Origin of the sequence: Bacillus sp. AFS073361 (assembly GCF_002567005.1) — a bacterium.
Lineage (GTDB): Bacteria > Bacillota > Bacilli > Bacillales > Cytobacillaceae > Neobacillus.
This window is the reverse complement of record NZ_NUZU01000019.1, coordinates 57,672-115,342: the sequence shown is the minus strand read 5'-3', so window position 1 is coordinate 115,342 and position 57,671 is coordinate 57,672. Positions and strand designations below refer to the sequence as shown.

General features: G+C 38.2%; 49 protein-coding genes and 1 pseudogene (2 of these 50 cut by a window edge). 16 read left to right on the top strand and 34 right to left on the bottom strand.

Annotated features, from left to right (window positions below):
- Together COJ96_RS11670 and COJ96_RS11665 are read right to left on the bottom strand one after the other, a co-directional pair.
- Positions 1–157: the beginning of a MurR/RpiR family transcriptional regulator gene (locus COJ96_RS11670; protein ID WP_098573279.1), read on the bottom strand. Its footprint begins 695 nt before the window's first position; the window shows 157 of its 852 coding nt (coding positions 1–157); its start codon is at positions 155–157; its stop codon lies off the left edge, out of view.
- A gap of 237 nt (positions 158–394) precedes the next feature.
- Positions 395–901 carry a hemerythrin domain-containing protein gene (locus COJ96_RS11665; RefSeq protein WP_180230083.1) on the bottom strand — a complete coding sequence of 169 codons (507 nt, stop codon included), beginning with the start codon at positions 899–901 and terminating at the stop codon, positions 395–397.
- 452 nt (positions 902–1,353) lie between these two features.
- Here COJ96_RS11665 and COJ96_RS11660 point away from each other — a divergent pair, with 452 nt between their 5' ends.
- Positions 1,354–6,174, top strand: a complete 4,821-nt coding sequence (locus tag COJ96_RS11660; RefSeq protein WP_098573273.1) for an AAA domain-containing protein — start codon at positions 1,354–1,356, stop codon at positions 6,172–6,174.
- A gap of 65 nt (positions 6,175–6,239) precedes the next feature.
- Here the strand turns inward: COJ96_RS11660 and COJ96_RS11655 are convergent, their stop codons facing one another.
- The 6 genes from COJ96_RS11655 to COJ96_RS11630 form a co-directional block, all read right to left on the bottom strand.
- Positions 6,240–8,093: a PDDEXK-like family protein gene (locus COJ96_RS11655; RefSeq protein WP_180230082.1), complete on the bottom strand. Its 1,854-nt coding sequence runs from the start codon at positions 8,091–8,093 to the stop codon at positions 6,240–6,242.
- Between the two features lie 43 nt (positions 8,094–8,136).
- On the bottom strand, positions 8,137–8,748 hold the full coding sequence (locus tag COJ96_RS11650) for a DUF5105 domain-containing protein (RefSeq protein WP_098573266.1): 612 nt from the start codon (positions 8,746–8,748) through the stop codon (positions 8,137–8,139).
- A gap of 1 nt (position 8,749) precedes the next feature.
- Positions 8,750–9,385 carry a hypothetical protein gene (locus COJ96_RS11645; protein ID WP_098573263.1) on the bottom strand — a complete coding sequence of 212 codons (636 nt, stop codon included), beginning with the start codon at positions 9,383–9,385 and terminating at the stop codon, positions 8,750–8,752.
- Positions 9,386–9,719: 334 nt separating this feature from the next.
- Positions 9,720–10,082, bottom strand: a complete 363-nt coding sequence (locus COJ96_RS11640; protein WP_180230081.1) for a hypothetical protein — start codon at positions 10,080–10,082, stop codon at positions 9,720–9,722.
- A 167-nt stretch (positions 10,083–10,249) separates the two neighbouring features.
- The gene (locus COJ96_RS11635; RefSeq protein WP_257148490.1) at positions 10,250–11,239 is read right to left on the bottom strand and encodes an ABC transporter substrate-binding protein; all 990 of its coding nucleotides are present in this window, start codon (positions 11,237–11,239) and stop codon (positions 10,250–10,252) included.
- Between the two features lie 193 nt (positions 11,240–11,432).
- Positions 11,433–12,326 carry a TauD/TfdA dioxygenase family protein gene (locus tag COJ96_RS11630; RefSeq protein WP_098573254.1) on the bottom strand — a complete coding sequence of 298 codons (894 nt, stop codon included), beginning with the start codon at positions 12,324–12,326 and terminating at the stop codon, positions 11,433–11,435.
- Between the two features lie 466 nt (positions 12,327–12,792).
- Here COJ96_RS11630 and COJ96_RS11625 point away from each other — a divergent pair, with 466 nt between their 5' ends.
- The gene (locus tag COJ96_RS11625) at positions 12,793–13,560 is read left to right on the top strand and encodes an ABC transporter ATP-binding protein (protein ID WP_098573251.1); all 768 of its coding nucleotides are present in this window, start codon (positions 12,793–12,795) and stop codon (positions 13,558–13,560) included.
- A 23-nt stretch (positions 13,561–13,583) separates the two neighbouring features.
- Entirely contained in the window at positions 13,584–14,408 is an 825-nt protein-coding gene (locus tag COJ96_RS11620) for an ABC transporter permease (RefSeq protein ID WP_251462408.1), read from the top strand.
- A 142-nt stretch (positions 14,409–14,550) separates the two neighbouring features.
- Here COJ96_RS11620 and COJ96_RS11615 read toward each other — a convergent pair whose 3' ends face one another.
- Entirely contained in the window at positions 14,551–15,063 is a 513-nt protein-coding gene (locus COJ96_RS11615; protein ID WP_098573245.1) for a hypothetical protein, read from the bottom strand.
- Between the two features lie 202 nt (positions 15,064–15,265).
- Here COJ96_RS11615 and COJ96_RS11610 point away from each other — a divergent pair, with 202 nt between their 5' ends.
- On the top strand, positions 15,266–16,234 hold the full coding sequence (locus COJ96_RS11610) for a cupin domain-containing protein (RefSeq protein ID WP_098573242.1): 969 nt from the start codon (positions 15,266–15,268) through the stop codon (positions 16,232–16,234).
- Positions 16,235–16,264: 30 nt separating this feature from the next.
- Positions 16,265–16,501, top strand: a complete 237-nt coding sequence (locus tag COJ96_RS11605) for a DUF1450 domain-containing protein (protein WP_098573239.1) — start codon at positions 16,265–16,267, stop codon at positions 16,499–16,501.
- A 150-nt stretch (positions 16,502–16,651) separates the two neighbouring features.
- On the opposite strand, the gene fdhD is transcribed toward COJ96_RS11605, so the two are convergent.
- From fdhD to COJ96_RS28630, 4 genes are all read right to left on the bottom strand, one after another.
- A complete protein-coding gene (fdhD, locus tag COJ96_RS11600; protein WP_098573236.1) occupies positions 16,652–17,473 on the bottom strand; it encodes a formate dehydrogenase accessory sulfurtransferase FdhD in 822 nt (273 codons plus the stop codon).
- Positions 17,474–17,506: 33 nt separating this feature from the next.
- The gene (locus COJ96_RS11595; RefSeq protein ID WP_098573233.1) at positions 17,507–19,864 is read right to left on the bottom strand and encodes an FdhF/YdeP family oxidoreductase; all 2,358 of its coding nucleotides are present in this window, start codon (positions 19,862–19,864) and stop codon (positions 17,507–17,509) included.
- A gap of 165 nt (positions 19,865–20,029) precedes the next feature.
- On the bottom strand, positions 20,030–20,395 hold the full coding sequence (locus tag COJ96_RS11590; RefSeq protein WP_098573230.1) for a Na-translocating system protein MpsC family protein: 366 nt from the start codon (positions 20,393–20,395) through the stop codon (positions 20,030–20,032).
- A 580-nt stretch (positions 20,396–20,975) separates the two neighbouring features.
- Complete coding sequence (locus COJ96_RS28630; protein ID WP_180230080.1) at positions 20,976–21,149, bottom strand: hypothetical protein; 174 nt, start codon at positions 21,147–21,149, stop codon at positions 20,976–20,978.
- A gap of 327 nt (positions 21,150–21,476) precedes the next feature.
- Between COJ96_RS28630 and COJ96_RS11580 the strand changes: the two genes are divergently transcribed.
- Complete coding sequence (locus COJ96_RS11580; RefSeq protein ID WP_098573224.1) at positions 21,477–22,709, top strand: benzoate/H(+) symporter BenE family transporter; 1,233 nt, start codon at positions 21,477–21,479, stop codon at positions 22,707–22,709.
- 163 nt (positions 22,710–22,872) lie between these two features.
- Positions 22,873–23,115, top strand: a complete 243-nt coding sequence (locus COJ96_RS11575) for a glutaredoxin family protein (RefSeq protein WP_098573221.1) — start codon at positions 22,873–22,875, stop codon at positions 23,113–23,115.
- Positions 23,116–23,190: 75 nt separating this feature from the next.
- On the opposite strand, the gene COJ96_RS11570 is transcribed toward COJ96_RS11575, so the two are convergent.
- The 3 genes from COJ96_RS11570 to COJ96_RS11560 form a co-directional block, all read right to left on the bottom strand.
- Entirely contained in the window at positions 23,191–23,964 is a 774-nt protein-coding gene (locus COJ96_RS11570) for an arylamine N-acetyltransferase family protein (protein ID WP_098573218.1), read from the bottom strand.
- A gap of 52 nt (positions 23,965–24,016) precedes the next feature.
- Complete coding sequence (helD, locus tag COJ96_RS11565) at positions 24,017–26,317, bottom strand: RNA polymerase recycling motor HelD (RefSeq protein ID WP_098573215.1); 2,301 nt, start codon at positions 26,315–26,317, stop codon at positions 24,017–24,019.
- 143 nt (positions 26,318–26,460) lie between these two features.
- Complete coding sequence (locus COJ96_RS11560) at positions 26,461–26,646, bottom strand: hypothetical protein (protein WP_098573213.1); 186 nt, start codon at positions 26,644–26,646, stop codon at positions 26,461–26,463.
- Between the two features lie 196 nt (positions 26,647–26,842).
- Between COJ96_RS11560 and COJ96_RS11555 the strand changes: the two genes are divergently transcribed.
- Positions 26,843–27,700 (top strand): SPFH domain-containing protein, encoded by an 858-nt coding sequence (locus tag COJ96_RS11555; RefSeq protein ID WP_098573210.1) that lies wholly within the window; start codon positions 26,843–26,845, stop codon positions 27,698–27,700.
- A 13-nt stretch (positions 27,701–27,713) separates the two neighbouring features.
- A complete protein-coding gene (locus COJ96_RS11550; RefSeq protein WP_098573206.1) occupies positions 27,714–27,869 on the top strand; it encodes a type II toxin-antitoxin system antitoxin in 156 nt (51 codons plus the stop codon).
- Positions 27,870–28,139: 270 nt separating this feature from the next.
- Here the strand turns inward: COJ96_RS11550 and COJ96_RS29210 are convergent, their stop codons facing one another.
- The 6 genes from COJ96_RS29210 to COJ96_RS11530 all read right to left on the bottom strand — a co-directional run bounded on the left by COJ96_RS29210 (position 28,140) and on the right by COJ96_RS11530 (position 35,706).
- Positions 28,140–28,271 (bottom strand): hypothetical protein, encoded by a 132-nt coding sequence (locus COJ96_RS29210; RefSeq protein WP_257148489.1) that lies wholly within the window; start codon positions 28,269–28,271, stop codon positions 28,140–28,142.
- A gap of 499 nt (positions 28,272–28,770) precedes the next feature.
- Positions 28,771–28,854, bottom strand: a complete 84-nt coding sequence (locus COJ96_RS29595) for a putative holin-like toxin (RefSeq protein ID WP_373561686.1) — start codon at positions 28,852–28,854, stop codon at positions 28,771–28,773.
- Between the two features lie 264 nt (positions 28,855–29,118).
- Positions 29,119–30,066 (bottom strand): sugar ABC transporter substrate-binding protein, encoded by a 948-nt coding sequence (locus tag COJ96_RS11545; protein ID WP_098573203.1) that lies wholly within the window; start codon positions 30,064–30,066, stop codon positions 29,119–29,121.
- Between the two features lie 39 nt (positions 30,067–30,105).
- A complete protein-coding gene (locus COJ96_RS11540) occupies positions 30,106–32,169 on the bottom strand; it encodes a PAS domain S-box protein (RefSeq protein ID WP_098573201.1) in 2,064 nt (687 codons plus the stop codon).
- On the bottom strand, positions 32,111–32,935 hold the full coding sequence (locus COJ96_RS11535) for a CheR family methyltransferase (protein WP_098573327.1): 825 nt from the start codon (positions 32,933–32,935) through the stop codon (positions 32,111–32,113). The genes COJ96_RS11540 and COJ96_RS11535 overlap by 59 nt, the downstream gene beginning before the upstream one ends.
- Positions 32,936–32,967: 32 nt before the next feature.
- Positions 32,968–35,706 carry a hybrid sensor histidine kinase/response regulator gene (locus COJ96_RS11530; protein WP_098573197.1) on the bottom strand — a complete coding sequence of 913 codons (2,739 nt, stop codon included), beginning with the start codon at positions 35,704–35,706 and terminating at the stop codon, positions 32,968–32,970.
- A gap of 323 nt (positions 35,707–36,029) precedes the next feature.
- On the opposite strand from COJ96_RS11530, the gene COJ96_RS11525 reads away from it, so the two are divergent.
- Positions 36,030–37,463, top strand: coding sequence for a thiamine pyrophosphate-dependent enzyme (locus tag COJ96_RS11525; RefSeq protein WP_098573194.1), 1,434 nt, complete (start codon positions 36,030–36,032; stop codon positions 37,461–37,463).
- A gap of 82 nt (positions 37,464–37,545) precedes the next feature.
- Here the strand turns inward: COJ96_RS11525 and COJ96_RS11520 are convergent, their stop codons facing one another.
- Positions 37,546–37,983, bottom strand: coding sequence for an Rrf2 family transcriptional regulator (locus COJ96_RS11520; protein WP_098573191.1), 438 nt, complete (start codon positions 37,981–37,983; stop codon positions 37,546–37,548).
- Positions 37,984–38,204: 221 nt separating this feature from the next.
- Between COJ96_RS11520 and COJ96_RS11515 the strand changes: the two genes are divergently transcribed.
- Positions 38,205–39,068 (top strand): SDR family oxidoreductase, encoded by an 864-nt coding sequence (locus tag COJ96_RS11515; protein WP_098573188.1) that lies wholly within the window; start codon positions 38,205–38,207, stop codon positions 39,066–39,068.
- A gap of 84 nt (positions 39,069–39,152) precedes the next feature.
- Here COJ96_RS11515 and COJ96_RS11510 read toward each other — a convergent pair whose 3' ends face one another.
- Entirely contained in the window at positions 39,153–39,701 is a 549-nt protein-coding gene (locus COJ96_RS11510; RefSeq protein ID WP_098573185.1) for an NADPH-dependent FMN reductase, read from the bottom strand.
- A gap of 104 nt (positions 39,702–39,805) precedes the next feature.
- Positions 39,806–39,994, bottom strand: a complete 189-nt coding sequence (locus COJ96_RS11505; RefSeq protein ID WP_098573182.1) for a Fur-regulated basic protein FbpA — start codon at positions 39,992–39,994, stop codon at positions 39,806–39,808.
- 439 nt (positions 39,995–40,433) lie between these two features.
- On the opposite strand from COJ96_RS11505, the gene COJ96_RS11500 reads away from it, so the two are divergent.
- Positions 40,434–40,619, top strand: coding sequence for a hypothetical protein (locus tag COJ96_RS11500; protein ID WP_026565153.1), 186 nt, complete (start codon positions 40,434–40,436; stop codon positions 40,617–40,619).
- 118 nt (positions 40,620–40,737) lie between these two features.
- On the opposite strand, the gene COJ96_RS11495 is transcribed toward COJ96_RS11500, so the two are convergent.
- The 6 genes from COJ96_RS11495 to COJ96_RS11470 all read right to left on the bottom strand — a co-directional run bounded on the left by COJ96_RS11495 (position 40,738) and on the right by COJ96_RS11470 (position 49,381).
- Complete coding sequence (locus tag COJ96_RS11495; protein ID WP_098573179.1) at positions 40,738–44,697, bottom strand: S8 family serine peptidase; 3,960 nt, start codon at positions 44,695–44,697, stop codon at positions 40,738–40,740.
- Positions 44,698–44,881: 184 nt separating this feature from the next.
- Positions 44,882–45,544: an amino acid ABC transporter permease gene (locus tag COJ96_RS11490; RefSeq protein ID WP_098573176.1), complete on the bottom strand. Its 663-nt coding sequence runs from the start codon at positions 45,542–45,544 to the stop codon at positions 44,882–44,884.
- Positions 45,545–45,556: 12 nt separating this feature from the next.
- A complete protein-coding gene (locus COJ96_RS11485) occupies positions 45,557–46,195 on the bottom strand; it encodes an amino acid ABC transporter permease (RefSeq protein WP_098573173.1) in 639 nt (212 codons plus the stop codon).
- 90 nt (positions 46,196–46,285) lie between these two features.
- Positions 46,286–47,092, bottom strand: coding sequence for a transporter substrate-binding domain-containing protein (locus tag COJ96_RS11480; protein WP_098573170.1), 807 nt, complete (start codon positions 47,090–47,092; stop codon positions 46,286–46,288).
- Between the two features lie 18 nt (positions 47,093–47,110).
- On the bottom strand, positions 47,111–47,839 hold the full coding sequence (locus tag COJ96_RS11475; protein ID WP_098573167.1) for an amino acid ABC transporter ATP-binding protein: 729 nt from the start codon (positions 47,837–47,839) through the stop codon (positions 47,111–47,113).
- Between the two features lie 189 nt (positions 47,840–48,028).
- Positions 48,029–49,381 (bottom strand): amino acid permease, encoded by a 1,353-nt coding sequence (locus COJ96_RS11470; RefSeq protein WP_098573164.1) that lies wholly within the window; start codon positions 49,379–49,381, stop codon positions 48,029–48,031.
- A 312-nt stretch (positions 49,382–49,693) separates the two neighbouring features.
- On the opposite strand from COJ96_RS11470, the gene COJ96_RS11465 reads away from it, so the two are divergent.
- Complete coding sequence (locus COJ96_RS11465) at positions 49,694–50,371, top strand: cell wall hydrolase (protein WP_098573161.1); 678 nt, start codon at positions 49,694–49,696, stop codon at positions 50,369–50,371.
- 66 nt (positions 50,372–50,437) lie between these two features.
- Here COJ96_RS11465 and ypfJ read toward each other — a convergent pair whose 3' ends face one another.
- Positions 50,438–51,277 (bottom strand): KPN_02809 family neutral zinc metallopeptidase, encoded by an 840-nt coding sequence (gene ypfJ, locus COJ96_RS11460; protein WP_098573158.1) that lies wholly within the window; start codon positions 51,275–51,277, stop codon positions 50,438–50,440.
- A gap of 227 nt (positions 51,278–51,504) precedes the next feature.
- Entirely contained in the window at positions 51,505–53,304 is a 1,800-nt protein-coding gene (locus COJ96_RS11455) for a S9 family peptidase (protein ID WP_098573155.1), read from the bottom strand.
- 333 nt (positions 53,305–53,637) lie between these two features.
- Between COJ96_RS11455 and COJ96_RS11450 the strand changes: the two are divergent.
- From COJ96_RS11450 to COJ96_RS11440, 3 genes and pseudogenes are all read left to right on the top strand, one after another.
- Positions 53,638–54,798, top strand: a pseudogene (locus tag COJ96_RS11450) (Gfo/Idh/MocA family protein).
- Positions 54,799–54,822: 24 nt separating this feature from the next.
- Positions 54,823–55,560 (top strand): ThuA domain-containing protein, encoded by a 738-nt coding sequence (locus COJ96_RS11445; RefSeq protein ID WP_098573152.1) that lies wholly within the window; start codon positions 54,823–54,825, stop codon positions 55,558–55,560.
- A gap of 55 nt (positions 55,561–55,615) precedes the next feature.
- Entirely contained in the window at positions 55,616–56,716 is a 1,101-nt protein-coding gene (locus COJ96_RS11440; protein WP_180230079.1) for a Gfo/Idh/MocA family protein, read from the top strand.
- Between the two features lie 127 nt (positions 56,717–56,843).
- Here COJ96_RS11440 and COJ96_RS11435 read toward each other — a convergent pair whose 3' ends face one another.
- A protein-coding gene (locus COJ96_RS11435) for a SagB family peptide dehydrogenase (RefSeq protein ID WP_098573149.1) crosses the window boundary here: on the bottom strand, positions 56,844–57,671 show its 3' portion. 744 nt of this gene lie beyond the right edge of the window; the window shows 828 of its 1,572 coding nt (coding positions 745–1,572); its start codon lies beyond the right edge, outside the window — the gene reads right to left on this strand; its stop codon occupies positions 56,844–56,846.

Genomic DNA, 57,671 nt, shown 5'->3' with positions numbered 1-57,671 from the left:
TGACGGTAGTTTCACTAACTTCTACCTTTCGTCCAATCATCATCGCTGTGCTAAAAGCAGATTCATCCAGTTTCTCTATCAGATATTTGGCAACTTTCTTTTGCCCAGGTGATAAGGTATCATACTTTTCTTTAATAATCGTTTCAAAACTTTTCATAAGCCCTCCATATTGTGCAGTTAATACTTCATTATTAATAAATGTTGCAGGAACTTCTTTATTGTTTTTTATTATACTTCATTTCTTGAATATTTAGAAAGATTTTTTTATTAAAAACTACATTTTTTGAGCATGTTCGGAAAAATGAATTTGTAATAAAAAAACACCCACAAACGTTGATTAAACGCATTTGTGAGTGTTTTATATTTTATGGAAAGTTCTTGGGCCGATATTCTTTCATACCTGAAACAGCCGTTCAAGATCCTGCTTCTCGTTAACCGACAGTATGTTTTCAGCCAACGGAAACAGCACTTTCTCTTCCTTCGCGAAGTGTTGTGTTAAGGTAGCAAGTGCTTGGACAGCGTATACGTTAATCCATTCCGCAGCGTTAACATCAATGGTCAACCCTGCCTGTTTAGTTTCAGTAAGAAAATCCTCTAAATGCTGATCTGCCTTCTCATGTTCAGATTCCATCTCTTCGATTGTTCTATCATTCTCTCCTAGATGGCGGGCAATCATTGGGAATAACCCTTCTTCCTCACGTTTGGAATGTGTCTTCAACTTAAAATTGAAAGCTGAAACACGATTGTACAATTCCTCAAACAGTTGAACCACAGCAGGTCCCGAATCATATTCTATATCTTCTGTGATCTCATAGATAAGATCCATATCTGCTCGGAGCAACATATGCTCGTCCAATAATTTTTGCAGTGGAGCACTCAATAGAATGTTTGAAGCCTCCATCGGAAAACCCCCCTCTTCTTGCCAACACCAATCAACCATGATGGCCACTCTACCTATAAAGAATACGACAAAAGTATCGATCATTGTGTGATGAGAATCATACAAATCGAGGTCTGGAAGGTGGGCAAGGTGATCAAATCAAATCAAATCAACATTCTTACCTACACGGTTTAACTCCACCATTCTTCGCATTTATTCTTTATGCAACGTACTTTCCAGTTATTCAGGTTGGATCACCACAAAGCTCAACCTCCCCTTGTTATTAGCACAGGAAATATTCATCGCTTTTAGAATCAGCTCTTTCGGTTGTCAAAGATAGAAGAATCATCTAACCATGTACAGTAGAGGTGACTTTGGCCATTTCTAAACCTAATCCTAAGTGATATAATTTAATGTCGTAACATAAAATAAATTGTAATTTTATTGATATTTTAGTGGAGGGATGAATTTCTTTGGACTCTTCTTCGTTAAATAAAGAACGGACAGTAAGGCTCTTTCATTATTTAAAAGAGCTTTCATTATTAAAGGCACCATTAATACTCGATTTACAGCAATATGAAAATACCTTGTGGATTGGGGATATTCCTGATGAACCGGAGTGTTTATCCCCCATCAATCATACTGGAGTGAAAGACAAATGGGTGGAAGTTAAAAAACCAACCACACCTATTTTTCCTTGTCCACCGGCATCAATATCAGCTTGGATTGAAACCACTATTAAAATTGACAATCCAAAAAACGAACCGAAACTAAGAGAAATGATACCAAATCCTGATTCTGAGAACGCGGAATCAGAAGAGCCACAGTATCTTCACCTTAAAGATTACCCTGAAATTACAAGTAACTTTGACCTTTACATAAAGGACAAATGGCAGCCATGGCAAAGTGAAGCAATTCGTTTTGAAAGAATCCAAGAAGTTTACGAAAAACTATTTACCATATACCAAAAGCAAAAAAAACTAGGCGAGCAATTCGAGCTAGTCATTGGGGTTGGATTGTTGAATTGGCAGACAACTAACGCTAATAAAGTTCACCGCCATCTAGTAACAGTACCTTGTACCTTCCAATTTGACTCCAATAATGGAGTGATTCGTGTTATACCTCCTGCCGAAGGAATTAAACCTGAAATCGAGCAGGATATGCTGGAACTGGAAGATAGACTAGATAATAAAGCGCTAGAACCAATAAATGAAAAAATGAATACTTTGCATGAAGATTTATGGAACAAAGAATTATTAGACACCATTTTGCGTTCTTTTGTCCAATCGGTGTCTGCAAGTGGTCATTATGATGAAGATGTTTTACATAGTGTTCGCAATGCTTCAAAAGACCCTGCTGTTTCTTTTAGTCCAGCCCTCATTTTACGAAAGAGAAATGAAAAAGGGTTCCAACAGGCTTGCAGCACGATCATAGAAAATACTAGCAACGGGACAATGGATATTCCACTTGGAATTGCGCGAATCTTCAACGAAATAGATGATTACCAGGATGGAGAATCTCGTTCTTCATCTCAAACAGCAGACTTAAGTGATTCTGAAATCTATTTTCCTTTAGAAGCAAACGATGAACAACAAAGGATCGTCACAAACTTAGAAACACGGAATGGTGTGCTTGTTCAAGGACCACCAGGAACAGGTAAGAGTCATACCATTGCCAACTTGACTTCCCATTTATTAGCTACTGGGAAGCGGGTTTTAATCACAAGTCAAACACCCCGTGCTTTAAAGGTTTTAAAGGATAAAATTCCTGTTGAATTACAAGCTTTGTGTGTCAGTTTACTTGGTGCTGATTCAAAGTCCTTTAAAGATTTAGAAAGTGTGGTCCAAGTCATTTCGAATAGAAGAGATTCCTGGAACCCTGATATCACATCAAAAAAAATCAATGATCTCTCCACTGATCTAAAAATAAGAAAAGAAAAAGATGCCCTTTACAAGCAAAAACTAAGGTCCATTCGTGAACAAGAAACCTATGAACACAATTTTCTCGATGGACGTTATAAAGGGACCGCTCAAACCATTGCAAATAAGCTAAACAGCGAAAAGTCCAAATATCATTGGTTAATGGACCGAATGGAGATGACCACTCCCCTTCCCTTAACCAATTCTGAAGCATTGGAACTCGTAGCTTTATTGAACGAGCTAGACAAGGATATCCAAGAACAAATTCAATTATCTATACCTGCTTCTGACCTATTACTTGAAGTCAGTGAATTTAAAAATCTAGTAGAAAAAGAAATGGATTTACAAAATCAAATACAGCTGTTCGACCCACCTATTCAGGAGGGTTTAGATTTGTTCTTGGATATCTCTGCGGGACAAAGGTCGAATCTAAAGAAGCTGTTACTGAATCTTCGTCAATCCTTCGTATCCATTGATGAACTTAATGAAGAATGGGTGAACATAGCAAAACTTGATCTGCTTGGTGGGAAATTTCCTCCTTGGGAAGAATTTTATAAGCAAGTCATGATGTATGTTGATTCAATCAAGGACCTTGCACAAATCCATAATCTTGTTGAAATTAGCGGGCAAGGAAATGTTCCATTAATCCAATTGAATTCGGATGTCACCTTGTTAAAACAACATTTAGTAAGTGGCAACGGGTTTGGCGTCCCATTAATGCGTCCAAAGGTGGTCAAGGATGCTTGGTATATCATCAAAGATGTGCGAATTGATGGTCGTAAATGTGATCAACTAGAATCCATCACACTTTTAGAAGAAACAGTAAAAGTGGATGTAACGATTAAAAAGGCTGAACAAATGATTGCTGAGCAGCTTCATATCCCGTCCATTGACAAGGTATCTACGTCTCGAACCATGAAAATTGCACAGTTACAAAACATTCTAGAACCATTCACTCTTCTTTTTACAATGCAGGATTTAATTGAAAAAATAACAGAGACAAATGAAAAAGGAATCGTTTCAGTACATAATTTAAGTACTGATCAAGTAACTTTACTTCTTAGCCAACTGGATTTCCTTGAAATAAAGGAAGAATTAACTGGAATAGAACATTCTTTTATGAAGTTAATCCATAATATCGAAAGTTCAATTGATTTGAATTCGCAACATCCCATTACACCAGCACTGATTCAAGCTATTAAATCCAGAGACATTGCTGGTTATGTTTCAGCTGGTGTTGTCATCTCTAATCTAGATGAATACAGTCGAAAATTGGAACGTTGTGAAATATACATGCACAAGCTAAAAAAAGTAATGCCAAAGCTATACTCTCAACTTACTCACAAATTTGATTTTCAGGAATATCTAAAAAAGTTTAAACACTTTGAGGAAGCGGTGCAGTGGGCCAAAGTAGACAAATGGTTTCACGATTTTTCACAGACGAGTGAAAGCACGCTGAAAAAGGAACTGGAAGAAAATAATCGATTCATGAAGCAAATAACGGCTGAACTTGGTGCATTTAAAGCCTGGTATTCCACTTTATCTACTTTAACAGAAGGGCAGCGGCAACATTTGCTTGCCTGGACAACTTCCATGAGAAAAGTTGGTAAAGGAACCGGGAAAAACGCCCCCATTCATTTACGTGATGCCCAGTATCATATGTCGTATTGTCGTGACGCGATTCCGGCTTGGATTATGCCATTGTATCGCATCTTTGAGACATTCGAAATCAAACCTAACCTTTTTGATGTAGTAATTATTGATGAGGCAAGCCAATCAGGACCTGAAGCTGTCATTCTTCAATATATAGCCAAAAAACTAATTGTTGTTGGGGATGATAAACAAATCAGTCCTGAATATGTCGGAATCAAGCGTGAAGAAATTCAATTTTTACGAAAACAATATTTATATGACTTTAAGCTTGCCGATTTATTAGATATTGAAAACTCATTTTTCGATTTGGCGAATGTGTTATTTGGCGGACGAATTACACTTCGTGAACATTTCCGCTGCATGCCAGAGATTATACAATTTTCTAACCGAATTAGTTATACCCATACACCATTAATTCCTTTAAGGGAATACCCGCCAAATCGATTGGAGCCAATTAAGACTAGGCACATCCCTAATGGACACCGAGAGGGCTCTGGTCAAAAGGTAGTTAACAGACCAGAAGCAGAGGCAGTCGTAGCTGAAATTAAAGATTGTATTGAGAACCCTCTTTATAAGGGAAAATCGATGGGTGTGATTAGTCTACAAAATGAAGGTCAGGCCCAGCTCATCGAAAAAAAGCTTCTACAAGAAATTGGACCTGAAGAAATGGAAAAACGAAACCTCATTTGTGGAGACGCTTATGCATTTCAAGGGGACGAAAGGGATATTATGTTTTTAAGTATGGTTGCTGCTCCTGGTGAAACAGCGATGAAAGCTCTCACTACCGAGAAAGACAAACGTCGTTTCAATGTAGCTGTTAGCCGGGCTAAAGACCAGTTATGGCTCTTCCATACCCCGACCGTTAATGACCTAAGAAATAAAGATGATATGCGCTATCAGTTAATCTCCTATTGCGAGAATCCTGAGAGAGAAATTCACACTACCAATCGAGAAAAATGTGAAAGTGACTTTGAGCGCGTTGTTTATGATCAAATTACAGCAAAGGGATATCGTGTAATCCCTCAATTTGAAGTAGCTGGTTATCGAATAGATTTAGTCGTTGAAGGAGTTAAAGGTCGAATTGCCGTGGAATGTGATGGTGATTATTGGCACGGTCCTGAACGATATGACTATGATATGAATCGCCAGAGAATATTAGAAAGATGTGGATGGAGATTTTGGAGAGTTCGGGGAAGTGAATATTATTACAATCCTGAAAAAGCACTCGATTCTCTATGGGACACTCTTAAGCAATATCAGATTGAACCGTCTGGAAAAATTGATTTAAACAGACCTCCAAAAACAATGACGATTTCGCTTACAAGAAAAAATGAGGTTCAGGATGTTCCTGGAGATAAAGCTGAGTTGGGCCAAAAATCAAAGGAAATAAACCAACCTATAACTCAAGCTACCGGAGAGGACCATTTGATTCAATCTACCGTTCATACTAAAGTAGAAACCCTAATAACTGATACAAAAGAAGTGGTTAACCAGAAACACCTAACCATCGCTGAAGCAGGTTTAAAGGCATATTTAGAGAACCTGGGATATGAAGTTATAGACCAACGAGATCATTATGGCGCCTTTTGGCTCGTAGGTGATATGGAACTAAACGAGCTTATCACAAAGCTTAAAGAACAAAATATTCACTTCTCCTATGCACCAAACGGAAGTATTTATACAAACCGCAGGCCGGGTTGGTATACAAATTACCAAGGATAATACAAAGGGCACACCTTTTTGGGTGTGCCTTCTGTATTGATTGACATTCCATTACAGAGTTCATGTCAACAATTATCTATTAGTTTATTAATCATTTCGATGATTGATTGATTTTTTTGATCTTTGAACAACTCTTCCATTTCATTAAAAATTGCTTCCTCATCATCCCAATCTTTTATGACTTTGGATTTTGAAAATATACGGGTAAATCTTGCAGTTTGCTGCTTTGATTTCGATGCAAACGGAAGTCCCATTGATTCAAGGGCAATAATGACTGCTTGCCGTTGATCGGCATATAATGGCCCCAGCTCTAATGTTAACTTTAAGCGATCATCCTTTAACCGTTCAAACCAAAAAGTGAATGTACTGTTGTGCCACCACCATTTTTCTCGTGTATTCCCATAGTTTTTTTCAAGTTCTCGAAAAGCTGGGATAAGGAATGATGCGAAACGATTTTGTATGTGGAAATTATCCTCAGGGATATCATATACTTGAGCAAATTTTATAAACGCATCTTCGGGAATTTTATCTATAACTTGATTTGCCTGATAGATAATCCTTTCCAACTGGTCTTTTTGTTCCATCTCTACATCCATGTTTTCTATGGCAAGGGCAATCCTTTTAAACAGCGATTTGATATCGGTATCATGATATAAACTTTCCATCCCCTCGACAATTTCCTGCTTATTGGCCCAATCGGAAATAACTGTTGTTTTTGTAAAGATTTTCGTGTATTTCTTCCCCTCCAGTTTTGCAGAAGGCCGTATTTGTATACCTTGATTTTCAAGTGCAGTTAAAAGCTTTATCCTTTTTTCAAAAGGGGTGGGACCTACTTCTACATTAACCTTTAACCGCTCATCCCATGTCCGTTCGAACCAAATAATTAATCCATGTCCTAACCAATACCCTTGCTCAGGTTCTCCGATTACTTCTGCAAAATCTTGCCATTCGGGTAAAATGAAATTAGGTACTTGAATATGTACCTTATATGTGCCTTCAGGAATGTCCTCTATTTTTACAAATGTTAAAAAAGCCTCGCGAAGGACATTACTACCCATTTTAAAAATAAAATCAATCGTTTGTTTCTTTTTTTCATATATTTGTTTTAATACTAGTTGCTGCTTTTCGGTGCTTGTACCGATTTGCTCAAGCACCTTTTGATAACGCGGCTGTCTGAGCAGCTCGCTGTGCTGACTAAGGAAAACGACATCAATCGCTGCCTTATTCGCTTGGTAAATATCCAGGGCTAGTTGTATTGACTCTTCATCCTGGACAAGCTGTTCCTTCAATATCGCTGTATAATAAACCAAAAATTCATAGACGCTGTCGGAAATTGCCTCTTTATGTAATTCGATATGTAGCTTAATAATTTCTAACACATCATGATAGTCCACTATCCAGTAATCTGGATAGGAAGGCGTATCACTTGTCAGTGTCAAAAAAATAGGAACAATTGAATATCCATCAGCTCCGAACCGATTACGTGTATAAGTCAAATAATCCTCTAGCTGCCCACTAGATTCATTCGAATGAAATTTGTTTTCAATCACTATCACTAGCTTAAGTGATGGCACGACTACCAATAAATCAATGAAACGATTGGTGTCTGTTTTTACCTCACGAAAGACTTCAACATCAGAAAAAGAAGCATACAGGTAAGTAAACCAATCACTTCCTTCTATCTTCTCTTCATTTTCAACCCGTGTAACTAACCGTGATAGTAGTTTTTTTATGAAAAAACTACCCAACTGATGATTTTCATTTGGATCCAATAACCAAGCAAGAACATTGGAATGCCTAATTTCAAACTGGTCTACCCTTAACACCTTGAACGGATTAAATTGATTAAACTTTTGATGCAAGCGTGCAAATTCTTTCGAGTGATCAAGTTGTGCAATTGATTCAAATGAATAAGCCATAACTGGCATTCTCCTAACTTTACTGACATTATTAACAAATTTTCTATTTACCAAATGGATTTAACTTGCCTCCTTCCATCTCATCTCCAACAGAAGTAAGCCCACCTGTTAGTGCATTCAATAATTCTTGATCGACATCGACTTTCCAATCGCCATCTACTTTTACTAAATTGATTTTAACCTTATTAGTTACTTTTTTAGCTGAAGGTTCATTCACGCCTGCTACTAATTTATTCGTCATTTCTTTTTCTATCGCTTCATCATCTGCCTCTTCACCTGAAAAAGCTTGTGCTAAAGCTTCCTGCATCACTTCTTCAATGATTGTCCCAAGGATGATTTTCATATCAACCGTTTTGATTGTGGATTCCACTGTCGCTTTCTTATCCGCCTCTTTTACTTTGCCATCCGTAAAACTCATTTTTTTGAATAAGCCCAGCATAAACTTAGCTTCTTCATCTTTTGATGAGGTTAATTCTTTTAACGTTTTCTTTGTATCTGTATTGTTAACATATTTAGATGCTTTTTCCCATTCCCCTTTTTGAACACTTGTTAGGAATTCAGTTGTCACTTCATCTGGTGATGGCCCAAACAAATTGCATGCCGATAGTGAAAATGCAACAATTATTGTGGTAATAAAAATTAAGGTTTTTTTCATGTTAATTCTCCTCAGTTTTAGATTTTAAGTTTACTTTCATGGAATAATCATGATAAATGTCTTTTTCGTAATCTCCTGATGGATCGGTATAATCACCAGAAAATGTTAACTTAATCCAATTAATTTCTTCGGCGTGTCCTCGTTCCAAATAGAAGAAGATATCTCCTTCTTTTATGACGCCTTCGTTAATTTCTCCGCCAATATCATCACTATTCCACATATCAATCTCCACTTGTTCGCCCGTGCTTGTTGTTAAAGTAGCTTGGTCTGGATAAACATTAAACACCTGACCTGCAGTGGTATTTTCGACAAGCATATGGACAGCTACAACAGATTTACTAACCTTTTTCCCCTCTTCTTCAACCTCTGCCTTATCAGTAACCGCTACATCCGCTAAGGTTATCTTAATACCTTTTAATCCCGTATCAACCGCATTTATTCCTTTGTATTTCACCCATATATCTTCAACCGCCTTTTTGGCTTCTTCCTTCATCGTTTCCTTATTTGGTGTTTGCTCCTCGCCAGTCTTTGCTTTTGTTTCGTTCTCACTTGTTTTATCAATGCTTGAACAAGCTGTAAAAAGAACAGCTGCCATAACCGTTAACAAAATGATTGTAATTCGTTTAAAATTCTTCATAACTTTCTCCCCTTTTTCTTTATCTGGTATAGTTTCTTTTCAAATTAAAGCTGAGTAAATCGTCTTTATCTTACAAATTGAATTATACTAAAAAGGGTGTACCAAAAATGGCACACCCCTACGAATATAAATCTTTCATTTTCTTCACTTCATCTTTCATCTGCTGAACAAGGGAAGGCCTCTATTCAGAAAATTCGGGTCAGTCCCCCGGCACGTTAAAGCATTAACGCACCCGAGGACTGATCCCAAAGTCACAAAGTCATTTAATATAAGAAAGATCAAGGTTTTAAATATATTGAAATAGGTTATTATGGAGGATTCTATTTGGAGAGTTTTAGCTATTTTTCAACTTGTGAATTTCCCTGGAGTGTTCGGAAATCATCCGGTCATAATATTCAAGGTCATATTTTGTGGCCATAGAATTTTTTATTTCTTTCACATCATTTATAACAATGTCTACTTTCGTTTCCATTGCATCCATTCTTTCGTTTGTTTCGGAAATCCTTATATTCGTTTCTGCTACTGTATTAATTAATTGATGTATTAAATCCCCTTGTCTTTTTAGTTCAGTAGTAAATCTTAGATCCATGTCAGTTATCTTTTGGTCCATGCCAGTGATTCTTTGGTCCATCGTGTTTACCTTTTGGTCCAAGGAATCAAGTTTGTCCAAAATCAACTGGAGTGTTTTTTCCATCATTCTCACCTCCTTATTTGATTGCTTTTATTATAGCAGGTTTATGTAGATATTTGTCGAGGGGTTTCAAAGCTGTTCAATATGGATGGGAACATATACGTCTCAATCAAAAAAGTGCCTGACACCAGCCATATTATTGGACGGTGTCAGGCACTCTTTTATTTTTATTGCTATTTTTTAAAAGCTGCATCAAGGTACTCATTATGGATTTGTTCTTTATAGTTAAATGCTTTCTTGATGTACCCTGCATCGGTTAATGTGTCAATGGAATCTTGCTGTGCATTAATAGACTCCTCTGTAAAAAGGATATTAGGTTTTTCGGCTGTGATGATTTTCTTAATTAGTTCTGCTGGAAGTTTGGTTGCACGTGAGTAGATTTCCGATGCTTCGTCTGGATTTTCAATTTGCCAATCGGCAGCTTTTTTGTACACTCTTAAATAGGCTTGAACAATCTCAGCATGTTCTTTCGCAAAGCCTTGTCTTGCTATAATAGCGCCCGGGGCAAATATTTTTTTATTAACATCTAAAGTTACTGCATTCCCTTTTTCAACATTATTTAGGTAATACGGATTCCACACGGACCATGCGTCTAATTTTTTGGATTCGAAGGCCGCTTGGGCATCATCGGGTTGAAGATTGATGAGTTTCACATCATCCGTCGTTAAACCATTCGCTTTCAATGCTTTAATTAGATATACATGAGCCGTTGTCCCAAGAGGAACACCCACGGTCTTTCCCTTTAATTCCTTAATGTTCTTAATATCTCCATTTTTTTGCACTAAAATCCGAACATTCGATTCTCCTGTACCGGTTTGGGCAATCACTTCAAATGGAAGTTTTTTATCTAAACCTGCGATTAACGCACCATCTCCTAAAAACGATAAATCAACACGATTGGAAGCAAGTGATTCTAAAAGCGGGGGGCCGCTTGTGAATTCACTCCATTTAACGTCGGCATTCAGTGCCTTAAACTCTTCTTCGAACCAGCCCTTTTCCCGAGCAATGACTAGAGGGCCCATTTTTCCATTTAATGCAATATTCACTTTAACTGGAGCATTTTTTGCAGCTGTTTTTTCTGCGGATGAACCACATCCTGCTAATAAAAAGATCATGGAAGTGACCAATAATAATCCTAATAAGTGCTTACGATATTTCTCCATCATTAAACCTCCTCATATGTATCCTTACTATGAAAAAAAGAGGTTCGTCCATGAGTGTAATCCCCGTATCGGAACCTCTATTTATCAATGGGTTAGATTTTATTTTTTGGCTGTGTTAAACTTGNNGGAGTCTTCGTGCCTTCCACTACAATCAACAGAGTGTTTTAAAATCAACATTAACCTCTAACACAGCCTATTTTTTAACTATTAATTGGCTTACCTCGTTTTCTTGATTAACAGGGACGTCTTTTCCGACTGTTACACGTCGTACCACACGATGACGATCCCCGTAGTCTGCTACTGCATAATGTTGGGTGGCCAAATTATCCCAAATGACTACATCCCCTTCCGACCATTTCCAGCGGACGGTATTTTCTAAACGAGTCACATAAGAATCAAAGATACTTAACAATCGTTCAGATTCACTGGTTGTATAGCCTTCTAATCTTCCAGCAAATCCTCCTAATAACAAATGCTTTTTGCCGGTTTCGGCGTGAACATGTACAACTGGATGTCTTGTTTTAAAAACCGTTGATTCAAAAACATCACGATATTTTTTTGTCACTTCATTAACATCAATATCACTTCGTTTATACTGTGCATAATCAAATTCATTGGAATGAATTCCCCATAACTTATCAGCTAATTTTTTCAAGCCATCCGGAAGGTCTTCATACGCTGCATTCGTATTTGCCCAAATCGTATCACCGCCAACCTCTGGAATGGTTACCCCTCTTAATATGGAGTATTTCGGAACTTCAGGAACAAAAGTAACATCCGTATGCCAATGATTCGCTTTTGCACCTACCGCAGAGTCCAACTCAAAAATATAGTTCGTATGATCTTTTACTGGTACGGTCGGATGTGCATATGGTTCACCTAATAATGTTGCAAACGCTTCTTGGGTTGCATCCGTTAAATGATTTTGTCCCTTAAAAAATACGACCTTGTACTCGTTTAGTGCTTGTTTAATTTCATTCAGGATACTTGTTTCTAAATTCCCGCTTAATTGAACACCTTGAATTTCTGCACCAATTCTTCCTGCTTGTGGTACCACTTTTAATTGTTTTGTTTGAGAAGCTGTCATTTTTAAATTCCTCCTAGTTATCATGTTTTATATTTTTTTGAAATCCATCGTAAACCTCTTTTCATTCGCCTCCTGACTCTTTATTCCCCACTTAACCTAGTGATATAGTCGGTTTAATTTCAAAAAAACAAAAAGAGATCCAACAAAGCGAGCCTTTTGCTCTCTTTGTTAAATCTCTAGTCGACTAGTGGATTCTATCACTATTTATTTAATTGGACTAAATTGGCAAGTGGTTTGTGTATGAATGCATCTTATCAGGGTTCCAAATAGTCTGTCAATTACTTTTTTGATTATTCCTATAAATTTAGTTGGTTTTAATGTCTTGATTATTACTATTAACCATGTTAAATTGTTATAAATTAATTCATTCGAATGAATCGACTAGTCTACTGGAGATTCGGCGAAAAGACACATATGTCTTCTCGCTGAATCTCTTTTTTTATTTTAAGAAAGGATGATGAACATTATGGTAGCCACAGTAACAATTAATCATGTAAGAAAAACGTTTAACAGTGACAATGAAAGTATTAGAGTTTTAGAGGATTTTAATCTTTCCGTAAAATATGGTGAGTTTCTAACGATTATTGGTCCCAGCGGGTGCGGAAAAAGTACATTATTAAAATTGATTGCTGGACTTGATTTAGATTTTGAAGGCGAGATTATGATTGCTGAAAGGTCTGTGAATGGACCTTCTAAGGATCGCGGCTTTATTTTTCAAGAGCATCGTTTATTTCCATGGTTAAACGTAGAAAAAAATATTGCAGGTAACCTGTCATTAAAAGATCCGGATATACGTTCAAAAGTGGACCAGTTAATTTCACTTGTAAAACTTAACGGATTTGAAAAAGCCTATCCGCGGCAATTATCCGGGGGAATGTCGCAACGGGTAGCCATCGCAAGGGCCTTGCTGCGGAATCCTGAAGTGTTATTGTTAGACGAACCGTTTGGTGCATTGGATGCCTTCACCCGCAACCATCTCCAAGAGGCTTTACTTGAAATATGGGAGGAAAATCAGACAACAATGATGCTTGTCACCCATGATATTGATGAGGCGATCTTTCTGTCCTCCAAAGTCGTCGTCATGGATGCAAAGCCAGGGCGAATCAAAGGGATTGTCCCTATTGATTTACCTTATCCAAGAACAAGGATTAGTAAAGCATTCCAAGAATACCGAACCGTTATCTTGAAACTACTTGATCACCAAGTTAACGAAATAGAAGATTGGAGCATTTAACTTAAAAAGGAAGGATGATATCAATGTCTACACAAACAATTGCACAGAACAAAGCCATTTCCATTAAGAAAAAGAAAGCAGCAAAAACAAAAAGTTACTCTATATGGCGAGGATTAACGCTGCCTGTTGTCGTATTGTTTTTATGGCAATTGTTAAGTTCACTCGGAATCTTGTCCGAACAATTATTTTCTTCACCACTGCTAATTGTCAACCGCTTCATAGAACTAGTCCAGTCAGGGGAGATGGCTAAACATTTGCAAATTAGCTTATTTCGAGCATTTCTCGGTTTTGCTATTGGCGGTTTTCTTGGATTATTAATAGGTGTCATTGTTGGCATGAACAAAAGGGCGGAGGAATATTTAAACCCAAGTATCCAAATGCTCCGCACTGTCCCACTGCTTGTGATTACACCACTATTTATCATGTGGTTGGGGTTTGGTGAATTATCTAAAATATTACTCATTGCTTTAGGGGCCTTTTTCCCTTTATATTTACAAACCTTTTTAGGCATTCGTAATGTAGATAAAAAACTATACGATGTTGCTCAAATCTTAGAGTACAGCCGAATAGAGCAAATCACTAAGCTCATGATTCCAGCTTCTTTACCGAATATTTTACTTGGTATACGCTTAGCTCTAAGCGCTGCCTGGATGTGCTTAGTGGTCGCCGAGTTATTGGGTGCAGATAGAGGTGTGGGCTTCATGATCCAAGATGCTCGTTCATTTATGCAGACAGACACTGTCTTTGTTGGCATTATCATCTTTGCTCTTGCGGGTAAAATATCCGACTCGATTGTCCGCTTTTTAGAACATCGGTTACTTAAATGGCAAGATAGCTTTAAAGCATAACCAAAACAATCCATTCACATCTATACCACTAACATAGAAAAGTCGGCTAAACCTACTACAACATAAAAAGACTACTTCCTATTCATATGGAAGTAGTCTTTTTTGTAGGCAATCTTTAAATTAAAAGTGGAGAAGTAATCTTCTACTTAAATAAATTAAATGCCATTTTTGTGTTGGATTCAAATAAATCCATAAAGCCTTTTTGTGCAATTTTAAATTGATTTAAAGCTTCTTCACTAGCCTTTTTTTGCAGTTCGATACTATTATTAATTGATTGTTGGAACTGCTCTTGTGCCTGATTTAATAAATTTAAACTTTCTTTATATGGAGATGAGGTCAACTGTTGAACACGGTTGTTTAATTCATCCAGTTCATCATTCCACTTTTCGAAAGTTTGGCTTGTTTCTTCACCGTAAACTGTTTCAATATTTTCCTTTATGTAATCGCGAACTTCAGCAATTAGGTTTTTCTGTTGTTCCTGGATTGAATTCATGTCACCAGTAATTTTCTCCAATGATTCTTTTTGTGTTGCGAATGCTTGAAGCAAAAGATTTTCTATTTCTTTTTGAGAATCAGTCACCTTGTCCAAGCTGTTAGTCCAAATGTTGTAAAGAGATTCACCAAAATTTGTTACGAACTCATTGTTAAATTCCATTATATAAAACCTCCAATTAATTTATAACCATATATGTAAATTACACTTATAAGAGAGATTTGTCAAATGAATATTCTTTAAATTGTTTACTTTTTTCTTCCTATATTAAATACCAAAGAAAAATTTACCATTATAGCTAAATTGGTATTATAATATAAATGATAAGAACAAAAAAACTTTTCATACCAAAGGAGGATTACATATGTCAAAAAATGTTCAACCTGGGGAATTTTATATTGGAACTGTAAGCGAAAACTGGACCGAGGATGCCCTTTTTTACGAGTATAGTACGGCTGCTGATCCAATTGGCAGTGGGATTATTAGTCCTATTCCTCCTAAAGAATTTGCACCTGAACTATATAATTCAGGAGAAACTCGTATTATATCATTGGATTTATCAAATGAGCTGAAAACCAAATATCCAGCAACGAGCCCATCCCTGCTCGCTCATTTTATCCGAATTAATGCGGGAGATTCGATTCAGACGCAACCAAACGCAACCAGTGAATTATACTATATTATTTCCGGGGCTGGTACAACCGAGGTCAATGGACAAACCATCAGTTGGAAAAAAGGTGACTTTTTAACACTTCCAGCCGGATCAAGTAGTCGTCATTTTGCGTCTGAGGATTCCACCATTTACTATATTTTGGATACTCCACTTCTTGATTACTTGGGAGCTAAAGCGACAGAAGCACGTTTTAAGCCGACACTTTATACTGCGGAACAGGCGAAGGCAAAATTAGATGAGGTAGCTAATGCACCCGATGCCCATTTAAAAAATCGTATCTCCATTCTATTAAATAATCAAAATTTCGAACAAACTTTAACCATTACACATGTTTTATGGGCTATGTTCGGTATTGTTCCTGTAGGCTCAAACCAAGCGCCTCACAGTCATAAATCAGTTGCCCTAGACTTTGTTGCTTATGCTGCACCTGGGACCTATACATTAGTCGGGGATAAGGTAGATCCTCTTACAAAACAAATTATTGATCCGATGCGGATTGACTGGGTAACAGGAAAAGCCTTCGTTACCCCGCCAGGGCTTTGGCACTCTCATCATAATGAATCAGGGGAACCAGCATTCATCATCCCAATCCAAGATGCGGGTCTACAAACCTACCTTCGTACTTTGGATATCCAATTTACTCATTATGATGAGGAATAGGAGTATTCTAAAAAAAGAAGAAAAAGTAGAATGAGAGTGGCTAAGTTTTGTGAGCGTAATATTAAGGTAACTGATGCGGACAAAGTCATTGACCTTCTTCGACTGCATTATCAAAATGATGTAGATGTTAGCATTGTAGACTGTTTTAGAAGGTGTTTAGAATGCAGGGTAAGACCATTCTGCCGTATTCAATTAACAACCATCGAGGCTGATGATGCTGAAAGCTTGGTAAATAAAATACTGCAAACGGTGAAAACAATTACGTAAGAAGACAATCGAAATCCGCGAAAAAAATCAAACCCAAGTGAGGATTAAATCACTTGGGTTTTTTCACGTTATTAAAATAGTGTCAGGCACCTTCTAAAATGGAGGTGCCTGACACTATTATCTGTCCACTAAATGAATTTTTCAAAATCCCTATAAAACAGATATTGATGAACGGTTATTTTCAATCCCTTGTATACGCTCCTGATGGGTATACACATTAAATCCGTTCGCTCGGATAAAGCCAACTGCTGTAATTCCTAGTTCTTCTGCTAAATCTAGAGCAAGATTGGTAGGTGCAGATTTTGATAGAATAATTCCCACACCAATTTTGGCTGCTTTTAGTAACACTTCGGATGAAATTCGGCCACTGAAAGCAATGATTTTATCCTTAAGTGGGATACGATTAATCAAGCAATAGCCAAAAAGTTTATCGAGTGCATTATGTCGACCGATATCCGTTCGTGCTGCCACAATTCCATCCCTCGTACATAGAGCTGCATTATGGACCCCGCCGGTCTGTTGAAAATGTGAAGAACTTTCCTGCATTTCCTTCATTAACTCACGGCATTGTTCTGGTGTAACCGTCATTTTGGTCATAACCGTTTTAGCGGTCTTTACATCGTTATGAAAGTAAAATTGTCGCCCTTTTCCACAACAAGAACCAATAAATCTCTTCGAATGGAAATCTTTTTGGATAGAATGTTTATTTACAAGATCAACATAAGCAAAACCTTTTTCTTCATCGATGTGGATCGATTGAATATCTTGGTAGACTCGTATCACACCTTCAGAGGCTAGGAACCCGACCACCAATTCTTTCAATTCTGAAGGGGTGCACACCATGGTGGCAAACTCCGTTCCATCTAATATAATCGTTAGGGCAGATTCAACGGCAATGTCATCCTCTTCCTCGATGAAGTTTTGTCCATTGTACTTGACAATATTTTGAGAAGTAGTAATTTCCTTTAACAAATGAAGTACCCCTTTCCATGGATTTTCTTACCCTTAACCAACCTCTGTTTCGAGATCAGCAATTGGCTTTTCTAAATATTGAGTATCTTTCCGTGCATGATATCGTTCTGCTTTTTCTACATTAACAGTGATGTTGTAATCCGGAATGCCGGCAAATTTCTCATAACGACCGCGCGGCAGCAAATAGTTCCCTTCTGGAAAATGAACTTCTAAATTTCCCTGTGCAATATCAACAAATTTAGCCGTACCTTGGAAGACGCCAAAGCCGTTATAAACAACAATGCCTTCACCTTCGGCAATGCTTAATTTTTGCCCATCCACAGGACTCATTAAAATATCGTAACGACCGGCACCGTTTAACGGGTCTACTTCTTTGTACACCATCGAGTTAAACTGCTTGCCACGGCGGGAGGTAATAATAAATTGTTCCGGTTTTTTATTTAAATCCGGGATATCAACCGGAATTAACATACCTCTGCTATCTGGAGTTGGACAAACTCCATCTTCACATAACCAAGCACCGCCCCACTGGAACACGTCTCCTTGCTTTTTCAAATGCTGGATTCCATCGTAATCAGGGTTTGCTTTGGCAATTTCCTCACGAATGGCCTGACCGTCTGCAAAATCAACCAATTGGGCTGTTTCTGGTTTCACACGCTTCGCAAGGTCAAGATATATCTTCCATTCTGCACGTGCCTCTTCAATCATGTTTTTGTTACCCGTAATTTCAGGAGAGAAGTACACCATCCGTTCTGTTGATGTACTCGTGCCGCCTCCTTCTTGCTCATAACGGGTTTTCGCCGGTAACACGATGACCACTTCTTTCGCATCAACTAACGTCGAAGTGTTTAAAATAATATCTTGATGAACACGAATCTCCAGTTCGGATAAGGCCTTCTCAATAAAGTCAGGGTCTGGCATCGTTTCTAAGAAATTACCACCAGAAAGGTAATATAATTTCACTTTCCGCTCATGATCTTCTGGAAGGACAATGTTTTCTAGGGTAACGCCAACGATATCCCCCTGCCAATTTGGCAGGTCAAATCCCCAAAGCTGTTCGATTCGTTCTACATTTTTTTCGTCCCAGCCTCCGCCAGGTAGAACAAATGGATCTGCCCCCATTTCTCCGCTGCCTTGCACACTGGAGTGTCCACGGAACGGCATAAGACCCGCGTGCTTTCGTCCTAAGTGGCCACGAAGGAGGGCCAGGTTTGCGACTTGAGAGATATTGTCCGTTGCAAAGGAGTGCATCGTCAGTCCAAGCGCCCACGCATATACTGCATTTTTGCTGTTTGCTAGAAGTTCAGCTAATTCTATGATTCTTTCTTTTGAAACGCCTGATGACTCGATGATATCTTCCCAAGATTGATCTTGGACCTTCTTCTTCAATTCTTCGTAACCGTTTACATGATCCTCTACGAACTCATGATTAATCGCCGAACCATATGCTTTTACTTCCATATCAAACCAATGCTTCATAATTCCATGCATAAAGGCAATATCCCCGCCGATATTGACTTGATAGAAATCATCGGCAATTTTTGTTCCGAATAAGGCGGACTCAGGGTTTGAAGGAATCCAATACTGATCCATGGCTGGTTCGCGGTATGGGTTAACCACAATGATTTTGGTCCCTTTTTTCTTTGCTTCAAGCATATATTTTGAAGATACAGGTGATGAGTTTGAAGCAACACTTCCCCAAAACAATAAGACATCAGTTCCAATCCAATCTAGATAATTGGCTGTAGATGCTCCCACACCAATCGATCGTTTTAAAGCTGTTTTACTGGGAGCGTGACAAATACGGGAAGCGTTATCAATATGATTCGTCCCAAGAAAACGCGCGACTTTCGCTGCCACATAATAGCTTTCGTTTGTAATCCCTCGAGCGGTTAAATAAAAAGCATATTGTTTTGGATCCAACTTTTTCATTTTTTCTGCAATGAGATCCATGGCGTCATCCCAAGTAATCCGTGAAAATTTACGTTCCCCTTTGCGACGAATCATCGGATAAGGAATCCGGCCCAGCTTACGAAGTTCCGTGCTATCATATTTCTTTAGTTCATCAATGTCTGCATGCAGGATTTCAGGTTGAATCGCAGGCATTGTATTTAATCGAAGCACATTCAAACGTGTGGTGCAAACGTGTGGTCCATCCAATGTTTGGTCATATAACCCAGACACACCAAGTGCACAACCGTCACAAACCCCTTTTGTAATAATCCGTGTAGCATAGCCGATATTATCTTTATTATCCCAAGCGATCTTCATCGTATCACGGATATGCTGCGGTTTAATCTTTCCTAATCCAAAAGGAATTGGGCTTACCCAGTATTTAGGAGCAGGTAACTTTGCCTTTTTTTGTGGTCCTGGATGTTGCGTTTTCCCCATTTTCATTTCCTCCTTAATTATGTCAATTGCTATTTTTCGAATAAAAAACCACCTAAGAAAATATTCATCCGTTAAAACGGACAAATAGCTCTAGGTGGTTAGTCTTTAACAGGATCGCTGTCAAGTGCCAACAATAATATAGTTGAAATGATATTTTCATTAGGTTTAACTTTTTACGTTAAACTTTTCCTCAATATCTTGATCAAACACGAAGATTGACATCCCCATGTCGTCTTCAATATCAATATCCACAAAGACACGAATGAATTTTACACCCAGTAATTCTTCCATTTCCTGGGGATAGTTTTTTTTATAAATCTCCTTGACCATTTCAGTACGAGCAGATCGTAACATTTGTTTCCCATCTTCAGCGGAAGCAATAAATTTTTCAATCGGAGATAAATTACCTTCCAATTCACAAATTGCCCAGTTTTTGCAAAACTTTGTTCGAACTTGACTAGGGCCTTTCCCCATATGACGTTTTCTGTAGGCACGAACAATATTACTGAATTCTGCTTCATATTTATTCACATGACTCAACTCACTTGTTTTTACTCAATATTATCACTATGTTAATGATGTTTATTCTATAAGTATACTATATAACGGAATAAAAATAAAAACCATTGTAATAGATTCTTTGAAGATTCCTTAAAAAAGGCGGAATCCCATTTGAATCATTACAACGGTTCGCCTCAAACAGGTTCGCTGTTACGCACCAACTGTTATAATATTTTTCCCTTGTCATATGAGTTAAACCTTTTAACCGATCAACAGGTTCGCTGTTTCGTATTAAAAGAGACTCATATTTAATACATCGTAAATTTCACAAATTGTTCACATTTATCTTTTTAATCATAGCATGGTAGTGAAATCAGGACAATAGAAAATATTTAAATTCCTGTTAAACCTGAATACAGTTTTTAATAAAACTTTTTTTGTTGAAAATATGCAATTAGCAATGCCGAAAATGAATTGAATCTCTAATTGATATTTTTGACATTCGCTTTGCCCATTCATGGGACCAAATGGAGAAATATCCGCTTTTGCATCTTTAGTAAATGCGGATGTCATCCAGTTTGATCAACAGATTTCATAAAACAGCACCTTCTTATTTTATTCGTTTCATTCTTTTTTCCTTTTTGGCTTTCATGAGTTTTTGCTTTTTGAGCATTTTCCTTCTTTCTAACTCTTTGGAACAATCTTCACTCCATGAAATTAATTCTTCATCAGACATTGTTGGTATTCTTTCAATTATTTCGTTCAATTTTTCCCATCTATTCATGTTTAAAAACCCCTTCAAAAGATTATGTTGATAGTCTTTGTTGGGTGTAACTTCTTTTATACAATTTTTCTTTATTCTTTTCTTTTTTCCCTTGACTAGTTCACTGAAAGTTATAGCGACCCTTGTTTTAGTGGATCAATGGTTTGGAAAGAATCTTTCATATTGAAAAAAGTGGATGAGAATAAAAGATTCAAATTGGACCTTTTAAAAACTTCGAAATCATCTATGATTAAAGAACAGCTTCTATTGCAACCATTATATATTAAGGAATAAATACATGCGAAAGGAACTAATAGAAGAACGATTAACTAAAAAGGGGCAAAATTTATGGATCGTACCCAAGAAAAAAGCAAATGGAGAAGGAATATTTTATTAGATCTAAATACCAAAAATATAGCTGCGGGGACAGTTGCAGGAATATTCGTGATAACAGGACCATCAGCTCTAATACTAGAAGCCTCATCAAATGGAAATTTTAGTACAGCACATACCATCCTATGGATATTTGCCGTTTATGTATTTGGAGGCTTATTAGGAATTTTCTTACCATTATACTATCGAATTCCTATTGTCGGGGGTCACTCCTTAACAGGAGTTGCATTTCTTGCCACTATGACAAACCAGTTTACTTTCAATGAATTAATAGGGGCATACATAGTTTCAGGGCTGTTGTTGTTACTCGTTGGATTACTAAGTTTTTTTTCAAGATTAGTGAATTTGGTACCTAGGGAAATTATTTCGGCAATGCTGTCAGGAATGATTATGAAATATATGGTGAATTTTATTATTTCCTCAACCCAACTTTTTCTAGTTGGGGGTATTTCTCTGATCACTTTTTTTGTTTTTAGTAGATGGAAGACAAAAATTCCTCCTGTGATTGCAGCAATTGTCATCGGGACGATTGTATTATCCCTAACCTATCCCATAAATATAGGCAATTTGGTTCCAGGAGAGTTTTTTCCACAAATTCAACTACCAAATTTTAATACAGCTAGCTTTCTTTCTGTATCAATACCACTTGCATTACTAATTTTAAGTAACGATGTGGCAGTTGGGATAGGTGCATTAGAACAAAATCATTATCATACTCCCATAAATCGAATTGTTTCCTTGAGTGGAGTATTTTCTGTGATCTCGGGCTTCTTTGGGGGGCAATCGGCAAATATCGCCGGTATGGCAACCGTCATTTGTTCGGATGAAGAGGCAGGTCCGAAGGAAAAAAGATTCATGGGAGCAGTTGTTTCAGGTGCTCTCTTATTAATCTATGGTTTATTTTCATGGAAACTCGTTCCTTTTATTCAAGCCTTACCAAAAGAATTTATCTCCATCATTGTTGGATTTTCACTTCTTGGAGTGTTCAGCAAAAATATCCATCAAAGTTTCTCTAGTCCATCAATGAAAATAAGCACAACATTCGCCTTAATTATTGCATTATCCAATATTACAATATTAAATATAAGCTCTCCTATTTGGTCCTTATTAATAGGTACTGTGATTGCTAGATATATTGAAAAGGATACAATGGGAAAAATTGAGAATGATGGAAAAAGAACTGCTTAATTCATAATTAATATTAGTAACATTTTTCGAAATGAACAAACATGAATCTAATTCTAATGCGCCCCAACTAAACCTTAATCCTTTTTACTACTTCAGTATAAAATGGTACACATAGAAACAGAATTCATTGTACAATGGCTATAATGAAATGGAGGTAATAAAAATGAAAAAAGTAATTATTTATTCACAAGAAACTTGCCCGCCTTGCCATGCGGAAAAATTATGGTTTAAAGAAAATGGGATTGAGTTTGAAGAAAGAGACATTCGGAAAAACGATCAATATTTGCATGAACTGATTGGACTTGGGGCTGTTGCTACCCCTGCAACCGTTATCAAAGATGGGGATAAAGAAGAAGTAATCCTAGGATTTGATCAAACGAAATTGGCTGAAATATTAGTAATATAAAAAGTACGAAAGAAAAAACACTGTATGAACAGCGATTGTTACTGTCATCAGTGTTTTTTGTATTCGTATTTTAATTTATAGCCCAAAATGTTGATTTGCCAGCTCTAAAAATTTCTTGTTATCAATGGTCTCTTTGGATAGAATTCCATCTTCCCATTGGGTAAAGGTAGTATCGGTTAAGGTAATATTTCCGTTTTTGGTTAGTCGGGTGATTAATGGGTGTTTGTTAAATGAGGATTTCGGGTGTTCGGCAATAATCGATTGGATTTCATTCAGATTCGCATCTTCAATAGATCTCTGCGAATCAAAAGTATAGCCTATTTTCCACTCAGTATCCTTATGCTTTAGTTTCATCTCTAAACAATAATCCCCTAGTTCATGATTTACTTTTCTAACCCTAAACTCTCCATTATCAGAAGTAACAGTCTCACCCGATAAAGGCACAGGTTTTAAAGGTAAATTCCCCCCAAAGCCTGTGTCAATTAAATACGTCTGTCCCTCGTGATTTAAAAGTACCGTTACATGCGTCCTTCCAAGTTGAATATACTCTTCAGCAGCATGATTATAAACAACACCGTCTGTTAGGACTGCGTTAAAGCCATTTTCAATGAGATAAAAATAAAAAAGCGGATTTAACTCGTAACAAAGCCCGCCTTCGTTTCTTGCCACAATTTTATTGATTACGTTTTCCTTTGTAATCTTACCTGTTTTGTTTTCAATAATTGATAAATTTTCAAATGGGATGTTACGTGCTGTTTTTTCAAGAACCTCCGGTAACTTTTCAAAGGTAATTTTTTCGATATTCGGCATACCTATTCTTTTATGAAATAAGGTTGTAAGGTTTTGCATACCCTTCTCCCCCCAGTACTTTTTTTGCACTCCACAGCTCTTTAACTGACCACTAGAAACGCCCCGGTGCTACTCGATCCAATAACAAGTCCGAAGGTGAACTTGCGTATAGATACAATCGATGCATTGGTCTCGTCATGGCTACATATAACAATTTAATATCTAACTCTTCATCACTGTACTTTTCATCTAGAGCAACAATCAGTACCGCATCAAACTCCAATCCTTTTGAAAGGTATGAAGGTAAGATGACCACGCTGCCCTTTTTCATATCTTCTTTTTCTTCTAATAGCTGTATTGGAAGATTGCTATTTTCCAGCATGTTATGTATTCGTAGGCACTCTTTGTCGGTTCTTCCAATAATCGCAATCGAGTTCAACTCTTCCTTTTTGATCAACTGAATATCATCTTCAAGGATTTGTTTTACTTGTTCTAAATTTGCAGGATCGATTTTCGTAAAGCGGGGTTTGTCCCCATGGCGGATGACTGGTTCCACTTTTGGCAAGTCTTGATTCATAATGGATAGTATGTCGTTGGCTAACTGCATGATCTCGACCGTGGTTCGATAACTCTTTTGTAATGTTTGATAATTCGCAGTTGGAAATATTTCCTTGACTAACGGTTCCCAGCTTTTTAACCCTCGATAAGAGTGAATCCCTTGCGCTAAATCTCCCACAATCGTAAATAATTCTGTTTCAAAACCCGCTCTAAGTGCTGCAAATTGAAAATAACTATAGTCTTGGGCTTCATCAATGAAAATGCTCTTCATTTTATATGGTTCTTCGATTCCTTCTAATTTTGCCTTCATATAGAATAACGGGGCATAATCCTCCAGTTCTAGTGCTTTTTTATCAAAATTTCTTTGACAATATTTACTTAACGCTCTGCATTCTTTCTCTGAAAGTGTACGTGAATACTTTTGTAAAAGTTCAGGCGAAGTCATCAGTTCCTTGTATAAAGTAAAAATATCTTTCTTAACAAAAGGAGCCATATAATTTTTTATCGCGACCTTCGACTCCTTCTCCACAGAACTGATTCTTTTTTCTTTTGAATCCATGAAACTGATTACTTTTTCCTTCCTTTTTTCTGATTCCGGCCGGCCGCTAAAAAGGAGTTTTTCTAAAGCCTCGTCATATTTGTTATTAATTTTAGAAAGAATCAGTGATTTTTTTAATCTTAGATCATTTGCTAAGATATTTTTAATTTTATCCAGTCTCTTATAGATAGGTAAGTATTGAAATTCTTGGATAAATAGTTTTTTGAGTCTCCCCCCTCTTATCAGGCGGGATTTTTCAATCATAAAATCCTCGGAAGGGGCCAAATTAAACTCAATTTCTTTTAAATAATGGTCGATTACCTCCTTAAATTCCAGAGATCCTTTATAACTGGAAACCCATTGAATCATGTTTGATTTTTCGTTTCCGTTAATGAGTGCCATTAATTTTGAATTAGGAGAGATTAATTTCATTTTCTTCCCTAAGCACTTACTCATAAATTCAATATAAGTCGTTTGTTTAATCTTGTTTACCCCGAGATCAGGAAGGACCGCGGAAATATAATCAATAAATAATTTATTAGGTGCAAGAATCATCAATTTTTCTGGAGGAAATCGATATCCAGAAGAGTATAGAAAGTAGGAAATTCGATGGAGAGCAATGGTTGTTTTTCCACTTCCAGCAGCTCCTTGAACGATAATGGGATGTTTAAGTGAGGCTCTAATGACTTCATTTTGTTCATTTTGGATGGTCGCCACAATCTCGGTTAAGCGATTATCTGCTTTTCCTGATAAGGATTTTTGTAATAATTCATCATGCGTGGTTAAATCGATATCTCTAATATCTTTTAAAAATCCATTCTCAATTTCGTACTGCCTCTTTAGCGATAAATACCCACTTTGCGTTTCTCCGTAAGCATCATATGTTACATTCCCAAGACGGCCATCATAGTAAACATTGGCAATCGGTGACCGCCAATCGACAATAATAGGGATCTGATTGACACGGTCAAACAATGAGGCTTTTCCAATATATAAAATCTCTTCGTTGGTGTCACCACTGCTCGTAAAATTGATTCGAGAGAAGTACGGTTTGCCGATGATGCTCTCTAACCTTTCCAATTCACTCTCGGCTAATTCTAAAAATTGAGCATTCGTCAGGAGGGTCATGTAGCTTAAACTACTATCTGACGTATCCAAATCCGCAAAGGCTTCTTTCAAATTCTCCACGAACTGTTCTTTATTCCCCTTTGACATTTCCAACACGCTTTTAATAAATTCCTTCGTAAACTCTAAGCGTTCCACTTCTTCTTGATAATCTTTATGTTCCCGAACTGATTTTTGTTTGTTTGAACTCATTCTCTTAATCCGTCACCTCTCAATAGAGTTTATAAGGATGGAACACGCACAAAAAGAAACATCTACAATTTTTTTTGCAGATGCTTTCTTTCACAATGGAGTTATATTTTACCATTTGGCAAGTGATAATACAATATTCTTGTTTACCCTTTGAAATAAAGTAAAGCAATGAGGAAAAGAATCAATCCTATTAAAAAAATAGGACCAAGACCGGTACTGTATACAAAGTAAATTCTAATATTCAGAAGCGCATGGACAATCAGAATGGCCAATAAGCAAACCAGTATTACAATGGTTAATTGTACATTTTTATTTCGATTTCGATTCAAGGAATTTACTCCCTTCTTAAAGCTCTACAGGGACAGTTAGTTTTTTATATAAATATTTTACAAGAGCTTGAAATATTCCTTTCGATACTCTCCGCCATATTTTCTTAAATTGAAAAGAATTTCCACTTTTCACAACCGAATATGATATAATTGTGATATCACTTTTATATCACTTATTCACGATGGAGGGAACGTAATGAAGGAAAAATCAATTTTTAAAATGAACGGGTTTGCTGCACTGGTCATTGCTCTTTTTTGTATTGGTTTTGGCATCTTTTTAATCGTAACTGGAACGATCACAGAGAAAATTACTGGCGTCATCGTCATAATTTTAGGGTTAATCCTTGCAACAAGTTTGACCATTGTTCAGCCTAACGAAGCAAAAGTATTAACTTTCTTCGGTACCTATCTGGGTGTCATCCGAGACCAAGGATTATGGGCCACCATTCCATTTACATTCAAAAGAAGTGTCTCCTTACGAGTAACAAACTTTAACAGTGAGAGATTAAAAGTAAATGATCTTGAAGGAAATCCCATTGAGATTGCTGCGGTTGTTGTATATAAAGTAAGAGATGCAGCAAAAGCATTGTATGACGTTGAAAACTATAATAAATTTATCCAAATTCAAAGTGAAACTGGTCTGCGTCATATTGCAAGCAGATATGCCTATGATTCTTTCGACCATGCTGAAAATCCATTAACCCTTCGTCAAAATAGCGATGAAGTCGCGGATGTGCTTATGTATGATTTACAAAAAAGATTGGATGTAGCTGGTGTGGATGTCATCGAAGCAAGAATCATGCATCTTGCCTATTCTTCTGAAATTGCTTCTGCCATGCTGCAAAGACAACAAGCTCAAGCTGTATTATCTGCTCGAAAAGTGATTGTCGACGGTGCCGTAGGACTGGTCAAAGCTGCGATCGACCAACTCGCAGAGCAAGAAATCGTTGAACTGGATGAAGAGAAAAAAGCGCAGATGGTCAATAACCTGATGGTCGCCATTGTCTCTGAAAAGGGAACGCAGCCCATTATTAATACAGGAAGCATCTATTAAGGTCGTGTAATAAATGAGCAAACGAAAATCATTTCCACTTCGGATTGATCCGAAGTTATATGAAGTGCTGGAAAAATGGGCCGAAGATGAAATAAGAAGTGTTAATGCCCAAATCGAAGTCATCCTAAAAGAAGCCGCTAAAAAGGCCGGAAGATTAAAAAAGGAATAGTTGGCACAGTTTTTTTAGAAAATAAACCCCTAATTTTCTTAGGCTAAGCAGAAAGAAAATTAGGGGTTTGATGTCTTTATATGGGAAATGTAAGCTAGGGAAAATACCTTCTTACATAAGCGTATGCTATACTCATCCAACCTGAGATTTTTGTACCAAACTGACCGGTTACATCATCCCCGATAACGTCTACCAAATGACTTTGGACATACAGCATCAATACGAGCCAAATCTTCAGAAGTAAGTTCGATATCTACAACCCTTACATTGTTATTGGCTGCCGGTTGGCAGTTTGTCCTTAATCGAGTAACCAGCAATAGTATAATAAACGGAGATTTTCCGGTTATATGCAGAATGGAGCTCGTTTCGGGGAAAATAAGGGAAGGTTTTCCGCTTATGCAAAGCAAAATCCCCTATTTTCGAATTTTTCGAGTTAATAGGCGGAATTTCTACGTCTATTAAAGCCTTTTTTAATAATATTTCATAATTAAGCGGAATTTTTCCGTCTATTTATCAACCCGGTCGCTTCACTTGATCCCCCAACCAATAAGTGCGAACCCTCTTGATCCTAGATGCGAGAATCAGCAGCTTTTGATCGACCAGCTTATAAAGATCAATAAAATTGCTACTTAAAACGGCACTGAATGTACCGACTAGTTGATAATTCCATGGAAAGAATAGAATTGGTTCCTCTGGTCATCAATAAATTCATTAAAAACCTAAACTCATACTCTATTTTCTTTTACTGGTATTTTAGTTATAATATATCTATATAATCGCATAAATTAAAATGACCGTGGGTGCTGGTAACACCGAACGGTCAAGCAATAGCAGGTTCCGATGCAAGGGAATCAGCATTAAGTGTAAGTAATCCACCTTGGGCAGCTAACTTTAGGGTGGATTATTTTTTTTGATTAAATGATAGAACTGCAAGGATAAGGCTACCAAATCCAAACATAATCATAAAAGTTTCAAATACTGTCAATCAGCATCACCCCCTTTCTGATGGGAATGTGCCAATCACCCTTGAGAAATCCTACTCTATTGCTCTTTTATTTTATCATGTAATCCTAAAAATAGGAACATATGTTTTGTTCCAAAGGTGAAATAGGTCCTTACGTCCGAAATCATTCTTTGTCCCAACTTTAAAATGGTAATAAATCCCTAGGTGATAATTGAAAGTTGCTTTCACTTCGTTTGAAAAAATAAGCACCATCCATAAAATGGATGGTGCCTGACACCCATTTACTTATTTTAAAAATTTATAGAAGTCTAATCTCTGTGTTGCATTCTCTTTAATGATGATATCTACACCGGTATCAACGACTTTTTTAACATTTTTACCTTTTGTTACTTTCAATGCTGTTTCAACGGCCAGATATCCCATATCATAAGGGTTTTGGGCCACTGTACTAGATATTGTTCCATCCTTGATTAACTTCAGCATATCGGGTATGCCGTCTGCTCCAATGACTGGAATAATAGCACCTTGTTCCTTCAATTCCTTTATTACAAGCAATGCAGAGAGGTCATTAGTTGCAAAGACCCCCTTAATATCAGGATGTTCACGCAAAATCTTTGTCATTTCTTTTTTTAAGTTCTTTGAATCAGAGGATATCCCTGCTGTTTCAGACGCTACAATAATCCCTGCATCTTTTAAAGCTTTTTTTGCTCCACTGATCCGTTCTTTAAATACGGAGACGGACAAATCTCCACCGATAATGGCCACTTTATTTCCAGGCTGAAGCTGTGAGGCTAAAAGGGCGCCTGCTTTTTTTCCTAATTCTTCGTTATTGGTTCCGATATAGGATGTTTTATTTTCCCATGGAAAATCGTTATCTACTAGTAATACAGGTATTTTTTTGTTTTCAGTAAACTTTTCCAGTATAGGTATAACTGTGGAATCAGTAGGTGAGACAATCAATACATCTGGATTTTCTTGATAGGTCTTTTCTAATAATCTACTTTGTTCTATAGCAGATTCATTAACAGGGGCAATGACTTTCCCATCCATTCCAAAGTCACTGAACGCTTTTTCTGCTCCTGCTTTCATAATTTCCCAATATTGTGAGTTTAAATTTTTAAAAACAACAACAACTCTCGGTCTCTTATCTGCAAATGAATTAGAAATAAACATGAAAATAATGACAGCAATAACTATACCAACAAGAAATACTAGTCTTCCATTTTTGAACACTATATCCTCCCCTCTCTTTTCATATAAGAAAAGAAACAATCACTGATTAGGACTGGCACTTAGTTGAAAGCGGATTGAGAAAACAGTCCCCTCATCCCCGGTTTTTATATCTATTTCGGCATGATGTCGTTTGGCAACACTGTAGCAGATCGCCAAACCTAATCCAGTTCCTGTCTCCTTTGTTGTAAAGAAAGGTGTTCCTAATTTTTGTAGGACTTCCGGGCTAATGCCATGTCCTTGATCTTTTATTTCTAAAATGACGGTCTGTTTTTCTGTATATGTTTTGATCGTAAGTTTTCCGTTAGACGACATGGCATCCAGCCCATTTAGAGCAATATTTAGAACCAGTTGACGAATTTCTTTCTGATCGATGAATATATCCGGACACTGATTTAACTCCAGCTTAACATGTTTGCTAGCCCGAAAGGCTTCTGCTTGAATTAATGGAGATAATGCTTCAAGGATCGTATTTAAGTTTTGCTTTTTCTTCACACTGACCTTGTTTTTGGCTAGATTAAGAAATTCTGTGATAATGGAGTTCGCCCTTGTTAATTCTTCTAACATCAAATCAATGATTTCTGTTGATAAATTTGCGCTGTCATTCCTTGATAATTGTAAAAACCCTTGAACAGTAGTCATAGGATTTCTAATTTCATGGGCGATTCCTGCTGCCATCTCACCGATTAAATTCAAACGGTCTAAGCGAGACATCTCTTTCTCTAGGTGAACGGTTTCTGTAATATCTGTTAAAACAATGAGTGTACATGGTTCAGGATGGATATCAATCATTTCAGTCGATAATAGTCCGTCGCGAATATCGCCGTTTTTCGTCTTATAGCTAATTTTCTTATTACGAATTTTCAAATCTAGATTGATAGGTTTACCTGTGGATTCATCGATAAAATTCTTAACATTTATTTTGTGATTTTCCAACTCTTCCATGCTATAACCTGTAAAGTTTAACCAACTAGTATTTACTTCAATAAAGGTTAAATTCTTCTGAGAAAAAATCGCCATTAAACAGGGACTAGATTCAAAGATTTTACGAAATCTTTCTTGGGAACGGTATAGATGGCTGGCAATCCTTTCTCGTTCCTCTATCTCATTTTGCAGCCTCTCATTAGCCCTTAACAGTTCTTCCGTTCGTTTTTCTACCATTTGTTCCATATTATTAAATTGAAGTTTCTTAATCTCTTCAATCTGCTTTCTTTCTGTGACATTTCGAATGCTGCAAACAAAGAGGTGTTGCTTTTCAATGGTGGTTTCACCAATTAGAATATCGGCATAAAAGTGGCTTTCATCTTTCCGAACAGCTACCGATTCTATCACTCTTCCTACAGATTCTTTTATTGAAGTGAAGAATGAAAACGAAGAAGCCTGGACACCCGTTCCCATCCACTCTTTAAAAAGCCCCACTACATGGCTGCCGATTAATTCCTCAGAACTGTATCCAAACATGCTTTTTACAGCAGGATTTACTGATAATATAAACCCTTGATCGTCAAACGTGAGGATCGTATCAACAATGGTTTCACCAATTGCTTTAGATAATGCCTCTGTCCGACGTAAATTTAAGGTGGTTCTATCTAGCCTTTTATTCATTTCATTCAGTTCAACTATACGTTCTCGATCGGTTTGAACGATATTTTCTTGATGATTTTGATGAATTTTTACAAATTGTTCAATTTTATATTTCAATGTTTTGGGATTAAAGGGTTTCATAATATAATCGATGGCCCCGACTGAATACCCTTCATGCACATGTTCCATATCAAAACTAATGGCTGTTATAAAAATGATGGGAATATGTCTGGTTTTTTCTCTGGCCTTAATAAGCTTCGCTGTTTCAAAACCATTTAGCCCAGGCATTTGTACATCCAGTAAAATAACAGCAAAATCTTGTTTTAGCATACACTTTAACGCTTCTTTACCTGAATTCGCGCTAACCAAGTGATAATTGGGAGATGTAAGTACAGCTTTCAATGCTAATAGATTTTCAGGATGATCATCCACCATTAATATATTTACCTTATTAGAATGGGGACTAGTTAACTTTTCGATAGAGTTTTTCTGATCCGTCAAATTCTCCGTAACAGTGTTCATAACTTGTAAATTTTATCCCCTCTCTTATACCCAACCCAAGAAACCCTGCTGGGCTTAGGCTTTTATATAGTAACGTGTGGACATGATTTTGAAGATCCTTATTAAAATAGATTAAGACATTACGGCAAATAATAATATCAAACTCGTTAAATGATTGGTCTGTTACTAAATTATGCTGGGCAAAGACTACATTTTTTTGCAAAAAGGGATGGAAAAATACTTTATCATCTACTGCCTTATAATATTCCGAAAAGGCCCTTTTCCCGTCTGCCTCGATATAATTTTTAGTGTAGAGCTGCATCCTGTCTAATGGAAAGGTCCCTTGCTTCGCCTTTTCTAAAACACATTTGTTAATATCAGTAGCAAATATTCTCGTTTTTTCGTAAATCTCTTCTTCATGCAAAAGAATAGCCATAGAATAGACCTCTTCTCCTGTAGAACAGCCAACATGCCAAATTCGAATTTCAGGATAATCCCTTACTAACGGGATGATCTTTGTTCGGAATGTCTTAAAAAATGAAGGATCCCGAAACATCTCTGTTACATTAATCGAGAAATCTGAAAGCAATTCCCCCATAACAACTGGATCACGAAGTACCTTTTCCTGAAGCGCAGATATACTAGGCAGATTTTCCTTACGAACACGATGGTTAATTCTCCTTTGGATGAAAGGAAAGGCATAGTTTCGAAAATCATAACCATAAAATCGAAATACGGCTTCAAGTAGTAAATCGATTTCAATTCTTTCTATCTCATCTGTATCCATCTGTAGAGTATTAGGTTTCTTTATCAAAATCTCTACCCCTCCTTACTATACAACCATACTTGCATTAAGGAAAATAACTGGTCTAAGTTGATCGGCTTACTGATATAATCCGTTGCTCCCGCCTCTAAACATTCTTCTCGGCTGCGTTTCATTGCCTTAGCCGTAAGAGCGATGATTGGTATGGTTTGAAATTCAGTCATTTGACGAATGCGCCGCATTGCTTCAAACCCATCCATCTCAGGCATCATAATGTCCATTAAAACGAGGTCTGTTTCTGTGTTTTCCTTTAATACTTCAATTCCCTCACGGCCATTTTCTGCTACAATGATATCCATTTCAAACTTCTCAAGCGCGATGGTTAAGGCATACACATTTCGTATATCATCATCTACAATGAGAATTTTCTTGTTTTTCAAAGAAGAAATCCCCTCTTGTTTTATTGGGCCTTCTATATCTTTCAGAGAATCATCCTCATAAAGACTTATGGCGGCTTCTTCAAAAGCAGTATTTTCTACTATATGGCTGTTTGTTTGAATGAATGGCAAATATAAAGTGAAGGTGCTTCCATATCCCTTCGTACTACTTACCTCTATATATCCACCTAATAGCTGGGCCATTTCGCGACTAATGGAAAGTCCTAATCCAGTCCCGCCATATTGACGACTTGTCGTTCCATCTGCTTGTTTAAAGGCATCAAATATCGTTTTTTGTTTGTCTTTATCAATGCCGATGCCTGTATCAATAACGGAGAAAGCAAGCATCGCTTGCTCTCGGGAACCTCCCTCGATAAGCTCCCCACTGACGTCTTTTCTTTCCCTCCGTATATCTAATGATACACTGCCACGTTCAGTAAACTTAAACGCATTAGAAAGGAGGTTTTTTAAAATTTGCTGTAACCGTTGTTCATCTGTATAGACTGTCCCTGCTAAACTCGGTTGCATCTGAATTGAAAACTGTACATTTTTTTGAATCGCAAGAGGGGCAAATTGTCTTTCGATAAAATCTTGAACATCATGAAGATTTACCTCTTTTGGATTTACATCTAATTTTCCTGACTCCACTTTCGCCAAATCTAATACATCATTGATTAATAGAAGTAAATCATTACCAGATGAGTAGATCGTCCGGATATACTCCACCTGTTCAACGGTAAGATTTCCATCCCCATTTTCAGCAAGTATTTGCGCTAAAATTAGTAAACTATTAAGTGGCGTTCTTAACTCGTGTGACATATTGGCTAGAAACTCGGATTTATATTGTGAGCTGAGCTCTAATTGTTGCGCTTTTTCTTCAAGATCCTCTCTCACCTTTTCAATTTCCCTGTTCTTTTGTTCAGAGGCTATATACTGCTCCTCAAGTTTTTCATTCGTCGTCCTTAATTCCTCTTGTTGTAACTGCAGTTCTTCTGATTGAGCTTGGAGTTCTTCTGTCAATGCTTGTGATTCTTGCAATAATCTTTCTGCTTTCATATGGCTCACAATACTGTTTATTTTGATACCAATATTATGAATAACTGCTTCCAATAACTTTACCTGCAGGGGACTAAACGACTCAAATGAAGCAATTTCCATGACAGCTTGTACTTCATTTTCAAATTGAATCGGTAAAATCATAATATTTTTGGGTGATCCTGCTCCTGTGCCTGATCCTATTTTTACGTAATGGTCTGGAACATTGGTGAGTAAAATAGAACGTTTTTCAAGGGCGCATTGTCCGATAAGTCCCTCTCCAATACGAAACCGCATATAATCTTTATTATCATCTAGAGAAGCATAGGCTGATATCTTCTTTAAATACTGCTCTCTCTCTTCCACTTCCTTAACATAGAAAACTCCGCAACTTGCTCCCACCATTGGAACAAGCTTAGTAATTAATAATTCCGCTAACATAGAAACAGTTTCTACTTCAGGATAGATGGTGGCTATTTCAGCAATTTTCGCATTGAGCCAACTTTGATCTTCTGCTTCTTCTTTTAATTGTTTCTCTAACTTACTTTGTTCCTCTAGTGCATGTGCCATTCTATTAAATGAAATGGCGATTTCAGCCAACTCCCCTTTAGAGGAAATCTTGATTCGGGGTAAGGAGCTAAAATCACTTGTGATCGCACTTTTCATCACTTCTGTTATTTTGTTAAGATTATTTGTGATACCTCTAATAATCCAAATCGTGAACACAATCCCAATACATAAGGCAATGGCTAGATAAATGTATATGATTGTGACAGCCCAGTTGTATGTGTCTTTAGATCTTAATAGTTCATCTTTCATCTTTTGTTCTTGCAATCCATAGAGAAGATCGGCAATTTGAATCATTCTTTGACTAATCAGTTCAGAATCCTTCCAAAAATCAGCCGGAATTTCCATTTCCCGATTTAGTTTTTTGGCTGTCAAAGCCTGTTGACCCATATATAAATACTGGTCATGCAAGGTTTTAAATTTTGCAATCAGTTCCTTCGATTTCTCCTGCTTGTCCATTTTTTCTAGTGATTCTATCGCAGATTGCAATTTGGTATGGGAATCTTCCCAAGAATTCGCTGCATCTAATTGTGTATCATTACCTCGAACAGTTAACATCGAGGTTAGTTCTAGACCTATTCTCGAAGTCTCGTATTTAATCTCGGAAGCCATTTCGATTCTTTCATTTAAATCATTTACAACAATGTTCATATTAACTGTCGTTTGTTTGAGCATGTTCATTAAAATAACCGCGATGATAAAAAATAGCACTAGTAATGACCCGATGCTTGTATATAGCTTTGTTTTAAATTTCATAAGACCTCCTTAATTCCTACCGACTTTTAACTGTTTAATTTTTTATCGAATTATATTTATTGGAAAAAATAGAATATTTCAATCGCTAAATCTTCCTATTAAACTTACATATTTTTTAATTTTACTTTATGTCATTATTATCGTCTAGATAATCTTTTATTTATAGGTTGTGTTAGACTTGTCTGTTGATTTCCGTACAAGCGCTGCGCTGTTGAAGAGATTTTTGGGAGTTAATTAAAACATTCGAAAATATGATTTATTTCACATACAAATAAGTCCTGATATTTTAGAATATTCTTTAAAAATAGAAATCAGGTGAAGGAATGACTTGGATATCAATTGCAACGGCCTATTGCGACTCGGTTCCGTTGGTCATCATTGCCGGGCAAATAGAGGATCAAACCCTTCATACCAATGGCGAAGCGTTTCAGGAATTAAACATTTCAGGACTTACTATGGCAATATTGAAGCACACGTTAAAAGTAAACCCTAACGAATGTATTCAAAAAGCTCTTAAGTATGCCGTAAATATTGCTGTTGATGGAAGACCTGGGCCTGTTTTACTTGAACTCACTACAGATACCTCGTTGAATGAAACAAAGAATCACCGTTTTGTTCAAACAAAAGCTAGACTGCAATCCTTAGAAAATTCAATCGAAATGGCCAAGCGTTTAATTGAAACGGCTAGAAAGCCAGTGATTTTCGTTGGGGGCGGGGTTATTGCTTCAGGAGGGGCAGATTCCTTAAGAGAGGTGGTAAAACTGACTCGTATCCCAGTCGTCAGCTCGCTTATGGGGATTGGTTCCATCGAAGCAAGTAACCCGTTTTACCTAGGGATGCTCGGAATGCATGGGACATTTGCAGCGAATAAAGCGGTCCATCATTGCGACCTGTTAATTAGTATCGGGGTACGTTTCAGTGACCGGGTAACAGGAAGAATTAGTGGCTTTTCACCCTCGTCGAAAAAGATTCATGTCGATATCGACCCTGCTGAAATCAATAAAATCATCTCTGTTGATTTACCGATTGTCAGCGATGCCAAAGAGTTTCTTAATAAATTGAAGAATCAATTAGATGATCGAAAAATTAATGAAAATGCAGGAAGTTGGATCAGTGAAGCGATGGAATGGAAACGGACGGTCCCTCGTTTTGATCGATCCAATAGTATCCTTAGCCCTCAGTCAGTTATTCGGCTGTTAAGTGACCATTCCACTAAGGATACTGTAGTCGTAACCGATGTGGGCCAGCATCAAATATGGACTGCCCATCATTATGCATTTACCCGGCCGCGGACTCTGATTACATCTGGCGGTTTAGGGACCATGGGCTACGGTCTGCCTGCGGCGATTGGTGCTGCGGCTGCTATACCGGGAAGGCCTGTCATTTGTGTCTCAGGCGATGGCAGCTTTCAGATGAATCTTCAGGAATTGATTACAGCTGTAAAGTATCAGCTGCCGTTAAAAATCGCCATTCTAAATAATGGCTATCTTGGCATGGTGCGTCAATGGCAAGAACTGTTTTATCAGCGCCGCTATTCACAGGTTAAAGTGTGTTCACCGAATTTCGCTCAATTGGCTCAGGCCTATGGTGTAGCAGGGTTTAGCGCCCAGACTGAAGAAGAAGCCAAGCAAGTCATTTTGGAGGCATTTCAGAAGACCGGACCCGTTCTCATCGAATTTAATATTATGGAAGAAGAAAACGTCTATCCAATGGTGCCCCCTAATCATAACAACCATCAAACCATCCTCTCAAGATAGAAAAAACGCCAGCCCATTGAAATAATTCAATGAGCTGGCGTTTTTAAGATTATAAAATGAAGATATGTTCATTTTATATTTATTAGACATTAAATTTTTCTTTTTCAACAATATCCTTAACAATGTCTTCAATAGTTACATTTCCGAGTACCTTTTCCATTGCTAATTGAGCTGCTGTCAATATAGGAGTAATAGAATCTTGAATGTTCCTTCCCACAGGGCAATTGGGGTGTGAGTTTTCATGGACACTAAACAATTCTTTTTCCTGGACTACGTCTACCGCCTTATAAACGTCAAGCAATGTTATATATGATGGTTCCTTTGCTAGTTTTGCTCCTGCAATACCCGGTTGTACGACAATTAACCCAGCTTTTTTTAACATCCCCATAATTTTTCTTATCAAGGTTGGGTTCGTGTTTACGCTGTCTGCTAAAAACTCCGATGAGCTGGTCCCCTCTTTATTTAATTCAATAAGAGCCAATATATGAATACCCACGGAAAATCGGGTACTGATTGACATTTCATTCACCTTCTTACTATTTGATCACAATTATTGCACAATACATGTATTTAATTTGATTACAGCTTATTATACCTTAAAATTCATAAAAAATAAAAAAGGTAGATAAAATCGTTGACAAAAATCTTAGATGTATCTATTATGAATACAGGTATTTGAATTAGATACAAGTAAACATTGATTTTAGGTAAGCTATTAAAAATAATTGGAGGTAACGATCAATGAAAATATTAGTTACTGGAGCAACAGGTAAATTGGGGACAAAAGTGGTCGAGGCATTATTGAAAAATGTACCAGCAAATCAACTAGCTGTAAGTGTTCGTAACCCAGAGAAAGCAGAAGAATTACGGGCTCGTGGAATAGAGGTTCGTCAGGGAGATTTTGACCGCCCAGACACATTGGATGCCGCTTTTTCAGGAATTGATCGGCTATTAATTATTTCTGCAGACGGGGACAATGAAACCAGAATTAGACAGCATACGAATGCAGTTGCTGCAGCAGAGCGTGCTGGAGTTAAATTTATTGCTTATACTAGCCTAGCCAAAGCAGTAGAAAGTAAAAACTTCCTTGCTCCAACGCATAAAGCAACAGAAGAAGCTATATTAAAAACAGGCATACCTTATTCTTTCTTACGGAACAATTGGTACTTAGAGAATGAAAGTTCAAGTATTCAGGGCGTACTTGCAGGAGCCCCTTGGGTTACTTCAGCAGGATCAGGAAAAGTTGGCTGGGCATTGCAGCAAGATTATGCAGAAGCAGCAGCAGTGGTCTTATCAGGTAAAGGGCACGAAAACACTATTTACGAACTTTCTGGCAAGTTATTGACTCAGGAAGAAATGGCATCAGCAGTTGGATCTGTATTGGGTAAAGAAGTCCCTGTGCACCAAGTCGATGATTCCACTTACGCTGACATTATGAAAGGGGCTGGCGTACCAGAATTCCTGCTTCCTTTTCTTGTCGATATCCAAAAAGGCATTCGAGAAGGTACACTAGCAGTGGAGAGCAACGATTTTGAGAAACTTCTTGGACGTCCTGCTACACCAATTAGTGTGGGCTTAACTCAGATCGTTAAGAGTATCTCTTAAACAGGTTATTTGAAACTAATTAAAAAACCGACCATTCACGATTAAAGAGTGGTCGGTTTTTGCTTTATGTGATCTCCAGTCATTTCAGACCGATTTTACAAAATCAATAAACGTATCAACTTTACTATCTAAGAAACTAAGTGTCCCTTCATCCACCAACTGACCTGTTTGATCATCAAACTTCTGACTCGCTTGGCCAATCAATATTTCATTTCCACCCGGCGGCAGGATCTTAGCCTGAATACCAGGTGCTGCTAGAATCTCACGTAAGTGCATTTGAGCACGAACCGTTCCGAGCTGGCCCATGGTCACTCCTAATGCCATCACAGGTTTACCAATGAAAACCTTGTCTACTCTTGAAGCCCAATCTAACGCGTTCTTTAACACACCAGGAATGGACCAATTGAATTCTGGAGTAATGATCAGAACCCCATCAGCACTTGCGATTGCCTCCTTAAATTCCTTTACAGATTGTGGTGGGTTGTTCTCCTCGTCCTGGTCAAAATATGGGAGAGAACGGATATCAGCGATTTCAATCTCCATTTTATCCTCGTAACGGCTTTGGATTGTTTTTGCTAGATGCATGTTATACGATTCTTTTCTTAAGCTACCTACAATTGCCACGATTTTCATGATAAACCTCCAAAGTATTATTAATTATCATATTTTTCACTATAGTTAATCGTAAATCTTTCTACAACATTCTTGCTTGCGGAAATCAAATAATGTATTTATTATCACTTCAGTTGTAGATTGCTGCTAAGTTCCAGCTCACTGGCATCAATATTTTGATACTCAGTTTCTAATTCACTCAAAGTCCATTCATAGAGATGTTTATTATTTTTTTTGTAAATTCCGAACCTAATGAGTTCATTTATTAAATATTGCCTTTTTTGATGAGCAGAAATTCGTTTGATTTTTTTCATAAAGAAGGCTAACAACTCCTTTCCACAAATGCAATTATAAATGACAATTTTTAATAATTTGTCGATTGAGCGTGTATTTAATGACTTTTAAAGAAATTGTCAGTCACCTTTAATAAAAGAAAAAAAGTTGCCTTTTTTGTTACGATTGAAATTAACTTTTAATCAAATGTAATGTGATCGCAAACCTAAAAAGTTTTATGTATAGTACCCAAAATTAAACTTTTAACACAAATATTTTTCTACAAATAGGAATTGTACTATTTGATTTACCGTCTTAATTTGTCCTTTAAAGAAGGAATTTTCCATTTCTTCATGAAATTTGAGGATTAATGTAGATAAGTTTTTTAACGTAATAGCAGGAAAAATACCTCTCATTACAAAAATAGTAAAGAAGACGAAACGGATGTCTAACGAATAAGTTGAAAGGTGGTCATTTTGCTTGAATATGGAATTAACCCTACAACAGATCGTCGAAGGTCTACCAAAGTCTTTATTAAATGCAACGGATCGGGATTTGGAAGGCTTCCAAAAAATTATCGAAGAAACAATAAAATTAAGAGAAGGACATCGAAACTTACAAAAAATGGTTAAAAACTTCTCAACCTCTACGATTCAGCGAAGCTAAAATTAAATATACTAATCAATGAAGAAGGTGAAATTCACCTTCTTTTTTTTTCGCTCTTTATTAAAAGACATTTTCAAACTAAAACAATCCGGCTCAATTCTGAGCCGGATTGTTTCAATTATTTAACGGGTGTAAACTGTGTGACTTTAAATACATCAACATTAATATATGCACTTTTTGCAGCTTTAGCCTTTTTGCCCGTTGCTACAATTTTTATTTTATGTGCTTTATTGGCAAGATTTTGCTTCTCAAAAACTTTCGCTTTGTACTTGTGGCTTGCAGAGTACAGGTCGATTCGCTTTACTTTCACACCGTCAATGTAAATATCAGCTTTTCCCATATTCTTATATTTTAACGCATAAAGTGCAATTCCAGTTCCAGTAAATGAGTATTCAAGTGATCCAGAATTTCCCTTTGTTTGATGAATCGTGCCTCCGGAAGCTTTCGTATACTTTGGTTTAATCCAAGAACCTGAATATTTAATAGTAGAAACTGTATTTTCAATTGATTTCGTTGTTTGGACCGAAACAGTTATGCTATATTGACCGGACCCTTTTATAGCAGCGGGGACGATATAATACAGTCCTGATTTCGTTGGTTTAAATACGATTTTTTCAACGGATGCAGTACCATTTGATTTTTTCATGGCAGACGTACCATAAATAGTAGATGTGCCTATATTGAATAACGAAAGGTCAAAATTGGTCCCTGAAGGTCCCGTTAAAGTAATTTCATAGGTTTTTCCCTGATCTAATCGTTTGGACCAAACATCATTAACATCTTTAGTTACCGTATTTAAACTTCCTTTTATGGAACCTGCCATTGGTAAACTTCCTTTGATATCATCATCGTAAACGTAAGAGATAGCCGGTGAAAAAGGAGTTTCCATTTTATCATTTGTATTAATGACTACCTTGTAGTTATAGGATTTTCTTGGCATTGCAGTGGTATCCGTAAAACTTGCTCCAGCTACAGACTTTGCAATTTGTACGTAGTCTGCTTGGGAGGTCTCCTTGCGATAAATGCTGTAGGATTGTGCCCATTTTACAGCACCCCATGAAATAACAGGAGCTTTCTTGTTCCTATCATACGACGCTTGTAAGGTAACAGGATTACTACTCACGATTAACTTATCTAGATTAATCCCGGAAGCACTTTTTCTTGAAGCAGGATCGCTTTTTCCGGTCCAGACAATTTTTACCGTGTGTCTGCCATAGGATAAAAAGTCTTTTTTATAGATTGATTGTTTTGCTTTAAACGCACTTGCATAAAGCGATGGAGAGGCAATTTTTGTACCGTCTATATAAATATCGGCAATCCCTTGTGTTGGATCTTTAAATCCTTGCCACTCAAAGCTGTATCCCACAAAAGAGAAGTTAACTTCCCCTTTTGTATTTAGAGCCATTGCCGATTCCCCTGAATATTCTGGGTTAAATACAGGCATCCATTCCCCCAAGAAAGTCATGGAGTTTGAATCATCTTCATATGATCCTCCAAAATTACCAGTGTATAACTTATAGTCTCCTGCACCTTTGTAGGCGTAAACATTAACAAAATAAATTCCTGTTTTAGGTGCAGTAAATTTAATTGATTCATTGGATGTATTTACATTCTCTGAGAAGGCAACCATTCCATTCGTATTATTTATACTCATGGCTGATTCATCGTACACATATAAATCAAAATCGGTACCTGTTTTGCTATTTAGAGAGAGCGAAAGTGCCTCCCCTTCTTTTAAGGACAATGCGAACACATCGTTTTTATCTGTTACCGCATTCAGGGTGTCGTTTGTAACGCTTTTTTCCAACGGAATTCCTGGAGTTTCACTATCATCAAAGTGATCAAGATTCACAGTACTCACAAGTTTCCCACTTTTCACAAATCCTTTTAGTGCATTTTGGTTCTTTCCTTTTGTACTAGTATACAGCTTTAACATTTCTGGTGACATGCTTGGACGTAATCCAAGCAGCATAGCCGCGGTGCCAGTTGTATGAGGCGCGGCCATAGACGTTCCGCTATAGTAATCATATGCCTGTGTATAATCAGAAACATATTTCGTGTTGATGATTGTTTTATTTAGATCATTGGAAGTTACAAAATCAGCAAAGTAGTAAGGCGTATCAAATCTATCTACATCATATTTACTATTTTCATAGATACCCCCAGATAAACCTTCCACATCCAAACCTGGTCCTATATCCGCAAAAACATTTAAATGCAAATAATCCTTAACGAATGGGGATTTCTCTTGACCAGAAAGTGCATTCTGTCCAGTTAATAGCAATTTTCCGCCACCAGATAGGTATGTTTTTAACAGATCGGTATCTTTGGGTGTTAAAGTGGTTCCATCCTCAGAGAAGAAACCTAGACCGTTTCCTGTAAACCAAATGACCCCATCATAGGCAGATAAGTCACTACTGTTCAGGTTATCAGATAGAGAAGAATTAGAACTAACCTTAACCGTTTGGACTGAAGTATGATTAGCTGCTAGTTTTTGATAAATAGGCAAATAGTTTTTAAATAAGGCGCGAAGTTCAGGCTCGTCCTTAAATATGTCTGCCAGATCACTTTCATCATCCTGGACAAGAAGAATCTTACTAGACGTATCCCCCAATTCTAAATAACTTAAGGCTTTGTCAAAAGCTTCCTGCCTTTGTGCATCGGAAATTTTTTCGTACCCGATTCCATCAAAGATCGCCTTATAGTTGTCCCCGGCGACTTGTGCTGATGCGCCTGGCTGAGTAATATTCAATGCTTTTGTCAGTTCATCCAATGGGAATTTAGGGACTGTACTTAAAATGTCCACGCCAGGTGCAGCCACGTCCACAGATTCGTAGCCATAATTGGAGAAGGGAGCTAGGATTCCCTTGTTATCGACTGCAGCAACCGATAATATATTTGCACTTTCAAAGCTTGCAGGATATGCTCCGCCCTCATCATTATCCAATCCATCATTCCCTGCAGCGGCGACAAATAAAGTACCGCTATTTGCGATGGCTTCTTCGAGTAATGGGTCGTATTCTTCCCCGCCCCAGCTGTTATTGGTTATTTTTACGCCCATCGTTTTCGCATAGGCAATGGCCTCGATGGCATCCGCTGTTGTTCCCCCATCAGGACCTAAAAATTTTATCGGTAAGATTCTCACGTTTGGAGCGACACCCACAACTCCTTTATTAGTAGTTTTAGGGTCTGTTCCCTCTAGAGCAGCAGCAATCGTCCCGGAGACATGTGTGCCGTGTTCATCCCCATCAAGTGGATCATAGACCGTGTTATCATCATTATAAAAATCCCACCCATGGATATCGTCAATATAACCATTGTGATCATCGTCTACATTTGGTGCACCATTTAACTCTTTTGTGTTTGTCCAAATTTCCCCTGCTAAGTCAGGGTGATTGATATCCACGCCCGTATCAATGACACCGACAACCACTTCTGGCAGGGATGAACCAAATTTGTTCCATCCTTCAGGTGCATCTACATCTATATCTTTTAATCCATTTATCTCTTTTATAGGCTGTCCAGAATTGTCCAGGCCCCATAATTGATCATAATAGTTAGGAGCGTTATTGATGTCAGAAGAATAATATTTGTAGTTTGGTTGTACGGATTCAACCGTTGAATCTTTTTTAAGAGTATTTATGTATTCACTCGTACTCTGACCAGCAGGGATTTTTACAACCTCTGCATTTAGAGATTTAAATTTTTTCGTTGATTTTAGTGAAAACTTCTTTTGAAGTGTACTGATTTCCCCACTAGTCACTTTTTTCTTATATTTAATAATTAACTCGCCAGATTCGTATTTATTTTTACTCTGTGAATCTTCCTTTTGCAATTTCCTCTTAATCTCTGTTACTAGTTTACTTTGTGTCTTCTGGCTAATAGAAACTTTGTTGATCTTTGTCTCTACTTTCTTCACTTGGCTCTTTCTAAGGATTTTACTAGAGTTATTCTGATTTTCACCCGTTATGACCTTTGTTGGTCCTGTTTGCGCTGCCACATGCCCTGTTCCTGTGAAGATGGTTGATGCTAACAAAAAGGTAGATACCGGTAAAGATAAAAGTGTTTTTTTCTTCATTCATGCACCTCTTCTTACTAGATTTATAGAAAATATTATCTATACTAGAAGAATTATACAATATTTTCCTATCAATATATAGTATATATTTCATACGACAAATTTCTTGCTAATATGTCGAAAATAGTACTATAGTATTATTTTTAAATAATAAAAATCCGGCCCCATTACTGAGCCGAATCGCTTACGATTGCTTTAATTCTAACTTTCTAGCGACTAGTGACAAGGCGTAATTCACAATAAAGTACATGAGCGCCATGATGATAAAAACAGGTATCACATACGAGCCCTTTTGCGCGTATATGATTTGTCCGTTGTGTAATAAATCCGGCAAGGCAATGACGACAGCTAACGATGTATCTTTGAGCAGTGAAATAAATTGACTTACGATGGGTGGAACCATCCTTCTAAGCGCCTGCGGCAGGATGATGTACCGTAAAGTCTGGATGTACGTCAATCCAGATGCCCGTCCTGCTTCAATCTGGCCTTTTTCAATCGAATTTAAGCCGCCTCGGATAATTTCTGATATCATCGCAGATTCAAAAACAGTCAAAGCCGCAATTGCCGCCGTCGATATCTCCATTTCAAGTCCAATTTCCGGCAAAGCGAAATAGGTAAAGAAAATAATGAGCAGCAACGGCAGGTTACGAATGGTCTCGACAACTAGAGCCAATAGTTTAGAAACCACGGGAATCCGCGCATATCTTACCGTCCCAATGAGACCGCCAATCACAAAGCTGAGCACTATGGAAATGGCTGCAACCTTTAGAGTGACCGCAAATCCCTCGAGTAGAAATTTAAAATGGTCCAGGGTATATACTTCAATGAACGGTGCTAGAAATTCCAACTCTGCACCTCCTTAATGACTTCGAGCCATGCGTTTTTCTAAAAATCCTACACCAAGACTTAAGGGGATTGTTAAAATTAAATAAAATAAAGCAACTAGAATATAGGTATCAAAGGTGACGTATGTCTTTGCCGAAATTAGATCCCCTTGATACATTAAATCTCCTCCTGCGACAACAGCTAATAAGGATGAATTTTTCACTAGATTGATAAATTGATTGCCAAGTGAAGGGATGACGATTTTAATAGCTTGAGGAAGAACCACCAGTCTCATTGCCTGGCCATAACTCAATCCTGTCGAGCGGGCGGCTTCCATTTGTCCTTTTGGGACTGACATAATTCCAGCACGAATCGCTTCTGCAATGAAAGCAGCTGTATAAATCGTCAGACCGATCGTTCCAGCAGCCATCCCTCCAAAGTTTCCAGCCAAATAAGTGAAAAAGATAATCACCAGCACAGGGATATTACGGATAAATTCAACATAGGCTGTGCCCAGCCAGTTAAGGGGTTTGACTGGAGCCATGCGCAGGACAGCGATCAATGTACCCCAAATGAAACTGGATAGTAGGGCGATTAGGCTCGAGATAATCGTTATTTTTAATCCTTGTAAAAATGCATCAAGATTATCGGTTAGTATCGAGAAATCCAGCAAATGTTCACCTCCTCATAAAACAGGATGAGGAGGACCAAACTCTTGAAAGCAGGCTCTACCCATCCTGAAGAGAAACTGTGTGTTTATGGTTTAATTTTTAATCCATTTATTCTTAATTTCATCGTACTTGCCTGAATCTTTCAGACTTTTCAAGGCTTTATTCAATTCATCGACAAGTGCTTTATTACCTTTTTTCACAGCGATTCCGTATGGCTCCTCTGTAAACGTTCCTCCAACTAGCCCATATGACGGATCTTCTTCGGCCATACCATAAAGGATGGCATCATCCGTTGTCAGGGCATCCCCTTTACCAGCCTTTAGGGCGGTAAAAGCTTCCGCATAGTTTTCGAATTCAAGGACCGTTGTTTCAGGAGCTTTTTCACGAATATTGATCGTCGAGGTCGACCCTTTCACCGCAAGCACCTTGGTTCCTTTTTTTAAGTCTTTGATGCTATGGATCTTACTTCCTTTTTTCACCAGCAAGGATTGTCCGGCATCAAAATAGACATCGGTGAAATCCACTTCTTTCTTCCGTTCCTCTGTAATGGTCATCGTAGCAACAACCGCATCCACCTTTCCATTATTCAGAAGTCCGACCCTAGTTTTCGATGTTACCTCGACGTACTCAGGCTTCACATCTTTGCCAAACATTTCTTCGGCGAGGGCTTTAGATAGATCAATATCAAACCCTTCGACCTCACCAGTTGATGGATTTTTTAAGCCAAACAAACGAGTGTCATGTTTAACGCCAAAGACAATCTTTTTCTCTTCTTTAATCTGAGCAAGGACATCCTTGCTGCTCCCTTTAGAGTCCTTGTCCCCACCGCAGCCAGCGAGAAACAAGGCCGCCATTGTGGTTACTAACGCCATTTTCATGAAATTTTTTGTTTTAAACATTTTTCCTCTTACCTCCAATTAATGATTTAAGATACGGCTGAGAAATAGACGCGCCCGTTCTTCACGCGGGTTTACATAAAATTCAGCCGGAACTGCTTCTTCCAATATCCGCCCCTCATCCATAAAGACGATTCGGTCGGCCACCTCCCTGGCAAAGCCCATTTCATGGGTTACCACAACCATCGTCATCCCTTCCTTGGCGAGGGCTTTCATTACATCGAGGACTTCTCCAATCATTTCGGGGTCCAGTGCAGAGGTGGGTTCATCGAAAAGCATAATTTCCGGGTTCATGGCGAGGCCGCGAGCGATAGCTACTCGCTGCTGCTGACCTCCGGAAAGTTGAGAAGGATACGCATTCGCCTTTTCCAATATCCCTACCTTATTAAGGTAATGTCTGGCGGTATTTGTCGCTTCTTCTTCGGATTTGCTCAGCACTTTCATTGGAGCAAGTGTGATATTTTTCAGAACCGTTTTGTGCGGATATAAATAAAAGTGCTGAAAGACCATGCCAATATTCCGTCTTAATTGATTGATATCTGATTTTTTCTCTCCAACGGATATACCATTAACTGTGAGTGTTCCTCCCGAAATTGTCTCGAGTTGATTAATGCACCGGAGCAAGGTGCTTTTTCCTGAACCGGAAGGCCCGATTACGACGACAACCTCACCTTGATAGATTGTGAGGTTAATATCTTTTAAAACATGAAAATCCCCATAAAACTTATTTACCTGCTTAAATTCGATCATTCTTGACCTCCTCAACTAAAACGAAATAAATATGGCAATTTTCAGGATTACTTACATGTTATTCAAACCTTGTCCACTTCAAACCGCGACCATAGTCTTGTTTTAGAGATAGTAAAAAAGGTGGATAAAGTAAAAAAGGTGTCAGGCACCATGTGAAAACATGGTGCCTGACACCTTTCCTGGACACTACTACTTTTTAAAACGGTAACCGACATATAGGACTATAAACCAAACTGGTGCAACTATTAATGCGACTCGCATTTCTTCTATAAAGGCCATTAAAACGACGACTACTGCTAAGAAAGCAAGGGCTAGATAGGATGAAGCTGGATATAGCGGCATTTTAAATACTAGCTTTTTTACTTCTTCTTTTGTTTTTGATTGTCTGAACTTGATTTGTGTGACCAATATAATGGTCCAGCTCGTAATAACTGCAACGGTTGCTACAGAAGAAATATACATAAATACTTTTTCCGGAACAATATAATTTAAAAATACCGCCACTAGTAAAAATGAAGACGAAAACAGGATTCCGCGTCTTGGAGTAGAATGCTTATTTAGCTTTCCAAAATATTTCGGACCGTTATTTTGAAGGGATAAATTGTAAAGCATTCTGCCTGTACTGAACAGACCACTATTAAAAGCAGACAATGCTGCAGTTAACACAACAAAATTGATGATATGAGCTGCTCCAGGAATTCCAACTTTATCAAAAATCAATACAAATGGGCTGCCATTGGTTCCCACTTCATTCCAAGGATATAAACTCATCATGATTCCTAATGCAGCAATATAAAAAATTAAAATCCTCCAAACTACATTGTTGATGGCAGATGGAATTGATTTTCGAGGATTTTTCGCTTCCCCTGCCGTTATACCGACCAGTTCCACCCCGCCAAATGAAAACATAACTAGAACCAATGACATTAAAATACCATTCATTCCATTTGGCATAAATCCACCATGTGCCCATAGATTATTAAAACCGATTGGCTGGCCTCCGTTACCGATACCTAGGAGGATCATTCCTAATCCAACCACAATCATTCCAATAATAGCCACCACTTTGATCAGCGCGAACCAGAATTCAAACTCTCCAAATGCTTTTACACTAGTTAGGTTTATCATCGTAATAACCACTAGTGTAGTCAATGCAGTCACCCATTGTGGAATATCCGGAAACCAGTAATTTACATACACGCCGACCACTGTAATTTCTGCCATTCCGACGACAACCCACATAAACCAATAGGTCCAACCTGTTAAGTAACCCGCAAACGGGCCTAAATAACGATTCGCATAAGAACTAAATGAACCGGACACTGGCTCATCAACAGCCATTTCGCCCAATGCTCTCATTATAGTAAAAATAACTAAGCCTCCAATTAAGTAGGAGATTAAAATGGACGGACCAGCCATCTGAATCGTTGCACTTGAACCATAAAACAAGCCAACACCAATGGCCCCTCCAAGTGCGATTAACTGAATATGCCGATTGTCTAGACCTCTTTGTAATTTTTCACCTTCGTGATTTTTGCCCACACTATGTATCCACCCTTCTTAATTATTCTTTTAGAATAACTAAGTTGGATTACCCTTTCCACATGAAAGAATATTCATATAAATCAAATTATTATTTCTCTTCCGTTATTATTTCAACAAATCCTCAGTAAAATATTCCTCTATTTCGTAAAATTGGCTTGAATATGTCATTAATACAGGAAATTTGTCATAAATCAATTTTACCTGTAATGTTGTTCAACAAACTATAATGAAATGTAACAGTGGTGTTCTGTAATTCGTGTACTAGCACATGCTAAAGTATGTACATACGAATTTACAGGAGGTAGCAACATGAAAAACAATTCCATGAAGAAGTTAATTGTAGCTTGTGTAGCTACATTTGCAATTATAACGCTACAACATAATACGGCAGAGGCAATTACACAATCTCCACTTGTAAAAGAGGTTAACCCCTATGAACTTGGTAAAGAAAATGGATTAAATACAATTAATATAGAACAAGAGAATAATCGTCCCGAAAATTGGGTGGATCTAGAGAAAAAATTGGAAAATCCTATTCACCCAAAAGCAGCAGGAAAAAAGGCATCCAAACCTGATAAAAAAACGCCAAAAAAAGAAAAAGAGAAGCCAGCCGTTACCCTTTCTAATAAAGAGAAAGACTTATTTGCCCGATTAGTAAATGCTGAAGCAAAAGGTGAATCCTTTGAAGGAAAAGTAGCCGTTGCGACTGTCGTTTTAAACCGAGTTGATTCTCCTGATTTCCCAGATACAGTTACAGGTGTCATTAATCAAGTCGTCGGGGGTACCTATGCCTTTTCACCAGTTCAAAATGGTGAAATTAATAAGCCAGCCTCAGATGAATCGAAACGAGCCGTAGAAAAAGCACTAACCAGAAAAAACCGATTAAATAATTCCGTCTATTTCTATAACCCAGAAATTGCAGAAGATCAATGGATTCGTACGCGTACAGTTGTAAAGACGATCGGTGATCATGTTTTTGCAAAATAAAGTTTAAAAAGCCGTTGAATGACGGCTTTTTTGCTTATAAAAAATGGAACACACGGTTGACGCTATTTAAAGGTTTGCTGCATTAAAGGTATCTCCACCCTCGATGGTTCCATTTTTGAAGCCTTTAGTGAACCAGCGTTTTCTTTGCTCAGAAGTTCCGTGTGTAAAGCTTTCCGGCACCACATAGCCCTGCGATTTTTTCTGGATATTATCATCACCCACAGCACTTGCTGCATTCACTGCCTCTTCAAGGTCGCCTTTTTCTAAGTAGCCTTTCCCTTGCGCGTAGTGTGCCCATACCCCCGCCAAGTAATCAGCTTGCAATTCAAATCGAACCGAGTACTCATTAGAACGCTTCCGTGCCTGTGAAGCTTGATCTCCTGAATGCAAGAGGGTCTGGACATGGTGGCCTACTTCATGGGCAATGACGTACGCCATCGCAAAGTCCCCAGGCGCCTGGAATTTTTGTTTCAGTTCCTGATAAAAACTTAAGTCAATGTACAGTTTGTGGTCGCCAGGACAATAAAATGGTCCTACCGCTGAACTAGCTGATCCACAGGCAGACTGGACACTGCCGGTATACAAAACAAGCTTAGGATTCTCGTATTGCAGCCCTTTCTTCTTGAATTCATCTGACCACACATCCTCTGTATCAGCAAGAACGACAGAAACAAAGTCCGCTAATTCCTTCTCCCCAGCAGACTCTTGATAAGGTGCAGGAGCTTGTGAACCCGTATCAGAAGCTTGATTGCTGCCTAAAAGATCTCCTGGATTCCCTCCAAGCAGTGTAAAGAGAAGAACGATTATTATACTGCCGATCCCGCCTCCTATCACAGTCTTGCCACCCATTCCCATTCCTCTTCGATCCTCAACGTTTGAACTTTGCCGTCTTCCTTTCCATTTCATTTTTTTGCCTCCTTTAAAAAGCCAATTAACTTTGTTATACCCACAATATCGAAGATTAAAATCAGATACTTTTTGGAAATTGTTTACTAAACAGCCCTGTAAATACAAAACGGCCCCCGAATTACGGGAGCCGTTTTGTCTCTCACCTATTTCACTTCCATTTTAACTAGTTGTTTGCCGAATTTTCAGTACTGATCTAACGCAGTTTGGCCATTTATTTCTTATAGTTAGGATCCATTACCAATATAACGATCAAGAAACCTTACCATTTCCTTATAGGCAGTAATCTTATTTTTTTGTTTTATGATGGTATGCCCTTCGTCTTCGAAGCGAATAAAGTCAACAGCGTGATTTCGTTTCTTAAGTTTATCAACTATTTGCTCAGATTCTTTTATATGGACTCGCGGATCGCCTTTCCCGTGAATAACTAATAATGGGGTGGTAATTCGATCTGAAAAATTCAATGGATCAATCTGATCAAAAAATTCTCCGTCTCTTTCTATTGTTCCATATTCACTCTCCCTATGCTTCTTTCGCCATGGACTGGTTGTTTGAAGGAACGTTCTTAGGCTGGACATCCCCACAATATCAATAGCAGCTGCCCAAAGATGTGGATAGTGACTGATGGCAGCAAGCACCATAAACCCGCCATAGCTTCCACCCATGATTGCGATTTTTTTAGAATCTATATTCCCATGCACCTTTAGCCATTCCACTAAAAAAAGGAGATCCTTAACAGCGTCCATTCTTTTTCGAACATCATCCAAATGTGTATACCTTTTTCCATAACCTGTACTTCCCCGAATGTTTGGTGTACACACGGCATAACCCTGGTTTAGTAAATACTGCTGAATAGGATTGTATACTGCACGAGCTTGACTCTCCGGCCCGCCATGGATATAAATAACAACTGGGGGCTTTTCTGTGGAATCTTTCGGCCTAGAAAAAAAGGCAGGAACTTCGAGGTTATCAAAAGAGCGAAAAGAGATAAGTTCCGGCTCCACTAATTTATGTTCCAGTATAGGTGAACGGGAAACATATGTAAGCCTCTCCGCCTGAATAGTCTTTAAGTCAAGTTCCCATATATCTGAGGGATTTGCCGCTCCCTTAAACACATAGGCAAGTTTTTGGCTATCAGGGGAAAATTTCAGATTTGTAATGACTCCGATTGGAGTTTTCCACGTATACAGGTAACTACGGTTTATGTCTAAAAGTACCCCTCTGGAAGTTCCTCCCTCATTTATCGAATAAGCTAACAAATTTTTATCCTTATTCATAGTCAAATCCTCAAAATCCCACATTCCCTGCTCTAGCCATTCGAGTTGTTTGGTTTTTAAATTGATAAGAGCCAGCCCATAGAATTCTTTGTCTTTATTCGATAATACATACAGATGGTCCCCATCCTTATTAAAATGGGCGTCTCTAAAACTAGCTTCCCCTGTATGTTCTGTTAACCAATTGATATCCCCCGTTGAAAGGTCGATGATACCTAAATCATTATCTAAAGGGGAATTTAGCTTCTGAATCAAAATGGAATGACCGTCCGGAGACCATTTCACTGCTGAAAATACCCCATTTCCAGCATTCAAAAGACGAATATCCTTCGATTCCAAATTTTGAAGATAGATATCAAAAAAAGCTGGATTCCGGCGGTTACTCGACCAGGCAATCCATTTTCCATCGGGAGAGCTTCCGCCAAAACGGTGGATATGGTCTGGTGAGTTTGTCAGTTCAATTAGTTTTCCTTCTTCCTTAAGTAAGTACAATTGCTGATTTTCATTTCCGCCAACATCCATTCCAATAATCAAATTTGATTTTCCATTTAGATAGCTGATAAAAGTGATTCTTTCTTTTGTAAAGGAAGTTTGGACAGGCCATCCATCACTCCCTTCCCCTAGATTCAATTCCCACACTTGCGGCAAACCAGTATAATCCGCAATGAAACTAAGCTTGTGTCCAGTTGGTGCATATATTGGATTGTTGGCAAAACGAACATGCAAATACGGCTCTATATCAATGGTCGCCATAAACATCCCCCATCCAATTCATTCATTTTTGAAACACTCTGGTGAATATGAAAAAGAGTCATGTGAAGGATTCATAAATGAATTTATCCATTCGAAGGATCACTTAATTTTTCGTCAATCTATCCAATCAATTATATTTACAACCCATTCATATTATTCAGAGTTCCTATTGAATAGTAAGTGACTAAAAAATTGACCATGAAAAATAAACTCAAAGTAGAAAATTTAATAATTTTAATATTGACAATTGTTTGAAAAATAGAGAGAATGAACGCGGTTACCTATATTGAACGGGCCTCTTCACAACTGCTTACATAAGAAGGGAGATTAACTATGGAAACAATTAAAATCGGAATGGTCGGTTACAAATTTATGGGTAAGGCCCACAGTCATGCATACCGGGATCTTCCCCTTTTCTTTCCAAATACGACTCATCCTGAAATGAAAGTGATTTGTGGTCGTGACCAATAGGCTGTTGCTGTAGCAGCAAAGCAATTCGGCTGGGAGGAATATACAACTGATTGGAAAAGTCTTTTACAAAGAGATGATATCAATTTAATCGATATCAATGCACCAAGTGATGTACATAAAGAAATAACGATTGCTGCTGCCCAAGCTGGCAAACATGTTTTTTGTGAAAAACCGTTAGCGCTTACACTTAAGGATTCTAGAGAAATGCTTGAAGTCGTTGAGGCCGCTGGGGTTAAACATATGGTTGGCTTTAATTACCGCTTTGCCCCTGCTGTCATGCTGGCTAAAAAGCTTCTTGACAAAGGGAAGTTAGGAGAAATCTATCATTTCCGCGCTTGGTTTTTGCAAGATTGGCTGGTTGACCCCAACTTCCCGCTCGCCTGGAGACTTCAGAAAGATATCGCCGGTTCAGGTTCTCATGGAGATCTTGGAGCCCATCTGATCGACCTGGCACACTACCTCATTGGTGATATGAACGAGGTCATTGGAATGAATAATACGTTTATCAAGGAAAGACCACTTCCTGCTCAGATGACTGGCTTATCTGCGAAGGGAAGCGAGAGTGCTGAAAAAGGCGAGGTCACAGTTGATGATGCAACTCTATTCCTAGCACGGTTCGCAAACGGTGCTTTAGGAAGCTTTGAAGCTACACGATTTGCCACTGGACATCGCTGCAAGAATTCCTTTGAAATTAACGGCAGTAAAGGCAGTGTCATCTTCGACTTTGAACGCATGAATGAGCTTCAGGTCTATTTCACGGATGATAGAGATGATGTTCAAGGCTTCCGCCGGGTATTAGCGACAGACCCTTCCCACGCTTATGCGCAGAACTGGTGGCCTCCAGGTCATACGATTGGTTATGAACATACGTTTATTCACGAAATGGTTGAGTTAATGGAGGCTATCCGTGAAGATCGGCAGCCGGTTCCAAATTTCCGAGATGGCGTCAAATGTCAAGAAGTTTTGGAAGCGGTTGATTTGTCAATCGAAAAACGCCAATGGATCCGTATTTCTGACTTCTAAAAATCGAAAGGGAGTGCTTCCATCATGAAGAAAAAGGCATTGATTGTATGGGGCGGATGGGATGGCCATCAACCAGAGCAAGTGGCAGAAATTTTTAAAGGCATCCTTGAGGAAGAAAACTTTGAGGTAGAGGTTTCCAATACACTTGAGACTTATGGAGATTCTGAAAAGCTAAAAAACCTGGATTTAATCATCCCCCACTGGACGATGGGTACTATTGAACAAAAGTATGTTCAAAATATATCCGAAGCTGTTATTCAAGGTGTGGGGTTAGCGGGATGCCACGGAGGGATGTGTGACTCTTTCCGTAATAATGTAGACTGGCAATTTATGACCGGCGGAAATTGGGTCGCTCATCCTGGAAATGACGGTGTGGAATACATGGTAAATATCAAACATTCGACCAGTCCGCTCTTTGAGGGGATGGCTGATTTTAAAGTTGTCAGCGAGCAATATTACCTTCATTATGATCCTGCTGTGGAAGTGTTAGCTACTACTCGCTTCCCTATTGTTAATGGTCCTCATGCTGCCAATAAACCAGTTGAAATGCCTGTGGTTTGGACAAAACGCTGGGGCCAGGGAAATGTATTCTATAGTTCATTAGGCCACCAAGCGAACATTATCGCCATGCCAGAGGTTTCCCTTATTATGCGGCGAGGATTTCTGTGGGCTGCTAAAGGAAAGAAACGGTCGGAAGAATTAGGTCCAACCTCAATTTATGGTAATGCAGGGATGTACACAGGAATGGGCGACAGCCAGTAATAAGCAGCCACTTGAACTTTCGGAGACCAAAATGATTAAAATGGAGGACCTAATCGTGAAAAAGCTTAAAATCGGTATCATTGGATGCGGAAATATTAGTTCTATTTATATGGAAAATTGTCCGAAGTTCCCGCACCTTGAACTTGTTGCCTGTGCAGACCTAGATGAAAAACGTGCCCAAGCTCAAGCTGGAAAATTTGGTATTCCAAAAGCATGTTCCGTCGAAGAGCTGCTTTCTGATCCAGGGATTGAACTCGTCATTAATTTAACAATACCAAAAGCGCATGCGTCTGTTTCCCTCCAAGCCCTTGAAGCAGGAAAGCATGTCTATTCAGAAAAACCACTTGCGATCACTCGCGAAGAAGGTAAACAAATGTTAGAAGCAGCTAAAAGGAAAAACCTACTCGTCGGAAGTGCACCAGACACTTTCTTAGGTGCTGGTATTCAAACAGCGATTCATTTAATTGAACAAGGTGAAATTGGTGTCCCTGTTGGTGCTTCGGCCTTCATGATTTGCCGCGGACATGAACATTGGCATCCTGATCCTGCCTTCTACTACGATATCGGCGGTGGACCAATGTTTGATATGGGACCCTATTATTTAACAGCTTTAGTCGCTCTATTAGGTCCAATCAAACGAATTTCCGGTTCTGCTCGTATTAGTTATCCAGAACGAACGGTTAGGAGTAAACCTAAAGAAGGAACGAAGATTGTCGTCTCTACCCCTACACATCTATCAGGTGTAATGGATTTTGCCTCAGGTGTCATCGGAACGATAACAACAAGCTTTGATGCCTTTGGAGGAACATCCCTGCCGCCTATCGAAATCTATGGAAGTCAAGGTACGATTCTTGTTCCTGATCCAAATACGTTTGGGGGCCCTGTTCGTATAAGAAAAAGTGACGAAAAAGAATTTTCGGAGGTCCCGCTGTCTTATGGATTTGCCCAAAACAGCAGAGGGCTTGGTGTCTCTGATATGGCAAAAGCTATCCTTGAAGGCGGTAATTATCGAGCAAACGGCGAATTAGCGTACCATGTTTTAGAAGCGATGCACGGACTGCTTGAATCATCGGAAAAGGGAACACATTATATCATGGAAAGCACCTGTGCCAGACCGGAATCCGAGTCAAAGGTATTACAGTTTGCAAAGGAATAATTCTGATTACTTTACCCCCTTATATGATTCTATTTCGAAAAATAAGAGTCTCCTTTTGAATGGGGAGACTCTTTTCTGTTCTCTGTGATCAGGTATTTTTGTATGGGACAAATTTAACCTATTAATCCTAACTTTGCAAGCTTCCTTTTAACCATGGACGTTGTCGATAGGGGCCAATTGGAATTTGGATGAGACTGGTTATTCCATGTGGTTCCATTTTGTAAATTTTATCACTTAAGTTTGCATCAAACCCGAGGAGTGGATGCCCTCCCATTCCGAGGGCTGACGCCGTTAACAGTAATCGTTGCACGAGCATACCAGCTTCCATTTGTTGAATGCGGTATCCTCTGTATCCCAGTGCTGTTCCGAAAGATTCCCTGTCTCCTGCCACATGCAGGCAGAGCGGTACTTGGAGCAAATTAACATTGTCTAAAGACATTCCGGATTGCAACTGGAGCCGATAATCTCCAAGCTGTACCTTTCGCAACTCATGAGCAGTGCTGTCATAATAATAGGCTCCATTTGGAATACCTTCAACGTTATATAAACATCCATACAAGGAAACACGAGGCTCGTTCTTCCAATATGCTCCATCCAAATCATTTCGATACGAGAACGAAGCGGTCGCTTCCTGCATTAGTGCAGCTAGTTGAGTTTGACTCACCTTTCCCAAAACAAAATCCATATCTGGTGAAAATCTCTTTTGACAGACTGACACCAGATCATAAGATAGCTGGTTCACGTGAGGCAGACTTTCCGCTTGACCGTCAAAATTCAAACTCTCCTTCGCCTCCATGAGCTGAAACATTTGCGTTGAATCCAGCAAGGACGCTTCATTCATCTTAGTTAACATCGGATACTCTTTGACCCTTTGTGACCGGACGTAATGACGGGGCTGAATCGCTGTCAACTCTCGGCACAATTCTGAGGCAGTGACTTCTATTTTACCCCCATT

Excerpts from the sequence above, each read along its gene's own strand:
- COJ96_RS11665 (WP_180230083.1), bottom strand. The coding sequence starts at position 901 with ATGGAGGCTTCAAACATTCTATTGAGTGCTCCACTGCAAAAATTATTG.
- COJ96_RS11655 (WP_180230082.1), bottom strand. The coding sequence starts at position 8,093 with ATGGCTTATTCATTTGAATCAATTGCACAACTTGATCACTCGAAAGAA.
- COJ96_RS11650 (WP_098573266.1), bottom strand. The coding sequence starts at position 8,748 with ATGAAAAAAACCTTAATTTTTATTACCACAATAATTGTTGCATTTTCA.
- COJ96_RS11645 (WP_098573263.1), bottom strand. The coding sequence starts at position 9,385 with ATGAAGAATTTTAAACGAATTACAATCATTTTGTTAACGGTTATGGCA.
- COJ96_RS11640 (WP_180230081.1), bottom strand. The coding sequence starts at position 10,082 with ATGATGGAAAAAACACTCCAGTTGATTTTGGACAAACTTGATTCCTTG.
- COJ96_RS11635 (WP_257148490.1), bottom strand. The coding sequence starts at position 11,239 with ATGGAGAAATATCGTAAGCACTTATTAGGATTATTATTGGTCACTTCC.
- COJ96_RS11630 (WP_098573254.1), bottom strand. The coding sequence starts at position 12,326 with ATGACAGCTTCTCAAACAAAACAATTAAAAGTGGTACCACAAGCAGGA.
- COJ96_RS11625 (WP_098573251.1), top strand. The coding sequence starts at position 12,793 with ATGGTAGCCACAGTAACAATTAATCATGTAAGAAAAACGTTTAACAGT.
- COJ96_RS11620 (WP_251462408.1), top strand. The coding sequence starts at position 13,584 with ATGTCTACACAAACAATTGCACAGAACAAAGCCATTTCCATTAAGAAA.
- COJ96_RS11615 (WP_098573245.1), bottom strand. The coding sequence starts at position 15,063 with ATGGAATTTAACAATGAGTTCGTAACAAATTTTGGTGAATCTCTTTAC.
- COJ96_RS11610 (WP_098573242.1), top strand. The coding sequence starts at position 15,266 with ATGTCAAAAAATGTTCAACCTGGGGAATTTTATATTGGAACTGTAAGC.
- COJ96_RS11605 (WP_098573239.1), top strand. The coding sequence starts at position 16,265 with ATGAGAGTGGCTAAGTTTTGTGAGCGTAATATTAAGGTAACTGATGCG.
- COJ96_RS11595 (WP_098573233.1), bottom strand. The coding sequence starts at position 19,864 with ATGGGGAAAACGCAACATCCAGGACCACAAAAAAAGGCAAAGTTACCT.
- COJ96_RS28630 (WP_180230080.1), bottom strand. The coding sequence starts at position 21,149 with ATGAATAGATGGGAAAAATTGAACGAAATAATTGAAAGAATACCAACA.
- COJ96_RS11580 (WP_098573224.1), top strand. The coding sequence starts at position 21,477 with ATGGATCGTACCCAAGAAAAAAGCAAATGGAGAAGGAATATTTTATTA.
- COJ96_RS11575 (WP_098573221.1), top strand. The coding sequence starts at position 22,873 with ATGAAAAAAGTAATTATTTATTCACAAGAAACTTGCCCGCCTTGCCAT.
- COJ96_RS11570 (WP_098573218.1), bottom strand. The coding sequence starts at position 23,964 with ATGCAAAACCTTACAACCTTATTTCATAAAAGAATAGGTATGCCGAAT.
- helD (WP_098573215.1), bottom strand. The coding sequence starts at position 26,317 with ATGAGTTCAAACAAACAAAAATCAGTTCGGGAACATAAAGATTATCAA.
- COJ96_RS11555 (WP_098573210.1), top strand. The coding sequence starts at position 26,843 with ATGAAGGAAAAATCAATTTTTAAAATGAACGGGTTTGCTGCACTGGTC.
- COJ96_RS11550 (WP_098573206.1), top strand. The coding sequence starts at position 27,714 with ATGAGCAAACGAAAATCATTTCCACTTCGGATTGATCCGAAGTTATAT.
- COJ96_RS11540 (WP_098573201.1), bottom strand. The coding sequence starts at position 32,169 with ATGAACACTGTTACGGAGAATTTGACGGATCAGAAAAACTCTATCGAA.
- COJ96_RS11535 (WP_098573327.1), bottom strand. The coding sequence starts at position 32,935 with ATGGATACAGATGAGATAGAAAGAATTGAAATCGATTTACTACTTGAA.
- COJ96_RS11530 (WP_098573197.1), bottom strand. The coding sequence starts at position 35,706 with ATGAAATTTAAAACAAAGCTATATACAAGCATCGGGTCATTACTAGTG.
- COJ96_RS11525 (WP_098573194.1), top strand. The coding sequence starts at position 36,030 with ATGACTTGGATATCAATTGCAACGGCCTATTGCGACTCGGTTCCGTTG.
- COJ96_RS11520 (WP_098573191.1), bottom strand. The coding sequence starts at position 37,983 with ATGTCAATCAGTACCCGATTTTCCGTGGGTATTCATATATTGGCTCTT.
- COJ96_RS11515 (WP_098573188.1), top strand. The coding sequence starts at position 38,205 with ATGAAAATATTAGTTACTGGAGCAACAGGTAAATTGGGGACAAAAGTG.
- COJ96_RS11510 (WP_098573185.1), bottom strand. The coding sequence starts at position 39,701 with ATGAAAATCGTGGCAATTGTAGGTAGCTTAAGAAAAGAATCGTATAAC.
- COJ96_RS11505 (WP_098573182.1), bottom strand. The coding sequence starts at position 39,994 with ATGAAAAAAATCAAACGAATTTCTGCTCATCAAAAAAGGCAATATTTA.
- COJ96_RS11495 (WP_098573179.1), bottom strand. The coding sequence starts at position 44,697 with ATGAAGAAAAAAACACTTTTATCTTTACCGGTATCTACCTTTTTGTTA.
- COJ96_RS11480 (WP_098573170.1), bottom strand. The coding sequence starts at position 47,092 with ATGTTTAAAACAAAAAATTTCATGAAAATGGCGTTAGTAACCACAATG.
- COJ96_RS11475 (WP_098573167.1), bottom strand. The coding sequence starts at position 47,839 with ATGATCGAATTTAAGCAGGTAAATAAGTTTTATGGGGATTTTCATGTT.
- COJ96_RS11465 (WP_098573161.1), top strand. The coding sequence starts at position 49,694 with ATGAAAAACAATTCCATGAAGAAGTTAATTGTAGCTTGTGTAGCTACA.
- ypfJ (WP_098573158.1), bottom strand. The coding sequence starts at position 51,277 with ATGAAATGGAAAGGAAGACGGCAAAGTTCAAACGTTGAGGATCGAAGA.
- COJ96_RS11455 (WP_098573155.1), bottom strand. The coding sequence starts at position 53,304 with ATGGCGACCATTGATATAGAGCCGTATTTGCATGTTCGTTTTGCCAAC.
- COJ96_RS11445 (WP_098573152.1), top strand. The coding sequence starts at position 54,823 with ATGAAGAAAAAGGCATTGATTGTATGGGGCGGATGGGATGGCCATCAA.